The sequence below is a fragment of the Streptomyces sp. NPDC047042 genome, assembly GCF_040644035.1.
Classification (GTDB): domain Bacteria; phylum Actinomycetota; class Actinomycetes; order Streptomycetales; family Streptomycetaceae; genus Streptomyces.
In genome coordinates, this window is record NZ_JBEYVP010000009.1 from 173014 (window position 1) to 230684 (window position 57671).

The 57671-nt window shown below is 70.4% G+C and carries 47 protein-coding genes and 8 pseudogenes (2 of these 55 only partly in view); 34 read left to right on the top strand and 21 right to left on the bottom strand.

All coding sequences use genetic code 11. The annotated features are described in order from the left end of the window. Positions 1-85: the start of an LUD domain-containing protein gene (locus tag ABZ855_RS12630; RefSeq protein WP_360805281.1), read on the bottom strand. It extends 422 nt beyond the left edge of the window; the window shows 85 of its 507 coding nt (coding positions 1-85); the start codon lies at positions 83-85; its stop codon lies beyond the left edge, outside the window. A 181-nt stretch (positions 86-266) separates the two neighbouring features. Between ABZ855_RS12630 and ABZ855_RS12635 the strand changes: the two are divergent. Next, positions 267-398: pseudogene (locus ABZ855_RS12635) on the top strand (hypothetical protein); the annotation flags it as partial. Between the two features lie 296 nt (positions 399-694). Here the strand turns inward: ABZ855_RS12635 and ABZ855_RS12640 are convergent. After that, positions 695-1014 (bottom strand): annotated as a pseudogene (locus tag ABZ855_RS12640) (transposase); the annotation flags it as partial. Between ABZ855_RS12640 and ABZ855_RS12645 the strand changes: the two are divergent. The 9 genes and pseudogenes from ABZ855_RS12645 to ABZ855_RS12685 all read left to right on the top strand — a co-directional run. Next, positions 1015-1122: pseudogene (locus tag ABZ855_RS12645) on the top strand (lactate utilization protein C); the annotation flags it as partial. A 363-nt stretch (positions 1123-1485) separates the two neighbouring features. Next, the gene (locus tag ABZ855_RS12650; protein ID WP_360805284.1) at positions 1486-2199 is read left to right on the top strand and encodes a TetR/AcrR family transcriptional regulator C-terminal domain-containing protein; all 714 of its coding nucleotides are present in this window, start codon (positions 1486-1488) and stop codon (positions 2197-2199) included. A 207-nt stretch (positions 2200-2406) separates the two neighbouring features. Further along, positions 2407-3768, top strand: coding sequence for an aminotransferase class III-fold pyridoxal phosphate-dependent enzyme (locus ABZ855_RS12655; RefSeq protein WP_360805287.1), 1362 nt, complete (start codon positions 2407-2409; stop codon positions 3766-3768). Next, positions 3765-5072, top strand: a complete 1308-nt coding sequence (locus ABZ855_RS12660; RefSeq protein ID WP_360805289.1) for an aminotransferase class III-fold pyridoxal phosphate-dependent enzyme — start codon at positions 3765-3767, stop codon at positions 5070-5072. Before ABZ855_RS12655 ends, ABZ855_RS12660 begins: the two co-directional genes overlap by 4 nt. Positions 5073-5115: 43 nt before the next feature. After that, on the top strand, positions 5116-6567 hold the full coding sequence (locus tag ABZ855_RS12665) for an amino acid permease (protein WP_360805292.1): 1452 nt from the start codon (positions 5116-5118) through the stop codon (positions 6565-6567). 59 nt (positions 6568-6626) lie between these two features. Further along, positions 6627-8594 (top strand): acetoacetate--CoA ligase, encoded by a 1968-nt coding sequence (locus ABZ855_RS12670; protein WP_360805295.1) that lies wholly within the window; start codon positions 6627-6629, stop codon positions 8592-8594. A 40-nt stretch (positions 8595-8634) separates the two neighbouring features. Further along, a pseudogene (locus ABZ855_RS12675) lies at positions 8635-9561 on the top strand (amidohydrolase family protein). Positions 9562-9588: 27 nt separating this feature from the next. Then, a pseudogene (locus ABZ855_RS12680) lies at positions 9589-9858 on the top strand (DUF3500 domain-containing protein); the annotation flags it as partial. A gap of 26 nt (positions 9859-9884) precedes the next feature. Beyond that, positions 9885-10271: pseudogene (locus ABZ855_RS12685) on the top strand (DUF3500 domain-containing protein); the annotation flags it as partial. Positions 10272-10660: 389 nt separating this feature from the next. Here ABZ855_RS12685 and ABZ855_RS12690 read toward each other — a convergent pair. Further along, a pseudogene (locus ABZ855_RS12690) lies at positions 10661-11954 on the bottom strand (MFS transporter). Positions 11955-12243: 289 nt separating this feature from the next. Next, positions 12244-13185, bottom strand: coding sequence for a LysR family transcriptional regulator (locus tag ABZ855_RS12695; RefSeq protein ID WP_360805552.1), 942 nt, complete (start codon positions 13183-13185; stop codon positions 12244-12246). Between the two features lie 136 nt (positions 13186-13321). Between ABZ855_RS12695 and ABZ855_RS12700 the strand changes: the two genes are divergently transcribed. The 8 genes and pseudogenes from ABZ855_RS12700 to ABZ855_RS12735 form a co-directional block, all read left to right on the top strand. Further along, positions 13322-14320 (top strand): fumarylacetoacetate hydrolase family protein, encoded by a 999-nt coding sequence (locus ABZ855_RS12700; RefSeq protein WP_360805298.1) that lies wholly within the window; start codon positions 13322-13324, stop codon positions 14318-14320. Next, positions 14317-15288 carry a cyclase family protein gene (locus ABZ855_RS12705; RefSeq protein WP_360805301.1) on the top strand — a complete coding sequence of 324 codons (972 nt, stop codon included), beginning with the start codon at positions 14317-14319 and terminating at the stop codon, positions 15286-15288. Before ABZ855_RS12700 ends, ABZ855_RS12705 begins: the two co-directional genes overlap by 4 nt. Positions 15289-15311: 23 nt before the next feature. Continuing rightward, on the top strand, positions 15312-16433 hold the full coding sequence (locus ABZ855_RS12710; RefSeq protein ID WP_360805304.1) for an FAD-dependent oxidoreductase: 1122 nt from the start codon (positions 15312-15314) through the stop codon (positions 16431-16433). Then, entirely contained in the window at positions 16430-17506 is a 1077-nt protein-coding gene (locus tag ABZ855_RS12715; RefSeq protein ID WP_360805307.1) for an amidohydrolase family protein, read from the top strand. Before ABZ855_RS12710 ends, ABZ855_RS12715 begins: the two co-directional genes overlap by 4 nt. 4 nt (positions 17507-17510) lie before the next feature. Beyond that, the gene (locus tag ABZ855_RS12720) at positions 17511-18443 is read left to right on the top strand and encodes a VOC family protein (protein WP_360805310.1); all 933 of its coding nucleotides are present in this window, start codon (positions 17511-17513) and stop codon (positions 18441-18443) included. A gap of 104 nt (positions 18444-18547) precedes the next feature. Then, on the top strand, positions 18548-19519 hold the full coding sequence (locus ABZ855_RS12725; protein WP_360805313.1) for a fumarylacetoacetate hydrolase family protein: 972 nt from the start codon (positions 18548-18550) through the stop codon (positions 19517-19519). Further along, positions 19516-20283 (top strand): SDR family oxidoreductase, encoded by a 768-nt coding sequence (locus ABZ855_RS12730; protein WP_360805316.1) that lies wholly within the window; start codon positions 19516-19518, stop codon positions 20281-20283. The genes ABZ855_RS12725 and ABZ855_RS12730 overlap by 4 nt, the downstream gene beginning before the upstream one ends. 419 nt (positions 20284-20702) lie before the next feature. After that, positions 20703-21087: pseudogene (locus ABZ855_RS12735) on the top strand (CoA-transferase); the annotation flags it as partial. 111 nt (positions 21088-21198) lie between these two features. Here the strand turns inward: ABZ855_RS12735 and ABZ855_RS12740 are convergent. Then, positions 21199-22077: a helix-turn-helix transcriptional regulator gene (locus ABZ855_RS12740; protein ID WP_360805319.1), complete on the bottom strand. Its 879-nt coding sequence runs from the start codon at positions 22075-22077 to the stop codon at positions 21199-21201. A gap of 88 nt (positions 22078-22165) precedes the next feature. Here ABZ855_RS12740 and ABZ855_RS12745 point away from each other — a divergent pair, with 88 nt between their 5' ends. From ABZ855_RS12745 to ABZ855_RS12765, 5 genes are all read left to right on the top strand, one after another. Continuing rightward, entirely contained in the window at positions 22166-23617 is a 1452-nt protein-coding gene (locus ABZ855_RS12745; RefSeq protein ID WP_360805324.1) for an MFS transporter, read from the top strand. 229 nt (positions 23618-23846) lie between these two features. Continuing rightward, the gene (locus ABZ855_RS12750) at positions 23847-24302 is read left to right on the top strand and encodes a transposase (protein ID WP_360805555.1); all 456 of its coding nucleotides are present in this window, start codon (positions 23847-23849) and stop codon (positions 24300-24302) included. Continuing rightward, complete coding sequence (locus ABZ855_RS12755) at positions 24271-24693, top strand: transposase (protein WP_360805327.1); 423 nt, start codon at positions 24271-24273, stop codon at positions 24691-24693. Before ABZ855_RS12750 ends, ABZ855_RS12755 begins: the two co-directional genes overlap by 32 nt. Then, positions 24668-25024, top strand: coding sequence for an IS3 family transposase (locus ABZ855_RS12760; protein ID WP_360805330.1), 357 nt, complete (start codon positions 24668-24670; stop codon positions 25022-25024). The genes ABZ855_RS12755 and ABZ855_RS12760 overlap by 26 nt, the downstream gene beginning before the upstream one ends. Positions 25025-25420: 396 nt before the next feature. After that, entirely contained in the window at positions 25421-25570 is a 150-nt protein-coding gene (locus tag ABZ855_RS12765) for an integrase (protein ID WP_360805333.1), read from the top strand. A 163-nt stretch (positions 25571-25733) separates the two neighbouring features. Here ABZ855_RS12765 and ABZ855_RS12770 read toward each other — a convergent pair whose 3' ends face one another. From ABZ855_RS12770 to xylB, 5 genes are all read right to left on the bottom strand, one after another. Beyond that, positions 25734-27257, bottom strand: coding sequence for an aldehyde dehydrogenase family protein (locus ABZ855_RS12770; RefSeq protein ID WP_360805336.1), 1524 nt, complete (start codon positions 27255-27257; stop codon positions 25734-25736). A 387-nt stretch (positions 27258-27644) separates the two neighbouring features. After that, complete coding sequence (locus ABZ855_RS12775; protein WP_360805339.1) at positions 27645-28925, bottom strand: GAF domain-containing protein; 1281 nt, start codon at positions 28923-28925, stop codon at positions 27645-27647. A 105-nt stretch (positions 28926-29030) separates the two neighbouring features. After that, positions 29031-29645, bottom strand: coding sequence for an N-acetylmuramoyl-L-alanine amidase (locus ABZ855_RS12780; protein WP_360805342.1), 615 nt, complete (start codon positions 29643-29645; stop codon positions 29031-29033). Positions 29646-29862: 217 nt separating this feature from the next. Beyond that, positions 29863-31071 carry an ROK family transcriptional regulator gene (locus ABZ855_RS12785; RefSeq protein ID WP_360805345.1) on the bottom strand — a complete coding sequence of 403 codons (1209 nt, stop codon included), beginning with the start codon at positions 31069-31071 and terminating at the stop codon, positions 29863-29865. Between the two features lie 136 nt (positions 31072-31207). Next, the gene (gene xylB, locus ABZ855_RS12790; protein ID WP_360805348.1) at positions 31208-32653 is read right to left on the bottom strand and encodes a xylulokinase; all 1446 of its coding nucleotides are present in this window, start codon (positions 32651-32653) and stop codon (positions 31208-31210) included. 191 nt (positions 32654-32844) lie between these two features. Between xylB and xylA the strand changes: the two genes are divergently transcribed. After that, positions 32845-34011 (top strand): xylose isomerase, encoded by a 1167-nt coding sequence (xylA, locus tag ABZ855_RS12795; protein WP_360805351.1) that lies wholly within the window; start codon positions 32845-32847, stop codon positions 34009-34011. Positions 34012-34485: 474 nt separating this feature from the next. Continuing rightward, positions 34486-35088: a hypothetical protein gene (locus ABZ855_RS12800; RefSeq protein ID WP_360805354.1), complete on the top strand. Its 603-nt coding sequence runs from the start codon at positions 34486-34488 to the stop codon at positions 35086-35088. Positions 35089-35101: 13 nt separating this feature from the next. Here ABZ855_RS12800 and ABZ855_RS12805 read toward each other — a convergent pair whose 3' ends face one another. After that, the gene (locus ABZ855_RS12805; protein WP_360805357.1) at positions 35102-36487 is read right to left on the bottom strand and encodes an SWF or SNF family helicase; all 1386 of its coding nucleotides are present in this window, start codon (positions 36485-36487) and stop codon (positions 35102-35104) included. After that, entirely contained in the window at positions 36484-39360 is a 2877-nt protein-coding gene (locus ABZ855_RS12810; RefSeq protein ID WP_360805360.1) for a DEAD/DEAH box helicase, read from the bottom strand. The genes ABZ855_RS12805 and ABZ855_RS12810 overlap by 4 nt, the downstream gene beginning before the upstream one ends. A 234-nt stretch (positions 39361-39594) precedes the next feature. Between ABZ855_RS12810 and ABZ855_RS12815 the strand changes: the two genes are divergently transcribed. Continuing rightward, entirely contained in the window at positions 39595-39777 is a 183-nt protein-coding gene (locus ABZ855_RS12815) for a hypothetical protein (RefSeq protein WP_319203316.1), read from the top strand. Between the two features lie 125 nt (positions 39778-39902). On the opposite strand, the gene ABZ855_RS12820 is transcribed toward ABZ855_RS12815, so the two are convergent. From ABZ855_RS12820 to ABZ855_RS12830, 3 genes are all read right to left on the bottom strand, one after another. Then, the gene (locus ABZ855_RS12820; protein WP_360805363.1) at positions 39903-40850 is read right to left on the bottom strand and encodes a hypothetical protein; all 948 of its coding nucleotides are present in this window, start codon (positions 40848-40850) and stop codon (positions 39903-39905) included. 136 nt (positions 40851-40986) lie between these two features. Further along, positions 40987-41283, bottom strand: a complete 297-nt coding sequence (locus ABZ855_RS12825; RefSeq protein ID WP_360805366.1) for a hypothetical protein — start codon at positions 41281-41283, stop codon at positions 40987-40989. Positions 41284-41416: 133 nt separating this feature from the next. Continuing rightward, positions 41417-42028: a class I SAM-dependent methyltransferase gene (locus ABZ855_RS12830; RefSeq protein ID WP_360805369.1), complete on the bottom strand. Its 612-nt coding sequence runs from the start codon at positions 42026-42028 to the stop codon at positions 41417-41419. Positions 42029-42180: 152 nt separating this feature from the next. On the opposite strand from ABZ855_RS12830, the gene ABZ855_RS12835 reads away from it, so the two are divergent. The 7 genes from ABZ855_RS12835 (at position 42181) to ABZ855_RS12865 (ending at position 48865) form a co-directional block, all read left to right on the top strand. Beyond that, positions 42181-42987, top strand: coding sequence for an MHYT domain-containing protein (locus ABZ855_RS12835; protein ID WP_360805372.1), 807 nt, complete (start codon positions 42181-42183; stop codon positions 42985-42987). 32 nt (positions 42988-43019) lie between these two features. Then, positions 43020-45566, top strand: a complete 2547-nt coding sequence (locus ABZ855_RS12840; RefSeq protein ID WP_360805375.1) for a nitrate- and nitrite sensing domain-containing protein — start codon at positions 43020-43022, stop codon at positions 45564-45566. Beyond that, a complete protein-coding gene (locus ABZ855_RS12845) occupies positions 45563-46000 on the top strand; it encodes a roadblock/LC7 domain-containing protein (protein WP_319203304.1) in 438 nt (145 codons plus the stop codon). The genes ABZ855_RS12840 and ABZ855_RS12845 overlap by 4 nt, the downstream gene beginning before the upstream one ends. Positions 46001-46022: 22 nt before the next feature. Further along, positions 46023-46436, top strand: a complete 414-nt coding sequence (locus ABZ855_RS12850) for a DUF742 domain-containing protein (RefSeq protein WP_360805378.1) — start codon at positions 46023-46025, stop codon at positions 46434-46436. A gap of 62 nt (positions 46437-46498) precedes the next feature. Beyond that, positions 46499-47104 carry an ATP/GTP-binding protein gene (locus ABZ855_RS12855; RefSeq protein WP_360805381.1) on the top strand — a complete coding sequence of 202 codons (606 nt, stop codon included), beginning with the start codon at positions 46499-46501 and terminating at the stop codon, positions 47102-47104. Between the two features lie 139 nt (positions 47105-47243). After that, positions 47244-47657 (top strand): roadblock/LC7 domain-containing protein, encoded by a 414-nt coding sequence (locus ABZ855_RS12860; protein ID WP_319203298.1) that lies wholly within the window; start codon positions 47244-47246, stop codon positions 47655-47657. Between the two features lie 245 nt (positions 47658-47902). Next, the gene (locus ABZ855_RS12865; RefSeq protein ID WP_360805558.1) at positions 47903-48865 is read left to right on the top strand and encodes a DUF6397 family protein; all 963 of its coding nucleotides are present in this window, start codon (positions 47903-47905) and stop codon (positions 48863-48865) included. 13 nt (positions 48866-48878) lie between these two features. Here the strand turns inward: ABZ855_RS12865 and ABZ855_RS12870 are convergent, their stop codons facing one another. Continuing rightward, a complete protein-coding gene (locus tag ABZ855_RS12870) occupies positions 48879-49748 on the bottom strand; it encodes an acyl-CoA thioesterase II (RefSeq protein WP_360805385.1) in 870 nt (289 codons plus the stop codon). Positions 49749-49767: 19 nt separating this feature from the next. Then, the gene (locus tag ABZ855_RS12875) at positions 49768-52281 is read right to left on the bottom strand and encodes a DUF3516 domain-containing protein (RefSeq protein WP_360805388.1); all 2514 of its coding nucleotides are present in this window, start codon (positions 52279-52281) and stop codon (positions 49768-49770) included. 145 nt (positions 52282-52426) lie between these two features. Between ABZ855_RS12875 and ABZ855_RS12880 the strand changes: the two genes are divergently transcribed. After that, positions 52427-53221, top strand: a complete 795-nt coding sequence (locus tag ABZ855_RS12880) for a metal-dependent hydrolase (protein ID WP_319203292.1) — start codon at positions 52427-52429, stop codon at positions 53219-53221. A gap of 38 nt (positions 53222-53259) precedes the next feature. On the opposite strand, the gene ABZ855_RS12885 is transcribed toward ABZ855_RS12880, so the two are convergent. The 4 genes from ABZ855_RS12885 to ABZ855_RS12900 all read right to left on the bottom strand — a co-directional run. Beyond that, positions 53260-53517: a type B 50S ribosomal protein L31 gene (locus tag ABZ855_RS12885; protein ID WP_319203290.1), complete on the bottom strand. Its 258-nt coding sequence runs from the start codon at positions 53515-53517 to the stop codon at positions 53260-53262. A 57-nt stretch (positions 53518-53574) separates the two neighbouring features. Next, entirely contained in the window at positions 53575-54045 is a 471-nt protein-coding gene (locus ABZ855_RS12890) for a DUF5709 domain-containing protein (protein ID WP_360805393.1), read from the bottom strand. 141 nt (positions 54046-54186) lie between these two features. After that, positions 54187-55968, bottom strand: coding sequence for an ABC transporter ATP-binding protein (locus tag ABZ855_RS12895; protein WP_360805396.1), 1782 nt, complete (start codon positions 55966-55968; stop codon positions 54187-54189). Beyond that, positions 55965-57671, bottom strand: partial view of an ABC transporter ATP-binding protein gene (locus tag ABZ855_RS12900; RefSeq protein WP_360805561.1) — the 3' portion only. Its footprint extends 108 nt past the window's final position; 1707 of the gene's 1815 nt are visible here — the last part of the coding sequence; its start codon lies beyond the right edge, outside the window — the gene reads right to left on this strand; the stop codon is at positions 55965-55967. Before ABZ855_RS12900 ends, ABZ855_RS12895 begins: the two co-directional genes overlap by 4 nt.

The window sequence follows — 57671 nt, forward strand, 5'->3', positions numbered from 1 at the left end:
TGGCTATCGCCGACCGGGCCTTGTCGGGGAGCACCCGGGTGACCTCGGCGCGGTAGTCCGCCGCGCGTTCGGCGAAGAGCCCCACAGTGTCGGAGCCGGCGTGGCTGCGGCGATAGGCGCGCGGGACGGCCGGTGCATCCCCTTCACGGCGGCCACGGTGTCGGGCGACAGCCGCCGCTCGTGGACCTGGCCCTGGCGGGCGGCCCTCTTCGCCAGCCTCGGCGACGAACAGCGCGCCCACCGGGCTCCGTGCCCGCCGCGGTTACCGGGTCGACTGCGAGTGGCGGGACGGGAAGGTCACGACGTACAAGATCGTGGCCGACCGGGCACGCGGCACGGGGAGCGTCACCGTGCGGGCGAACGGCGCCGACTCGAAGATCGCGCCGGCCGTGCCCTGACGGCGACAACTGCTCACCGTCGCACCGTGTCAGGGCGGCGGGACCGCCCCCTGGCACGGTTCGCGGGTGCTTCGCGATGCCGGTGACGTTCTCGTTCAGGACCTGGTGGCCGGATACAGCAGCGGTAGCCGAAGTGGGCGACATCTCCCATGATCATGCCTGTGGCGACCTCGTGGCGCTCCCCGCGCAGCGCCTCCCTGAGGCCGCCGTAGAGCGGCGGACATGACCCGCACCGAGGCCGTCACCTCAAGCCTCAACGGCTCCATGCCGACAAGACACCCCATGCAGCTATCGGGTCAAGCAGCCGCGGCGAGTGGTGATGGTTTCGGCGGGGCGAATGCGATCGCTTCGTTGAACTTCTGTCGGGTGGTCAGGCAGTGGTGGAGCTGGCCGAGCATGCGGTTGAAGAGGTTTCGGAGAGCTGCGTTGTAGCGATCGCCGGTCGCTCTTCGATGGTTGTAGTGGGGCGCTTCCGGCGTAAGCCTTCAGATCGCCGGGCGGTGTCGAACCGTGTGCGGTCGTCGCCGATTTAGGCGAGTAGCCGGGCGCCGGTCAGCTCTGCGAGACCCGGGAAGCTCGTGATGATCTCCGCGTCGGGGTGCTGTAGGAAGAGCTCCTGACGCTGGTGTCCGGTCCATCGGCGACCAGTGACATCGAGCTCGACCGCGTCGAGGGTGTGCACGGCCTGCGGACGCTGGACATCATCGTCGTCACGGCCGGGTAGCGGGCCTCCTGATCGCCTGCCACGTCCTTCGTCCTGTGGCCGGTGGGGTGCTGCCGATGGTGCCGGTGCCATAGCCGACCTGGCACCAGCTCCGAGCTTCGCATGTGCCCGGCTGTCGCTGGGGCGGGCGCCGGGAGCCGCCCGTTCCCGTGGTCCCGGAACGGGCGGCTTAGGTGCAGCCGGCGGAGCGTCGACGTGTCATTTTGTGGTCCGGCGTCGAACGGGTATCGCTCGACCACCAGGTTCTCGGGATTTCGACGCCGGAGGCCTGGGCGACCTTGAACCGGCCGGGGATGCCGTTCCGCCGCCCTGGAGAAGGGTTAACGTTGCGGGTCCGACTGAGTATGTGGGGGAGGAACCCGGATGAGCGAGAGCAGTGGTCCGCGAAACCGTGCCCGGCAGGGATCGCGCGCACCCTTGTCGCGCGAGGAGGTGGTGGACGCTGCTGTGCGGTATGCGGACGAACATGGGCTGGAAGCGCTGACCATGCGGGCGCTGGCGAAGGAGATGGGGGTCTATCCGACGGCGCTGTACTGGCACATCGGCTCCAAGCCACAGTTGGTGGCGGCGGCGTCGGCGCGGGTCCTGGACGACATCGTTCTGCCGTCTATGCACGGGGTGAACTGGGATGTCTGGCTGGGGGAGGTGGCCCGACTGTGCCGGGCCGCCATGCATCGGCATCCGAATCTGGTTCCGATCATGGGGTCGCAGCTTGCGGTGTCGACGACGGCGGTCCCGTTCGTGGAGCGGATACTCGGTGTGCTGGAGGGAGCAGGATTCATCGGGAACGACCTGGTCGACGTCTACAACACGGTGATCGGGTTCGTGCTGGGCTGGGTGACTCTGGAACTGTCCGCGCCCCCCTCGGACGCCGAGGCCGGCTGGCAGAAGGGCTTCGCGGCAGAGCTGCGTGGGATCGATCCGAATACGTTCCCGGTGCTCACCCGAAACCTGCCGCTGCTGGAGAACAACGCGTTCCTTGCCAGGTGGGAGTCGGGACGGGACAGGCCCATGGACCGTAGCTTCGATGTGGCGCTGGATGTGCTGGTCAGAGGGCTGCACTCCAAGATCATCTGACGTCCTGAGGGGCGGTTGGCCGCCCCCGGGCCTTCGCCTGGGGAAACAGAAGGTTTACCCATACCCCTTGCTCTTGTCCCACGTACAAGACATCCTGGACGACGTACAAGCGATTCCGTCGCTTTGTCGGCCTTTCGGCCTGTACATACGCACCGCCGCTTGCGAGCCCGCCTGGCACGCTTGCGCGAACTCCAGGAGTCACCGGTCATGGACCATGCGCTGTCCGCATCTCGCGTCGCGATGCAGCCCGACGGCAGTCGGCTGATCAAGTTCTTCTTCGGCGAAGAGTTGCCGTTCGTCAGTCACGGGCGCGGGGTGTTCGTCTACGACGCGGACGGGCGCCGTTACCTTGACGGCTGCTCAGGAGCGGTGACGGCGAATCTCGGACACGCGGACCCGGAGATCCTGCAGGTCATGGCCGAGCAGGCTGAGCGGATCACCTTCGCGCACCGCGGAACGTTCCACAGCGAGCAGTCGGAGAAGCTTGCTGAGCGGCTGGGCACGATGACCGGCTACCCGTACGTCTTCTTGTGCAACAGCGGTTCCGAGGCGGTGGAAACGGCGCTGCGGCTGACCCTGCAGTACTGGCGGGAGCGGGGCGAGCCGGACCGGGCGCGGTTCCTCTCCCATGCGGTGAGCTACCACGGTGCCACGCTGGGCGGTCTGTCCCTGTCGGGGCATCCTCAGCGCCGCTGGGTCGCCGAGGCGCTGCTGCACGGGTTCAACGAGCTGATTCCCCCCTACGCCTACCGGTTCGCCGAAGGCCGAGACGATGCGGCGTTCACTGCCTTCCTCACCAAGAGGGCCGCCGAGGCGCTGGACTCTCACGGCTCGGGTGCGGCCGGCGTGGTGGTCGAGCCGGTCGGCGGCGCGGCGGGCGGCGCCATCACGCCGCCCCACGGCTACCTGCCTGCTCTTGCTGAGCTGTGCCGGGAGAGGGGCCTGCCGCTGATCGCAGACGAGGTCATGACGGGCCTGGGCCGCACCGGCACCATGCTGGCCTCGCAGCACTGGGACGTACGCCCGGACCTGGTGGTACTCGGCAAGGGGATGGGTGCCGGATACACGCCCGTGTCCGCCGTGTTGGTCAGTGAGCACGTCGTCGATGCCATCGCCGCCGGAACCGCGTCGGTCACCAATGGGCACACCTACGGCGGAAACCCGCTCGGCAGCGCCGTCGCCCTGGCCGTGCTGGAGGCCGTGGAGTCCCGGGATCTGGTGGCGAACGCTGAGGCGCGGGGCAAGCAGCTACGGGCGGGTCTGGAGGCGCTGGCCGCACGACATGAGGTCATCGGCGAGGTCCGCGGCCTTGGTCTGCTTCAGGGACTGGAACTCGTCAGCGACCCAGTGACCCGAAGCCCCGGCGTCCCCGTCGGCTCCCTCACCCGGTCAGCCGTCCTGGCCGCCCGCGAGAGGGGGCTGCTGGTCTACCCGGCAACCGGCGGCATCAACGACGCGATCCTCGTTGCTCCTCCGCTCACGGTCACCGCCGAGGAGACCGATCTCCTGCTCGAACTCCTCGACGACGCCCTGAGCGCGATGGGGCAGTACACAAGAGCCAGGGCATGAACGCGCTGCCCGCCAGCCGCCAGGACCAGGAGCGGAGCGCGGCCGTGCCGGAGACTCTGCTTCACGAGTACCGCGCCCGCACTCCGCGATCGGCAGCCGCCTTCCAGCGGGCTGCCGCGGTGCTGCCCGGTGGAGAGACCCGGCTCATCACGTACTACCCGCCCTACCCGGTCATTCTCGCCGAGGGCCACGGTTCGCGGCTGTACGACGTCGACGGCATCGAGTACCTGGACCTGGTCAACAACTACACCTCGCTCGTCCACGGCAACGCATACGAGCCCGCCATGCAGGCAGCCGCGGCAGTCCTGTCCTCGGGGCCGGTCTTTCCCAGCCCGCACGAACTGCAGTGGCACCTTGCCGAGTTGCTCGTCTCCCGCATCCCGTCCGTGCAGCGGGTGCGGTTCACGAATTCGGGGACCGAGGCGTCGGTGCTCGCCGCGCGCCTCGCCCGGCGAGCCACCCGCCGGGCGCGACTGCTGCTGTTCGACGGCGCCTACCACGGCAGCGCACCCCCGCTGCTGGCCGGTGATCCCGACGTGGTGACCGTCCCCTACAACGATCTCGACGCCACAGCAAAGGCGCTCACCGCCGACATCGCCGCGGTGTTCGCCGAGCCGTTCCTCGGTGCCGCGGGAGTGATCCCTGCGCAGCCGGGGTTCCTGTCAGCCGTGGCCGACCTGGCGCGCGAGCGCGGGGCGCTGTTCGTGCTGGACGAGGTGCAGTCGCTGCGCAACGCCGTGGGCGGCGAGCAGGGCCGGCTCGGTCTGCGCCCGGACCTGACCGTCATGGGCAAGGTCATCGGCGGCGGCATGCCGATCGGCGCGATCGGCGGCAGTGAGGAGCTGATGCGGCTGACCGCGGCGACCACCGAAGGGAACCTGGCGCACTCCGGCACCTTCAACGGTCACCTCACCGCCGCGGCCGCCGGTGCCGTCACCCTGCGCCACCTCGACGCCGGGGCGATCGACCGCCTTGACCGGGCCGCCTGCCGTCTCGCCGATGCCATCACCACGGCAGCGGCCGAAGCGGGAATCGCGGCCTCGGTGACGCGCGAGGGATCCATCCTCAACCTGCACCTGGCTGCTACCGCACCCCTCGACGCTGAACAGGCCCGAGCGGCGGCCACGCCTGCGCTCGCGGCGCTGCACGTGGCGCTACTCCTCGACGGGGTCTACACGACCCCTCGCGGAATGATCAACCTGTCGACCGCGCTGGACGCGGACGACCTCGAACGTGCCGCACAGGCGTATGCCCACGCCTTCCAGCGGCTCGCAGACGCGGACATTCCCACCCTGTCCCGGTGATCTCCGCGCCTTTCCCAATCCGGCGACCTCCTGGAGGCCCCAGATGATCAACAACTCTACACCCCCGTCCCCGCGGGCCCTCAAGCCCGTCCTGTCCACCCGGCAACTCAGCATGATCGCCATCGGCGGCGTCATCGGCGCCGGCCTGTTCGTCGGCAGCGGCACCGCGATCTCCGCGGCGGGCCCCGCCGTGCTGCTGGCGTACATCGGCGTTGGCGCCGTCGTCTTCCTGATCATGCGAATGCTCGCTGAACTGGCTGTGGCCTCGCCCGACTCGGGCTCCTTCGCCACCTACGCCACCCGCGCCTTCGGCCCCTGGGCGGGCGTCACCGTGAGTTCCCTGTACACCTATTCATGGGTGGTCGTGATCGGCTTCGAGGCCACGGCCGGCGCGGCCGTCGTGCACGGGTTCTTCCCCGCGGTGGCACCGTGGGCGGCGGCTTTGGTCTTCATGCTGGTGTTCACGCTGACCAACCTGGTCTCGGCTCGAGCCTTCGGCCAGTTCGAGTTCTGGTTCGCGCTGATCAAGGTCGTCGCGATCTGCGCGTTCCTGGTAATCGGCGCGCTGGCCATCACCGGTGCGCTGCCCGGCACCCATGCGCCGGGGCTGTCCAACCTCACTGGGCACGGCTTCGCCCCGCACGGCTGGCAGCCGGTCTGGCTCGCCTGTCTGGTGGTCTTCTTCTCCTTCTTCGGTGCCGAGAGCGTGACCATCGCCGCAGGCGAGGCCAAACAGCCCGCCGCCGCGGTCCGCCGTGCGATGCGCTCGGTCATCGTCCGGATCATGATCTTCTACGTCGGGTCGGTGGCTGTCGTCGTCACCCTCATTCCTTACGACGCCAAGGACATCGCGGCCGGCCCCTACGGTGCCGTACTCGCGCGGCTCGGTGTCCCGCACGCGACAGCGATCGTCGACGTCATCGTCCTGACAGCGGTGCTGTCGCTGCTCAACTCCGGTATGTACTCCTCCTCCCGCATGATGTTCGCTGCCGCTCAGCGTGCTGAACTGCCTGCCGCTCTGGGACGCGTGACCGCGCGCGGCGTTCCCGCCAACGCCGTCCTCGCAGCGAGCTCCGGCGGTTTCCTCACCGTGGTGGCCAACTACTTCTTCCCCACCGACTCCGTCTTCCTGTTCCTCCTGCAGTCCTCTGGGACCATCGGCGTCGCCGTCTACCTCTTCATCGCAGCCACCCAGATCCAGACCCGCCGCCGCATGGGCGCGGCCGAGGTCGAAAGACTCACCGTGCGCATGTGGGGCTTCCCCTACCTTCCCGCACTGGTGGTGCTGATCCTGGTCGGCATCGTGACCGGACTCGCCTTCGACTCAGGCAGCCAGAGATCACTACTGCTCAGCGGACTGGCCACTGCCGTGGCCCTGATCGCCGGAGTGATCAAGCAACTCCGATCCGCATCGGCGGCGGGGCAGCGTCCTGAGACGGGCACCCTGCCCACAGCGCCCGAGTCGCCGCATCCGCAGGCCCCTGCGGGTGCCTGATCTCGTGGTTGGTCAGGCCGTGAACGGCCTGACCAACCACATCCGCGAAGGAGCACCACATGAATGAGCCGGAGATGCTGCGCGCACCGGCCCCCGACGTTGGCCAAACCACCGTGATCGGCGACTACCTCGCCTGGCTGGAACAGCACCGCAACCTCGCCTGCACCGACTACCGCGCCCTGCACCGCTGGTCCGTCACCGACCTCGAAGGCTTCTGGTCGTCGATCTGGGAATACTTCGACGTCCGCGCGCACACCCCCTACCGTCGAGTGCTCGGCCGTAGGGACATGCCCGGCGCCGAATGGTTTGACGGCGCCACGCTCAACTACGCCGAGCACGCCCTGCGTCCAGGCGAACACATGCCCGGTGACCTGGCGGTGCTGGCCCGTTCCCAGACTCGCGGGCCGGTCCAACTGACCTGGGGGGAACTGGCCCGGCAGGTCGCACACGCCAGGGCCGGTCTGCGCCGGCTCGGTGTCCGTCGGGGCGACCGGGTCGTCGCCTACCTGCCGAACATCCCCGAGACCCTCGTGGCCTTCCTGGCCACCGCCAGCCTGGGAGCCATCTGGTCAAGCTGCGCGCCGGAGTTCGGCGCCCGGGGCGTCATCGACCGGTTCTCGCAGATCGATCCCACCGTTCTGCTCACCATCTCCGGATACCGCTACGGGGAGAAGGACATCGACCGGCGCGAGGAGGTCGCCGCCATCCGGGCCGCACTGCCCACCCTTCGCCACACCGTCCACGTCCCGTACGGGCCGGCGCATCTCCCGGACACGGTGTCCTGGGACGACCTGCTCGCTGGGGGCGCAGAGCCCGGCTTCGAAGCGGTCCCCTTCGCCCACCCGCTGTGGGTGCTGTTCTCTTCGGGCACCACGGGCCAACCCAAGCCGATCGTCCACGCCCACGGCGGCGTCCTGCTGGAGCATCTGAAAAACCACTCCCTGAGCTGGGACCTGCGCCCGGGCGACCGCATCCTGTGGTTCACCACCACGGCCTGGATGATGTGGAACTCCCTGGTCTCCGGGCTGCTTGTGGGCGCCTCGGTCGTGCTGATCGACGGCAACCCCCTCCATCCCGACCTGGACTGGCAGTGGCGCCTCGCCGAGAACACCGGCGCCACCCTCATGGGTGCCAGCCCGGGATTCCTGATGGCCTGCCGCAAACAGGGCCTGACCCCGGCAGCGGACCACGACCTGTCCCGGCTGCGCCAGATCGGCGCCGCCGGAAGCCCACTGCCACCCGAGGGCTACCACTGGGTGCACGAACAGTTCGGCCCCCGCGTGCTGCTCAACGTGGGCAGCGGCGGCACGGATGTGTGCTCGGGCATCCTGCAGGGCAGCCCCCTGCAGCCAGTGTGGGCCGGAGCCATCTCCGGCCCCTGCCTGGGAGTGGCCGCCTCCGCCTATGACGAACAGGGCAACGAGGCCATCGACGAACTCGGCGAACTGGTCATCACCCAGCCCATGCCTTCCATGCCGACCGGCTTCTGGGGCGACACCGACGGCTCCCGCTACCGGGACACCTACTTCCACGCCTACCCGGGCGTGTGGCGCCATGGCGACTGGGTGCGCTTCGCGGCAGCGACAGGGAGCTGCACGGTGGCAGGACGCTCGGACGCCACCCTCAACCGCGGCGGGGTTCGCCTTGGCACCGCGGAGTTCTACCGCGTCATGGAAGAACTCCCCGCAGTCGACGACAGCCTGGTCGTCCACCTCGAGGACACCGCAGGCGGCCCCGGGGAACTCCTCCTGTTCGTCGCACTGCGCGACGGCGCGGGACTCGACGACGCCCTGCGCAAGCTGATCACCACCAGGCTGCGCAACGCCCTCTCCCCACGCCATGTGCCCGACAGCATCCACGCCGTGCCCGTCATACCCCGCAACCGCACCGGCAAGAAACTCGAGGTACCGGTCAAGAAAATCCTTCTGGGGGCCGCTCCCTCCGAGGTAGCAGGCAGCGACTCCCTGGCCGCCCCAGCGTCGCTGGACACCTTCGCCGCACTGGCGGCGCAGCGCCTCGCGCACTGAACCCCCAGCCCTTCGACGAGCCCCGCAGAGGAGAGAACGTATGGAAGCCACCGCCCTGAACGCGATCGACATCCACGTCCACGTCGAGCAGGACACCCACGGCTGCTACTCACTCGACGACGAACTCATGGACGCCTCCGCGGCCTACTTCAAGTCCTCCGCACACCGCACGCCCACCCTCGCGCACATCGCCGACCACTACCGCGCCCGGCACATGGCGGCAGTCGTGTTCACCGTCGACGCCACCGCTGCGACCGGACACCCGGCCCTGTCCAGCGAGGAGATCGCCGACCAGGCCGCCGCACACCCCGACGTCCTCATCCCCTTCGGCTCCGTCGACCCGCACGCCGGACAGGCCGCAATCCGACGCGCCCGACGCCTGGTCACCGAACACGGCGTACGCGGCTTCAAGTTCCATCCCAGTCTTCAGGCCTTCCAGCCCAACGACATCCGCCACTACCCGCTGTACGAATCCCTCGCCGAACTCGGCGTTCCCGCCCTCTTCCACACCGGGCAGACCGGCATCGGAGCCGGCCTGTCCGGCGGACGCGGCATCAAACTGCGATACTCCGACCCCATGCTGCTCGACGACGTGGCCGCCGACTTCCCTGGCCTCACCATCATCATGGCGCACCCCTGAGTCCCCTGGCAGGACGCGGCAATCTCCATTGCCACCCACAAAGCCAACGTCTACATCGACCTGTCGGGCTGGTCACCGAAGTACTTCCCGCCCCAGCTCGTGCGAGCGGCTGACAGCTTCCTCAAACACAAGGTGCTCTTCGGCTCGGACTTCCCCGTCCTCACCCCCGACCGCTGGCTGGCCGACTTCGCCGAACTGCCGATCAAGGACGAGGTAAGGCCCCTGATCATCAAGCAGAACGCGGCCCGGATAATGCGGCTGGGAATGTCCAATGATGACGGATCAGTGACCACGGCGGCCGGCCAACGGTGCGAGGGGAATCGGTAGTTCAGGTCCGTGCTCAGCGACACGCCGATGTCGTCGGAGAGCTACAACATCGCTCTCCATGGCACTCCGGATTCCGAACAGCCGTGGGGATGGCAGCTGTACAGACCCCACGCGGCCGTGAACTGCCTGGTCGTCGACGGGAACGTGACGATCAGCCCGCTGTTCCTGGGCGCCGAGCCCGACCAGATCCACGAGGGCGAGTACGCGGGGTCCGGCCGTCCGTTCCAGCGACGCGCCGAACTTGCGCTGGAGCTCATGAACCTGGTGCCGGACGACCAGCGCGCCGCAGCGGTCCTCTTCCACCCGGCGACGAGCGACACCTCGCCGGCGCCTTCCAGGACAACCGGGTCATCCCCTTCGAAGGCACGCCCGTGGCGCACATGCCCGAGCGCGCCCAGGAACTGGTCTTCGAGGTCGTCGAGGAGTTCCTCTCCGTGCTCCCTGAGGGGCCGCGTGCCGCCAGGATGCGGCAGGTCCGGAACCATCTCCAGGACACGTGGTGGTGCTGGATAGGCGGCCTCCAGCCCGGCGACGTGTTCTCTTCCGCGTACAGCCACGGGTCATCATCGTCGAGTTCGACCACCACTGCTTCCTGGACTATGACACCCCACGCCCGTTTCCACATCCACACGGTGGTGCGCACACCGCACGGAAACGACCACGGACGAGCATGGGTCACCCAGTGGGCATCCGGGAACCGCGCGGAGTGACGCACAGAAGCGGTGCGCAGACGCCACCCGGGGCGGCGACGTCCGCGGTGTGATCATGCACACCGACAGCGGCAGCGAATACTGCTCCCGGAAGTTCAAGCGACCCTGCCGCAAGCTGGGCATCGTGCAGCCGATGGCGGAGTCGGATTGCCGGGCTCCCTGCGGGAGCGCCGCCCGGGCCACGGCCGCTGTCTGCAACGGGATCTCCGGCAGCTCCTTAGGCCGTACGACAGGACAACAGCCCGGTGCGTCATGCCGGATTGCGACGGTCGGCGGCGATCAGGGTCGGCAGCTTTCGTTTCTACGGTGCAACGGCGGAGCTCGGCATCGCGGGGATGACCGCGATGCCGATCTGGAGGGCGTCGGTGGTGGATCGGCGCCGCGTCAGGTCAGCCCGCCATGTGGCGGACCGGTTCCTGGGTGGCTCCCGTCCGGCGCCGGGCGGTGAGGCCGAGTGCGGCGGTGGCGACGGTCCCGGCGAGGGCGAGGACGCCCAGGGCGTTCGCCAGGGTGCCGACGGCGGAGGTGAGTGCGAGGACCACGAGCGGGCAGATGAACTGGCCGAGGAAAGAAGGAGCCTGTCCACAGGCCGGTGCCGCGGCCGCGGTCTGCGTAGCCGAGCTTGGACATGGCGAGGGTGAGCAGGCTCGGCAGCATGATGCCGCTGCCCAGGCAATTGATCACGGCACCGATGGCCAGGACGACCGGGTTGGGGGCGAGCCAGATCACCGCGAAGCCCAGGGCGCACAGGCCGAAGGCGGTAGGCAGCCAGACTTGCGGGCTGCGGCCGGCCTTGGCGAAGACGGCGGCGCCGACCACGACCGCGGCACTGGAGCTGGCTGTGGTCAGTCCGATCACGCCGGAGTTGCTCACGCCCATGTCGTCCAGGAGGAACGCCATCTCCACCTGGACGGTGTAGAAGAGGACGGCGCCGAAGAGGGTCAGCGCGCACGTGCCGGCCAGCGGACGCCAGGGGAAGGGCCGCTTGACCGCCTGCTCCGTCGGTTCCGAGGCGGTGGGGGAGGGCCCGTTCGCGCGGTCGGCCGGTCGGGGTTGGGGCAGAAAGGCGGCCATGGCGGGGGCGAGCAGCAGGCTCACGGCGTAGGCCCAGAACGGCATGCGCCAGCCGGCCGATCCGGCCGCCCCGCCCAGGACGAAGAAGGCCGTCGCGGAGATCGAGGCGCACATCGTCTGCATCGCGAGGTAGCGGTCGCGTTGCCGGCCGGAGTAGTAGTCGCCGATCAGCGTGGTGCTGCAGGTCATGATGGCGGCTTCGGCGACACCGACGAGGGCACGGCTGGCGACGATGGCGCCGAGGGAGTCCAGCCACAGGGGAGCGGTGCCGAGGATCGCGTACAGCACGGTCGAGACGACGAGCAGGCGTTTGCGTCCCAGCCGGTCGACGATGACGCCGGCGAAGGGGGCCAGCAGCGCCAGGGAGAGGGCGGGGATGGTCAGCGCCATGGGGACGAGAGCGTCGACGCCCGGCACGTCGGCGAAGTAGGCCTGCATCTGCGGCAGGACGGGGGCGATGAGAACGGCGCCCAGGATGGGCAGGCAACTGCCGGCCATCAGTAGCGTGAGGCGAAGCCGGTGGCCGGGGCCGGACACCGGCTGCTCGATCGGGGTGTCCTCGACGGCTGCGGGCGTCGGGGACGGGAGCGGAGGCACGGGTGCAGGCATGCGGGAACTCCACGTGGCGGGTCGGGAGGGGGACGAGGGTGCGGCCGTCGAGGTCGGGCCGCCCGGTACCGGTGGCAGGTTCGGAGCGAGGTGCCTATGACTGCCGGGCGTCGCGGCGGGCAGGCGCACCGGGCGCCTGCGCGGTCCCGGCCGGCGGGTGATGGTGCGGCTCCGGCGCCGGGTTGAGACGACTATGGGCCAAGGGGCAGGTCCTGCCTAGCCCTCATCCGATCGATATCGAAGATGTGGATCATCCGGGGTCTGGATGCCGGGCACCTGTAGGAGCCCGCTATCTCGGCGCGACCGCGCCGATACGACCGGGCTCGGAAGCGGCCAGCTCCGCTCCCACGCGGGCCGCGGTCTCGCGCAGCCAGATGTGGGCGGCGTCGTGGGTGTGCACCGGGTGCCACCACAGTGCCTCCTGGAGAGGGACCGCCCCGTAGGGCGGTTCCATGAGGCGCACGGCGGCCACGCCGCGCAGCAGCTCGGCCAGGCGCTGCTGTACCAGGGCGATCCGGCGGGTGCCGGCGACCAGGAAGGGCAGCGCCTGGAAGCTGTCGACGGAGATCTCCACGCGAGGATCGACGCCGAGCATGCTCAGCTGCCGGGCGGCCGGAGCGTCGTAGGCGCGCTGGTACACGACCCACGGCAGCCGTGCCAGGTCGTCCATGGTCAGCTGGTCGCCGACCTCGTCGTTCGTCTCGGCGACCAGGAAGGCCCAACGGTCGGTGAACAGGTCGACGGCGGGGACACCGCCGATGATGCCGCGCGGCATCAGCAGCCCGTCGGCCGTGCTGAGCAGCGGTGCCGTGTCCTCCGTGACGTCGATGGGCGTCCGCTGGAAGCGCAGCCGCACCCCCGGGGCCTCGGCGTGCACGGTACGGGCGAGTTCGGCGCCGAACACGGCGAGGGCGTAGTCGGAGGTGAGAAGGGTGAACTCGTGCTCCTCGCTGCCCGCGGCGAAGTCGGCCCTGCTGCTGAAGACCCGTTCCAGCATGTCGCAGGCGGTCGAGGTGCGGTCCAGCAGGGCGCGCCCGAGGGCGGTCAGTTCGTACTGTTTGCCGACGCGCGCGAGCAGGTCGTCGTCGAAGTGGCGGCGCAGGCGGGCCAGGGCCGCGCTCATCGCCGGCTGACTGAGCCCGACGCGCTGCCCGGCGCGGGTGACGTTGCGTTCCTCCAGCAGGGCCCGCAGGGACAGGACGAGATTGAGATCGAGGCCGGCGAGGGACACGGACACGACGCCTCCAGAGCGAGGCTGCTTGCGGCAGCACCATCTACACAACAGATGATCAACATCTAAAGAATCTATTTCCCAGATTACGCGGTGGGGGTCACATTGGTCTCACTGCAATCTGGAGGACATTCCCGTGAAACCCGCAGCCGCTTCCGCATCCTTCTCCGGACCCTTCGCCCTTGGCGTCTTCTCCGGCCCTGACCAGGCGTCGTTCCCCGGTCTCGTGATCCCTGGGGGGCACGTGCTGGATCTTCCCACGGCCCTCGGAGAGCCGGCCCTGACGACCCGGGGCATCCTTGAGCGCTGGGACGAGATACTCCCTCGCCTGCACGGGCTCGCGGCCGATGAGACGGCCGACTGGCGACCGTTGGAGCACTTGCGGGCCCACGCGCCGGTCGAACCCCGCCAGGTCTTCCAGTCCGGCGCCAACTACCGGCAGCACGTGATCGACCTGGAGGTCGCCCACCGTGCCCCCGACGACCCCCGCACCGTAGAGGAGGCGCGCGCTGAAATTGCCGTGATCATGGACCGTAGGGCGGCCGAGGACCTGCCGTACGTGTTCACCGGCCTGCCGAGCGCGATCACCGGCCCCTTCGACGACGTCGTACTTCCGGATTGGGCCGAACAGCCCGACTGGGAGCTGGAGTTGGCGGCCGTCATCGCAAGGCCCGCCTACCGGGTGACGGTCGAGGAGGCCCTGGAGTACGTCGCGGGCTACACGATCGCCAACGACCTCACCGACCGCGCCACCGTCTTCCGTCGGGACATGAAGGCCATCGGCACCGACTGGCTGCGCAGCAAGAACGCCCCCGGCTTCACCCCGCTCGGCCCGTGGATCGTGCCCGCCGAGTCGATCGCCGACCCTGGTGACCTGCGGGTCACGCTGAAGCTCAACGGCGAGACCATGCAGGACGAGTCCACCAAGGACATGCTCTTCGGCGTCGCGCGGCTGGTGTCGTACATCTCGCAGACCTCCCGGCTCCTGCCCGGCGACCTGGTGCTCACCGGCAGTCCGGCCGGCAACGGCATGCACTGGGGGCGGCTGCTGCGCGACGGCGACGTCATGGAGGGCTCCATCACGGGCCTGGGCACCCAGCGCACCCGCTGCGTCGCGGAGGGGACCGCGTCGTGACGGCCCCGCTCGATCCTGCGGACGCCGAGGGCGCGATCACCGAGGCCGCCAAGCGGGTTTCCAACTGGGGGCGTTGGGGCGAGGACGACGTGCTCGGCACCCTCAACTTCCTCGACGAGGCCAAGCGGCGCGAGGGCGCGGCCCTGGTCCGCCGGGGCGTGAGTTTCTCGCTGTCGCAACGGTTCGACATGAACGGCCCGCAGAAGGGCTGGCGCCGCCGCACCAACCCCGTCCACACCATGCTGGACACGGGCACCGACGCGGCCCTCGGCAACCAGGGCTTCCCGCACGGCATCGGCGGCGCCGACGACGTGATCGCGATGCCCCTGCAGTGCTCCACCCAGTGGGACGGGCTCGGGCACATCTTCGACCACGGCAAGGCGTGGAACGGACGCGACGCCGCGAAGACCGTCACCTCGGACGGTGATCTGGTCACCGGCATCGAGCACATGGCCCCGTACGTCGCCGGGCGCGGAGTCCTCCTCGACGTCGGCCGGGTGATCGGCGACGAACGCGGAGAACTGCCCGACGGTTTCGCGATCACCGAGGAACACCTGACCGCGACCGCCGAGGCGCACGGCGTGACCGTCGGCCGCGGGGACATCGTCATTGTCCGGACCGGGCGCCTGGCACGCGCCCGCCGCGAGGGCTGGGGCGACTACGCGGGCGGAGACTCGCCCGGTCTGTCCTTCACCACCGCCGGCTGGCTGCACGCGAGCGAGATCGCCGCCATCGCCACCGACACCTGGGGCTTCGAGGTACGGCCGAACGAGTTCGACGGCGCCTTCCAGCCGCTGCACCAGGTCGCCATCCCCAACATGGGCCTGCTGATCGGCGAGATGTGGGACCCCGACGCTCTCGCGGCCGACTGCGCCTTTGACGGCGTGTACGAGTTCTGGCTCACCGCCGCGCCCCTGCCCATCACCGGAGCCGTCGGCTCCCCCGTCAATCCGGTCGCCGTCAAGTGACCTGCCCAACAAAGGAGTTGGCCATGGAAGGAAAGAGAGTCCTGGTCATCGGAGGGGGCACCTCCGGCAACGTCATGACCGTGCTGCTGCGGCGGGCCGGCATCGACGTCGACCTGGTCGAGGTCAGACCGGACTGGAACGTACGCGGTTCCGGCATCACCCTTCAGGGCAACGCCCTGCGCGTGCTGCGCGAGATCGGCGTCTGGGACGAGGTCCGCGAGCACGGCTTCGGCTTCGACGCCCTGGGGCTGACGACGCCCGACGGCACCGTGCTGCACGTCGGCGACGTCCTGCGCACGGGCGGAGACGACCTCCCCGCCACCCTGGGCATGCAGCGCCCGGTACTCCAGCGCATCCTCGCCGACGCCGTCCGGGCATCCGGCGCGAACGTCCGGCTCGGCACCACCGCCGAGATCCTCACCCAGGACGACACGTCAGTGACCGTCCGGTTCAGTGACGGCACCGAGGGCCGCTACGACCTCGTCGTGGCCGCAGACGGCCTCAACTCCGCGACCCGCGCCGCCATCGGCATCGACGTCAAACCCGAGCCGACGGGCATGGCGATCTGGCGTGTCCCGGCGCCCCGCCCGGCCGGAGTGGAGCGCAGCGACCTCTCCCACGGCGGCCCCTGCTACATCGCCGGCTACACGCCCACCAGCAAGGACACGATCTACGCCTATCTGGTGGAGGCCGGCCGCGACCGCGCCACGATCCCGCCCGAGTCCTACGCGCAGGAGATGCGCCGCCTCGCCGAGGGCTACGGCGGTGCCTGGGACGAGATCCGCGACTCGATCAACGATTCGGCGCAGGTGAACTACACCTGGTTCGACCGGATGCTGGTCGAGGGTTCCTGGCACCGGGGCCGGGTCGTCCTCGTCGGCGACACCGCGCACTGCTGCCCGCCGACCATGGCCCAGGGCGCGGCGATGGCCATGGAGGACGCCTGGGTGCTGTCCGAGCTGCTGACCAGCGGATCCGCGTGGGACGAGGAACTGTTCACGCGCTACTACGAGCGGCGGATCGACCGGGTCCGGATGGTCGTCGAAGCGTCCGTGCAGATCGGGCAGTGGCAGCTCGACGGCGTGCCCGGTGACGTGCCCGGGCTGCTGGACGCCACCCTGCCGGTGCTCAGGCAGCTGCCGTGACGGCCCAGCCTCCCCGGGCCACCGCCGGCAGCCGTCCCCAGCCCGATACCCGCCCCTCGTCGAGCGCCGACGCGCGCACTTCCCCGACCGTCGACGTACACGCGCACGTCCTGATCCCGGAGGTCGAGGCCCTGGTGGCCGACCTGCCGGGCCTGGCGGAGGCCAGGGCCCTCGACGCCCGCCGCAACGGGCCCGCGGCCCGGGCCGTCAGCGGCCCCATGGTCCGCGAACGCGTCCCGAGGCTGACCGACGTGCGCCTACGTCTGGCCGCGATGGACGGGCAGGGCGTGGACGTCCAGCTGGTCAGCCCGTCCCCCTCGCACTACCACTACTGGGCGGACGAGGCGACGGCCGAGAAGCTCCACCGGCTCGCGGGCGAGGCGACGGCCGCGCACTGCGCACAGGCGCCCGACCGGCTGCGGGGGCTCGGCCTCGCCCCCCTCCAGCATCCGGAGCAGGCCGTGCGGGCCCTCGAACACGCCCTGGACCAAGGTCTTTTGGGTGTCGAGATCTCCAGTCACGCGCCGGGCCGGGAGCTGTCCGACCTTGCGTACGAACCCTTCTGGGAGCGAGCCGAGGAGACGGGCGCGGTCCTCTTCCTGCACCCCTTCGGCTGCACGCTCGACGAGCGCCTGGACCAGTGGTACCTGTCCAACACCGTCGGACAGCCCACCGAGAACGCCGTCGCCCTCTCGCACCTGATCTTCTCCGGGGTGCTGGACCGGCACCCGGAGCTTAAGCTGATCGCCGCGCACGGGGGCGGCTACCTGCCCACCCACATCGGTCGCTCCGACCACGCCTGGTCGGCCCGCTCCGACGCGGGCGCGGGCTGCGCCCATCTGCCCAGCAGCTACCTCAAGCGCTTGTACTTCGACTCCCTGGTCCACGACCCGCAGGTACTGCGGGCGCTGATCGGCGCGGTCGGAGCGGACCGGGTGCTGCTCGGCTCCGACTTCCCCTTCGACATGGGCACCGAAGACCCCGTGGGCGCGCTGCGCGCGGCGGGGCTGTCCGACCCGGACTTCCATGCCGTACGAGGCGGCAATGCCGCCGCCCTCCTTCGGAAGGACTGACATCATGCGTCTGTTCACCCATCTGAGGCATGTCGACCTTGCCGTGCCCGACTACGACAAGCAGCTCGACTTCTACTCCGGCGTGTGGGGCCTGACCAAGGTCGCCGAGGACTCCGGGATCTCGTTCCTGGCCGCCGAGGGCTCCCCGGAGCAGTACGTCGTGCGGCTGCGCAAGGCCGACGAGAAGCGGCTCGACCTCGTTTCGTACGGTGCGGCCTCAGTACCGGACGTGGACATCCTCGCCGATCGACTTCTCGCTGGTGGCGTGCAGTTGATCTCGCAGCCGGGCAAGGTCGACACCCCCGGCGGTGGCTACGGCTTCCGCTTCTTCGACGTCGACGGACGCACCATCGAGGTCTCGGCGGACGTCGAGGTCAGGCAGCACCGCAAGATCGAGGAGAAGGAGTCGATCCCGGTCAAGCTGTCGCACGTCGTCCTCAACTCCCCGGACCTGAACCGCACTCGGGAGTGGTACGAGCGTCACCTCGGGTTCCGGCTCTCCGACACGCTGATGCATCCCAAGATGGGCGAAGCGATGCACTTCATGCGTATCAGCAACCAGCACCACTCCATGGCCATAGCCCAGGGGCCGCACACGGCCCTGCACCACATCTCCTTCGAGATGCGCGGCATCGACGAGTACATGCGGGGCTCCGGACGGGTGCTCCGGGCCGGCTTCCGCAAGATCTGGGGCCCCGGTCGGCACCTGGCGGGCGACAACACCTTCACGTACTTCCTGGACCCGCAGGGCAACACGGTCGAGTACACCACCGAGCTTGAGCTGTTGGACGAGGACACCTGGCACCCGCACGTCTACGACTTCTCCCAGCCCGAGGTCACCGACCAGTGGGGAACGGCGAACCCGATGAACGAGCTGGTCGCCAAGGAGTCGTTCAACGACGTCGACCGCGGCGTGTTCGTCGCCCCGCCGGTCTGATCCCTCAGGTTCCGGTGGCGCGGTGGCCCTGTCCTCTGCCCTGACTCCCCGCCCCGCCTCACCGGTCCCCTTCTGCCGACACCCGTCGGAACCTGGAGCCACACATGCGATTCGCCGCCTACGAACACGAGCAACAACACCGCGTCGCCGTCGTCGAGGAGGACGGCACGCTGTACCCGATCCCCGGGGCGCGCTCGCTCACCGAGCTGATCCGCTCCGGCGGCGGACTCGACGCGCTCCTGCACGCCGGCGCCGCCACGCTCGACGTCCCGCCGGGCCCCCACGTGTCCGAGGTGCGACTGCTGCCGCCGCTTCAGCCGCCCACCGTGCGGGACTTCGTCACCTTCGAGGAGCACGTCGAAGGGGTACGGCGGTCCGTGGACGGCGTCGGCGGGGTGCCCGAAGCCTGGTACGACGCCCCGACGTTCTACTTCACCAACCCGTACGCCGTCATCGGCGCCCACGACGACGTCCCGGTGCCGCCGGGCAGCGAAGTCCTCGACTTCGAGCTGGAGGTCGCCGCCGTCATCGGGCAGGAGGGGCGGGACCTGACGCCAGAGCAGGCACGGGACCACATCATCGGCTACACGGTCTTCAACGACTGGTCGGCCCGCGACCTGCAGTCCCGCGAGATGCAGGTCCGCCTCGGCCCGTGCAAGGGCAAGGACACCGCCGCCACCCTCGGCCCGTACCTGGTCACCGCCGACGAACTGGAGCCGTACCGCGACACCGACGGCTTTCTGCGCCTGGCGCTGACCGCCTCGGTGAACGGCGAGGTCGTCGGCAAGGACCTGCTGTCCAACATGAGCTGGACCTTCGAGGAGATGGTCGCCTACGCCTCGCGCGGCACCGTCGTTCGCCCCGGCGACGTGCTCGGCTCCGGCACCTGCGGCAACGGAGGCTGCCTCGCCGAGCTGTGGGGCGTCCGGGGTGAGCAGTCCCCGCCCCCGCTGAAGCCGGGCGACACCGTCGTCCTCACCGTGGAGGGCATCGGCACCGTCTCCAACACCGTGGTGGCGGGCAGGGATCCGCAGCCGCTGCCGAACGCCCGCCGCCGTACCAGGGAGCGGCCGTGAACGACCTGCACCCCAAGCGGCTCCTCGGCAAGGTCGTCGTCGTCACCGGTGCCGCGCGCGGCCAGGGCGCCGCCGAGGCCGAGGCCCTGACCCGCGAGGGCGCCCGCGTCATCGCCACCGACGTGTTGGATACCCCCGGCTGCCGCCGCCTCGACGTCACCGACGAGGAGCACTGGGCACAGTTGGCCGCCGAGTTGCGGGAGTCGTACGGCCAGGTGCACGGCCTGGTCAACAACGCGGGCATCACCTGGCGTGCTCGCCTCGGCGATGTGACCCCCGACGACTTCGCCCGCGTCCACGCCGTCAACGTCACGGGCCCGCTCCTTGCCATCCAGAACCTCACGCCCCTCATGCCGCCCGGCTCGTCCATCGTCAACGTCGGCTCCACCGCCGCGCTCAGCGGCCATTACCCGGTCGCCTACACAACGAGCAAATGGGCACTGCGCGGCCTGTCGAAGACCGCCGCCATGGAGCTGGGCCCGCGCGGCATCCGCGTCAACACGATCCACCCCGGCTTCATCGAGACCGAGATGACCGCCTCCGCCGCGCCCGCCTTCCGTGAGGCGAACATCCGCGAGACACCCCTCGGCCGCACCGGCACGGTGGACGAGGTCGCCCCGCTCGTGGTCTTCCTCCTGTCCGACGAGTCGTCCTTCATCACCGGCGCCGAGATCCCGGTCGACGGTGGACTCACCGCGCACGGCGGCGTCAAGTCCATCTCGGACGCTCTGGGTTCGGCTGCTTCGAGTTCGGAGGGGAATTGAAACGCTGGAAGGGAAGGTGGCCCTGATGTCGGGCACGGCCCGCGGTCGGGGACGCGCGGCGGCGCTGCGGTTCGCGGCCGAGGGCGCGATCGTTGTCGGCTGCGACCTGCGGCACGAGTCTGCGCCCGTGACCCAGCGTCTCGTCGCGCAGGCGGGCACGGCCGTCGCCTCCGGCCTGCTGGCCGCGGACGCCTTCGGGGGATCGACATTCCTACGAGGACTTCGGCTTCACGATGCGCGCCGAGCCGGACTCGGTGTGGCCGGCCGCACACATCGGTGGCCAGTTCGCCGCCGAAGGAGCCCCGTACGGCATCCGCGCGACCTGCGTCAGCCCTGGGGTGATCGACACCGAGGCACGGCGCCAACCTCGTCGACGGCGGCTGGTTGTCCGTACTCCCCGGCTGAAAGAGAGCACTTTAGTGAACAAGGTGAGCGCGAAGGCCGGCGAGGCGGTCGCCGACATTCCCGACGGCGCGTCACTGGCCGTCGGCGGCTTCGGCCTCAGCGGCATTCCCGAAGTGGTGATCCGGGCGCGGGCTGGGCGTGCTGCTCGCCGCCGGCCGGATCGCCCGCGTGACGGGCAGTGACGTCGGCGAGAACAAGGAGTTCGCCCGCCAGTACCTGTCGGGCGAGCTGGAGGTGGAGCTGGTGCCGTAGGGGACACCGGCCGAGCGGCTGCGCGCCGGCGGCGCGGGCATCCCCGCGTTCTACACCCCGGCCGGTGTGGGCACCCAGGTCGCGAAGGGCGGTCTGCCGTGGAGGTATGCGGCGGACGGTTCGGTCGCCGTGGCCTCCCCGCCCGAGTCCATGAATCGTCCTCTCCGGCTCAGGTCCGTCATCGGCCGGAGCCGCGGCCGTCGACACCCCACCCTGGCGCGGCGGCCATCCACCGAACCGAAAACCTCAGCAGCGCGGCTATCCCGCCACGGGGTACATCGCCCCGCGCCGCCCCTCCGGCGACGCCAGCCACTCCAGCTTGCCCGCGGTGTCCGCCTCCTGAAGCGGCGTGTGCAGCACGATCGACAGATCCGGCCGCGCCGGCAGCCTCATTACGCTGGACTCGAAGCACAGCAGCCCGAGCACCGGGTGGATCATCTCCTTGCGGATCTGCCCGGCCTCCTCGATGTCCCGCCGCTCCCACAACTCGGCGAACTCCGGGCTCGCCGCCTTCAGTTCGGACGCCACTGCCTGGAATCCCTCGTCGTCCGGGCTGGCCAGGCTGGCCGCCCGGAACTGCGCGACGACCGTGCGCGCGTTCTGCTCCCAACTCCGTGAACGGGCGCGATACATCGGGTCGGTGAAGAAGTCGACGAGGCAGTTCTGCGTGATGCCGGGCTTCATCCCGAGGACCGTCGCGGCCGCGTCGTTGAACAGCACGGTGTTGTAGTACAGGTCCATGATGTGGGCCGGATACGGCATCCACGCGTCGATCATCCGCTGCAGCCCCGCGGGGGTGTCCCCCTGCCTGTCCGGCTCGGCCTCGGGTACGGGCGGGTGCAACTCGGCGAGGACGTAGAGATGGCGGCGCTCGGTATTGGTCAGCCGCAGGACACGGGCGACGGAGTCGAGGACCTGGGGGGAGACCGAGATGTTCCGGCCCTGTTCCAGCCACTGGTACCAGGAGACGCCGACACCCGCGAGCACCGCGACCTCCTCACGTCGCAGACCCGGGGTACGCCGAAAGGCACCACCGTCCGGAAGCCCGGCGTCCGCCGGGGTGACCCGAGCCCTCCGGCTCATCAGGAACTCGCGCAGCTCACTGCGCCGCCGGGCCTTGGACGTGTCCCCGGGCATGTGCCGGTCCTCCTCGTGTCTGGTGGTGCTGCCACCAGGACAACCTGACACTCCCCACTGCTATTCCGCTGGTCGCAGGCTCTCACCCATGGCCATCGACACCACCCCCAACCCCTCACCGCTCGCCGCACCACGCTTGTCCACGCGTGACAAACTCGTCCTGTTCGTCCTGTGCGCCGCCCAGTTCATGGTGGCCCTCGACTTCTCCGTGCTGAACGTGGCGCTGCCCGCCCTCGGCGCCGACCTCGGCATGAGCCGGTGGGCGTTGCAGTGGGCCGTCACCGCGTTCGCCCTGCCGTCCGGCGGCTTCCTGCTCCTGTTCGGCCGCATCGGCGACCTGTACGGCCGCCGGCGGCTGTTCCTGTCCGGCCTCGCCCTGTTCGGGGCGGCCTCACTGCTGGCGGCCTTCGCCTGGGACCCGGCGTCGTTCCTGGCGGGGCGGGCGTTGCAGGGGATCGGCGCGGCGGCCATCGTGCCGACCGGGATGTCCCTGCTCACCACGACGTTCCCGGAGGGACCGGCCCGCGACCGCGCTCTCGGTATCTCGGGCACGCTGCTCTCGCTCGGCTTCACCGTGGGCATGGTGGCCGGCGGTGTCATGACCGATGTACTGGGCTGGCGCTCCACCATGGGCGTACTCGCTCTCTTCGCCCTGATCGTCCTGCCCCTGGCCCCCGGTCTGCTCCCGGAGTCCCGCACCCCTGAGCGCCCGCGCCTGGACGTGCCCGGCGCGGTCACCGTCACCGGCGGTCTGCTGTCGGTGATCTACGCCCTGTCGACGGCCGCCGACCGCGGATTCGGCCACCTCGACGTCATCGCCACCCTCGGGGCGGGCCTGGCGCTGCTTTCCTTGTTCGTGCTCGTGGAATCCCGCACCGAGGCGCCGCTGGTCTCCCTGCCGATGCTGCGCCGCCGCACCGTGGCATGGGGCAACCTGGCCGGTCTGGTCACCTTCTCGATGATGTCGACGCTGGTGTTCGTGCTGACCCTGTACTTCGAGGAGACCCTGGATCTATCCGCCTTCCGAACCGGGCTGATCTTCGGCGTGGCGGGTGTGCTGTCGGCCGTCGCCGGGGCCTACGCCTCCAAGGTCATCGGCCGCTTCGGCGCCCGTCGCACGCTCGTCGGCTCGCTCGTCGGGCAGGGTGTGCTGACCGGGGTGCTGCTGGGCGTGAACGCCGACGTCTGGTCGGTGTGGCTCGCCACGGTTGCTGTCTCCCTGGCGTGCGTGTGCCACCTCGGTGTGATCGTCTCCTACGGTCTGACGGTCACGTCCGGTGTGCCGAACGAGGAGCAGGGCCTGGCGACCGGCCTGGTCACCTCCACCCAGCAGGTCGGCATCACCGTCGGCATCCCGCTGCTGGGCGTCCTCGCCACCACCTCCTCGGACCTGCTGACGGGCCTTCACACGGTGCTTGTCGTGGAAACGACGATCGTGCTTGCGGCCGCCGTTCTCGTCGCCCTCGGCCTCCGGAGCCGTAGGACGAACGCGAAGGCGGTCCCAGAAGCGGCCGAAGTTGAGGCACTCGACGCGCGGTAGGCCGGGCAAGACCAGGTCGTCCGAGTCCTCGATCACCTCAAGCTGTGGCGGCTCGACCGCGGTCGAAGCAGTGCCCCGTCACAGTGGCCCACTCTTGATCCACACTGGCCAACGGGGGGCCTGTCGATCGTTGTGGCGTCCTCACGATTCTGACCGCCCGACGCGGCCCGGTACCGGCAACGCGACATGTCATAAGACCGGGAAGGGATCGGGTATGGCGAATTCGACCATGTCCAGTACGTCGCCTGCTCCGAAGTCCCGCCGTCGCCGCCCTCCAGGGGAGGTGGTGTTGGGAGTGGATACACATCGTGATGCCCATGCGGCTTCGGTGCTCTCCTTGACGGCGGCGGTGCTGGCCACCGACGAGTTTCCTGCAACCGCTGCGGGCTACCGCGATCTGCTGAAGTGGGCCAGGATGTCTGGAGCCGTGAGGCGGGCCGGGGTGGATGGGACCGGCTCCTACGGCGCATCCCTCTCCCGCTATCTGCTGGCCCAGGGGGTGGACGTGTTTGACGTGAATCGGATGGACCGGGCGGATCGCCGGCGGCGTAGCACATCGGATCCGCTCGATGCCCAGAACGCGGCGCGAGCCGTGTTGAGCGGGCGGGCCTGTGCTCGGGCCAAATCAGGCGACGGGCGGGGCCTCCCCCTGAGTGGTGGACACGCTGATACTGGATCTGCTTGATCCGGAGGAAGCGAGAAGACCGCCGACGGCGATGGAGGACTACTCAGACGAGTTCAAGGCCGATGCCGTGGCCCTGTACGAGTCCACACCCGGGGCGATCTACAAGAGCATCGCCGCTGACCTGGGCATCAACCGGGCCACCCTCCGCGAGTGGGTACTGCGGGACCGCGAACGCCGTGGCATCACCGCTGCGGCCGCGAAGCCGGCCGCGCAATCCCGGCAGACGGTGCCGTCCGCTGATCCGGACGAGCGGGTGCGGCAGTTGGAGGCGAGGGTGGCGGAACTCGAGGCGAGTGAGCGCAAGCTCGCCACCGAGCGGGACATCTCCGCAAGGCGGCCAAGTATTTCGCCGGAGAGACGAACTGGTGATCAGCCGCTTCCAGTTCGTTGACGACCATCGCAACACCTACGAGGTGAAGCGGCTCTGCCAGGTCCTGCACGTGAACCGGTCCAGCTACTACAAGTGGCTCGCCGGCGCCGAGGCGAGGGCCATCTGGCAGCGCAAGGACCGGATCCTGGCCGAGGAGATCCGCGAGGTCCACGGCGAGTCCGGCGGCGCCTACGGCTCCCCGCGCATAACGGCCGAGCTTCGCGAGAAAGTACAGCGGGTCAACGAAAAGCGGGTCGCCCGCATCATGCGGACATTCTCCATCAAACGCTCCAGGGCGCCCACGGCTACGGTGACGCCGGCACCTGCCGCAGGACGGTATTCGCCTGGCTGACCCGCTACAACACTCGCCGCCGGCACTCCGCCAACGGCCACCTCAGCCCCAACGAATACGAACGCTGGCAAGGACTGGACCGACGACGGTGAGGTGCACGAAGTGCACCCGCTCAAGCGTCGCGCGGCAAACGCGACACGGCCTGTTCCCGTCCCACCGCAACTCGTACGAACTGCGTGCCCATGTGAAGCAGTTCGACGTGGCGCCTGACGGCAGACTCTTTCGGAACCAGGCCGGCAACTACGTGGATGCTTCCGCATATGGCATCACGTGGGCGCGGGCCCGGGAGTACGCCCTGACTGGTGCTGCGCGCACTTCACAGCTGGCCAAGCGACCTTACGGCCTCCGGCATGCCGGGATCTCGTTCTGGCTCTACTCCGGAGTGGACCCGGCCGAATGCGCCGCAGCGCCGGCCAAAGCATCGAGGTTCTCTTCCGTCACTACGCCAAGTTCCTCGACGGTCTTCGCGAGCAGGCGAACCAGCTCATCGAGCAGTCCATGAACGAGTGGCAGCGTGTAAGCCAAGGTGACGCACCCGAGGGCTGAGCCGGGGGTTTGGTCCGTGACTGGTCCGGAAGGACTGGTCAGGAGGGGTGCAGTAGTGGGAGGAATTGGGAGTAATCACGCGAGCCGGGCTCGCTCGAGCGTAGGTTGAGTGAGAGGGCGCCTGACTGGTGAAAGTCCAGGTCAGGCGCCTTTTTTCGTGCCTCTAGAAGAACCCCAGCTTCTTCGGCGAGTACGACACCAGGAGATTCTTCGTCTGCTGATAGTGCTCCAGCATCATCTTGTGCGTCTCACGCCCGATCCCGGACTGCTTGTAGCCGCCGAACGCCGCATGCGCCGGATACGCGTGGTAGCAGTTCGTCCACACCCGGCCCGCCTGGATCGCCCGGCCCGCGCGGTAGGCGGTGTTCATGTCCCGGGTCCACACACCCGCCCCGAGGCCGTACAGCGTGTCGTTGGCGGTCTTGATCGCGTCGTCGAAGTCGCCGAACGACGTCACGGACACCACCGGTCCGAAGATCTCCTCCTGGAAGATCCGCATCCGGTTGTCGCCCTCGAAGATGGTCGGCTGGACGTAGTAACCGCCCTTCAACTCGCCGTCGTACTCGATGCGTTCGCCCCCCGTGAGGATCCTCGCCCCCTCCTGCCGGCCGATGTCCAGATACGAGAGGATCTTCTCCAGCTGGTCGTTGGAGGCCTGGGCGCCGATCATCGTGTCCGTGTCGAGCGGGTGACCCGGCTTGATGAGCTCGGTGCGGGCGACCCCGGCCTGGAGGAAGTCGGCGTAGTTGCCTCGTTGCACCAGCGCCCGGGAGGGACAAGTGCACACCTCGCCCTGGTTGAGGGCGAACATGGTGAAGCCTTCGAGTGCCTTGTCGCGGAAGTCGTCGTCCGCGGCCCACACGTCGTCGAAGAAGATGTTCGGCGACTTGCCACCCAGCTCCAGGGTGACCGGCTTGATGTTCTCCGAGGCGTACTGCATGATCAGCCGCCCCGTCGTGGTCTCACCCGTGAACGCCACTTTCGCGACCCGCGCACTGGACGCGAGCGGCTTTCCGGCCTCCACCCCGAAGCCGTTCACGATGTTCACGACACCGGCCGGCACCAGGTCCGAGATCAGGCTCATCCAGTAGTGGATGGACGCCGGTGTCTGCTCGGCGGGCTTGATCACCACCGCGTTGCCCGCCGCGAGAGCGGGCGCCAGTTTCCAGACCGCCATCAGGATGGGGAAGTTCCACGGGATGATCTGGGCCACCACACCGAGCGGCTCATGGAAGTGGTACGCCACTGTGTCGTCGTCGAGTTCGCCGAGCGACCCCTCCTGCGCCCGGATCGCCCCCGCGAAGTAGCGGAAGTGGTCGATGGCGAGCGGGATGTCGGCGGCGAGCGTCTCGCGTACCGGCTTGCCGTTCTCCCAGCTCTCGGCTACCGCCAGTGCTTCGAGGTTCGCCTCCATCCGGTCGGCGATCTTCAGCAGGATGTCGGACCGCTGGGTCACCGACGTGCGGCCCCACGCCGGAGCCGCCGCGTGCGCCGCGTCGAGCGCGCGCTCCACATCCTCGGCGGTGCCCCGCGCGATCTCCGTGAACGGCTGCCCGTTCACCGGACTCGGGTTCTCGAAGTACTGGCCCCGGGCCGGCGGCACGTACTCGCCGCCGATGAAGTGGTCGTAGCGCGCCTGGTAGGAGACGATCGCGCCGTCGGTACCGGGCGCCGCGTAACGGGTCATGCTGGCCTGCCTCCTTCAGCAGAGCCGCCCGCCGTTGGGCCGCTCTCGCCGCGAGGCTAGAAGCGGCGAGGTTGCAGGCAGGTTGCGTGGAGATTCCCGGGGGCGAGTAAGCGGGGGCGAGGGGCAGGGGCCGGGTAGGGGTCAGGGTCAGGGTTGGAGCACGGGCGCGTGACGGTATGTGGAGCGCCGCGACGTGGGCTGTGGCGTGCCGACGGTGCGCGTCAGCCTCGGGGCGCGCTGAGGCCTGGGCGCCTACGCCTCCGGGGCGTCGGCCTCCCTGCGCGGGAGGTCGGACACGGGCTGTCGGGTACCGGGAGCCCAGGCGAGCGCGGGACCCGTGGGCACCCGGGACCTGCGCCCCCAAGCCCTCGCCCCGCCCGCTCTCCGTCAGCGCCGGACAGTCACATGCGGCCAACCCCGGGGCGCCGCCTGTTCCGACTCCAGCTCGTTCAGGCGGGCCCGTACCGCCGCCGTGGGTCGGACGGCCGCGAGCGCACGCCATACGTCGAGGTCGTCCTCGCCCCACGGCGCATGAGCCCAGTCGGCCAGCAGGTCCGGGTCCCGGCGGGCGATGAGCGCGCTGCGCAGACCGTCGGCGAGTCTCCGCCGCAGTCGGGCCACGGCCGGAGCCCGCGAACCGGGCAGCAGCGGACCCGTATACGCCCGCACCGCCGTCGTGACGGCGCCCGCCTCGATCGAACGCTCCACCACGGCGATGTCCGACTCGACCGGCACCGTCAGTCGGTACGGGCGGGACGCCAGCAACCCGGGAGCCAGGACGCGGCGCAGCCGGGCCAGTTCGGCGCGCAGGGTCACCGGCGTCACCGACTCGTCCTCGTACAGCGCGCACAGCAGCTCGTCCCCGGTCAGCCCTTCCGGGTGGCGGGCGAGCAGCACGAGGAGTTCGCTGTGCCGACGGCTGAGCCGCAACGCCCGCCCGGCGGACAGTAGATGAGCCTCGTCTCGGCCCAGCGCGGCCAGTTCGAGGGCGTCCGGCGCGGGGCCGACAGGGGCGAGCAGAGCCAGCTGCGACTCGGCGGCCCGGGCCACCGCCTGTACGAACCCGAGGCTGTGCGGATGCGCGAGCTTGTTGCGGCCGGTGATGTCCACGGCACCGAGCACCCGCCCCGTGCGCGGATCGTGCACCGGGGCTGCCGCGCACGTCCACGGCTGCACCCGCCGGATGAAGTGCTCGGCTGCGAACACCTGCACGGGCCGGTCCACGGCAACCGCCGTACCCGGCGCGTTCGTTCCCACTGCGGACTCCGCCCAGCGGGCTCCCGGTACGAAGTTGATCCGCTCCGCCTGCCGCACGGCCGAAGGATGCCCCTCGACCCACAGCAGTCTGCCCTGCGCGTCGCACACCGCGAGAACCTGCTCGTCGTCCGCGGCGAACGTGCCCATGAGCTCACGGAACAACGGCATCACCCGGGCCAGCGGATGCTCGGCACGGTAGACACCCAGGTCACCGTCCACCAGCTCCACGCTCGCCGTGCCGTCCGGCCCCACCCCCGCGCGGGCGGAGCGTATCCAGGAGTCCGCCACCACGGTACGCACTGGCCGTGTCACCGTCCCCGCCGCGGTGAACGTCTCGTGCGCGTGACGCAGCACCCGATCCCGCTCGACGGGATCGGCCCCCGGTTCCAGGGCCACCCATGGGTCGGTCAACTGGGCCTCCCGGAAGGCGATGCGGCTGGTGACATCGTCACTCGGGGGAGCGGGACGGACAACCGTTTCGACACGGTCGACCGAACGACGGCACCACCGGTCGGTTCAGGCGGCGTTGACGAGACGTATGTAGCGCGTCCAGTCCCAGTTCGGACCCGGATCGGTGTGGTCTGTGCCGGGCACCTCGTAGTGGCCGATGATGTGCCCGCGGTCCCTCGGTATGCCGTAGCGCGCGCAGATCGTCGCGGTCAACTGTGCGGACCCTTTGTACAGGGCGTCCGTGAAATAGCCGGGTCGGTCCACCCACCCTTCGTGTTCGATGCCGATGCCGCGCAGATTGTGGTTCCAGTCGCCCGCGTGCCAGGCGACGTCGTGCTCCCGGACGCACTGCGCCACATGCCCGTCGCCGGACCGTACGACGTAGTGCGCGGACACCTTCTTCTGCGGGTGCTGGAAGACGGCCAGGGTGTTGGCGTAGGACGCCTGAGTCACATGGATGACCACGAGGTCGGGGACCCGGATCTGCGGAGGGCCGGACGCCGTGTAGTTGGCGGTTGTCGCGGGCTCCCAGGTGGCGAGCGGGTAGTCGAGGGAGCGGGGCTGGGCGCCGACCCGCGGAGCGGGGAGCAGGGCGTAGGGGCCGGCGGCGAGCGCGGCGCTCCTCAACAGCCGCCGTCTGGTGGGAAGGAGTCTGGTCCGTTCTGTCTGTGAGTCGCTCATCGCTGCCAACTCCGTTCCGTGGAAGGTGAATGGGTGAGGTTCGCACCGGTCGTGGCCACGACGGCCGGGCGTCACGTGGATCACGCTACGGGGCTGGGCGGCCGGGCAGGGAGGGCCCATGAATTTCGGTGGATGACCGAGCGATTGTGGATAACTCGGTCACCCCCAGGGGTGAAGTTGCTCGCGGTGCGGCGGAGCGGAGCCGGTCGGGGCCCGTTCAGCCCCGTCCCGCCACCGCGCCCGGATCGTCCAGAACGGCCCGCACCACCGAGTGTGCGGCGCCCAGCAGCGGGCCCTCCGGGCCCAGCCGGGACACCGACACCGCGCAGGCGGGGCCGGCCGTCCGCCGGTCCAGTTCCGCCTCCAGCGACGGCAGCAGCCACGGCGCGAGCCCGGACAGCGCACCGCCCAGGACGACCGTCTCCGGGTCCAGCAGATTGACCGCCCCGGTCAACGCGATGCCGAGCGCCGTGCCGGCCCCGTCCAGGGCCCGCCGTACGTCCGTGTCGCCCTGGGCGGCGCGTTCCGCGAGCAGCCCGACACGGTCCTCGCCGGGCTCGACGCCCGCCGCCCGCAGCACGGCCTCCTCACCCGCGTACTGCTCCAGGCACCCGCGCCCGCCGCACGCGCACTCCGGACCCTCCGGACGGACCGGCACATGCCCCAGCTCGCCCGCGAATCCCCGGGTTCCGCGCAGCAGCCGGCCGTCCACGACCACCGCCGCGCCGATGCCGATCTCGGCGGACACATGCAGGAAGTCGGACGGGGTCCCGTCCCCGAGCCAGAGTTCCGCCAGCGCGCCGAGGTTGGCCTCGTTGTCCACGGTCAGCGGGAACTCGACCGGCAGCAGCGCGCCGAGATCCGCGTCGTGCCAGTCGAGGTTGGGGGCGCGGACGACGGTGCGTCCGTCGCGGGCCACGAGACCGGGCACGGCGACCGCGAGGCCGGCCGGCCAGAGGCCTTCACGTTCTGTCTCCGTGACCACCTGTCGTACCAGCCCGATCAGGTCCTCGATCACCGGTTCGGGGGAGCGCCCTCGGTTGGCGCCGTGGCGCACCGCGCGGGCCCGCACCTCACCCCGTAGATCGACCGCGCAGACCGCGAGATGGTCGACACCGACCTCCGCGCCGATGCCCGCCGGACCGCGCCCGCTCACCGCGAGCGCCGAACCGGGACGCCCCACCCGGCCGGGTCGCTCGGGGCCCAGTTCCTCGATCAGCCCTGAGCGGATCAGCTCGTCCACGAGCGTCGACACCGCTGCCCGGGTCAGTCCGATGCGCGAGGCGACCCCGGCACGGGACAGCGGCCCCTCGGCGCTGACGGTGTGCATCACCCGCGCCAGGTTGCGGCGGCGCATGCCCTGCTGGGTGTCGGGCAGCCGTGCGCCGGCGCCGGGCGGACGGGCCTCGTGCAGGGGTGGGGTCATGCCTCCGTCAGTCCTCCGTGGGTGTCCTCGAGCCGACATCCGTGGACGGCCGTACGTACCTCCGTCCACGGATGCCGGGCGAACGTTCGATGGATGTCCGCTCGACTCCGTCGGATCCTGCCCGTCGCCGGGGTCGTCAGCCGACGTCCGTCCCCCGCTCCAGCAGCGGCGATGCGTCGGAGAGTACCCCGGAGATCCGGTCCAGTGTCGCCTGGTCCCGCTCCACCGCGTCCAGGACAGGCCCCCGTGCCGTGTTCCAGCGGCGGGCGACCGCGGCCGGGTCCTCGCCGGTCAGCAGCCCAGCCGCCTGCGCCGCGGCGCCGAGCGCGACCAGTTCCTTGGCCTCGGGCACCTGGACCGGCCGCCCGGAAAGGCGGCGTACGGTCTCCTGCCAGGCCTTGCCGCGTGCGCCGCCGCCGATCAGCAGCAGGGGCGCCGAGCGGTCCGCGTCCGCGTCGAGCACCAGATCGAGGGCGCCGAGCAGCGAGTGCACCGCCCCGTCGTACGCGGCCTGGAGCAGCTGGCCCCCGGTCGTGTCGTGGCGCAGCCCGTGCAGCAGGCCCGAGGCGCCGGGCAGATTCGGGGTGCGCTCCCCGTCCAGGTAGGGCAGGAGGGTGACGCCCGTACCGGGTTCGACGGCCTCGCGGTCCAGACCGAGCAGCGCTGCGACGCGGTCGACAGCGAGGGTGCAGTTGAGGGTGCAGGCCAGCGGCAGCCAGTCGCCGCGCGCGTCCGCGAAGCCCGCGACCGTGCCGGTCGGGTCGGCCGGCCGGTGTGTCGAGACCGCGTACACCGTGCCGGACGTGCCGAGGCTCAGTACCGGCGTGCCGGGGAGGAGCCCGAGCCCCAGCGCGGCGGCGGCGTTGTCCCCGGTGCCCGCGGCGACCAGGGTGCCCTTGGAGAAGGGCAGGTCGTGGCTGTCGCGGACGGTCCCGGCCACCTCGCCCGGCCGGACCACCCCGGGCAGCAGCGCCGGGTCGAGCCCCACGTGCGCGAGCACCTCCGTGTCGTACGCCTCCGTCCCGGAGGCCCACCAGCCGGTGCCGGAGGCGTCGCCGCGGTCGGTGGTCCCCTGGCCCGTGAGGCGCTCGGTGAGGTAGTCGTGGGGGAGCCGTACGGCCTTGACGGCGCGGACCGCCTCCGGCTCGTGCTCGGCCAGCCAGGCCCACTTCGTGACCGTGAAGGAGGCGCCGGGCACGCTTCCGGTGCGTTCGGCCCAGGCCTTCGCGCCGCCCAGTTCCTCGACCAGTCGGCGGGCCTGCGGCGCCGAGCGCACATCGTTCCAGAGCAGCGCCGGACGGACCGGCTCACCGTGGGCGTCCAGGGTGACGAGTCCATGCTGCTGGCCGCCGATCGACACGGCGGCGGCTTCGCGTGCCGCGTCACCGCATTGGCTCAGTGCCTCGCCCAGGGCGTTCCACCACTGCCGCGGGTCGCTCTCGCGGCCCGCCCCGGTGGTGACGGTGTGCGACGCCTGGCCGCTCGCCACGACCTGGCCGGTGGCCGCGTCGACGACCAGCACCTTGGTGGACTGGGTCGACGTGTCCACGCCGACAACGAGCGGACCCTCGGCTGCTGACATCGAGCTCTCCCTCTTCCGCGGCTCCGCGGGATCTGGCCTGGCGTTTTCCGGTGTCTGTCCGGGTCGCGGGGACCCGTTCCCACCCTCAGTCTCTGCTCAGGGACAGGTTGTCTCTTCCCAGAGATGCTTCCGCATACTAATTTGTAAACCGCCATGACGAAATAGTCGGAGCAAACGCAAGGAGCCGCGGCATGAACTACCAGCCCACCCCCGAGGACAGGTTCACCTTCGGCCTGTGGACCGTCGGCTGGCAGGGACGGGACCCGTTCGGTGACGCCACCCGCCGGGCCCTCGACCCGGTCGAGACGGTGCAGCGCCTGTCCGAGCTCGGTGCCCACGGAGTGACCTTCCACGACGACGACCTGATCCCCTTCGGGTCCTCGGACACCGAGCGCGAGTCGCACATCAAGCGCTTCCGCCAGGCCCTCGACGCGACCGGTATGCGCGTCCCGATGGCCACCACCAACCTCTTCACGCACCCCGTCTTCAAGGACGGCGCGTTCACCGCCAACGACCGTGACGTGCGCCGCTACGCGCTGCGCAAGACGATCCGCAACATCGACCTCGCGGTCGAACTCGGCGCGGAGACCTATGTCGCCTGGGGCGGCCGGGAAGGCGCCGAGTCCGGCGCCGCCAAGGACGTACGCGTCGCCCTGGACCGGATGAAGGAGGCCTTCGACCTCCTCGGCGAGTACGTGGTGTCGCAGGGCTACGACCTGAAGTTCGCGATCGAGCCCAAGCCGAACGAGCCGCGCGGCGACATCCTGCTGCCGACGGTCGGTCACGCCCTTGCCTTCATCGAGCGCCTGGAGCGCCCGGAGCTGTACGGCGTCAACCCCGAGGTCGGGCACGAGCAGATGGCCGGGCTGAACTTCCCGCACGGCATCGCCCAGGCCCTGTGGGCGGGCAAGCTCTTCCACATCGACCTCAACGGCCAGTCCGGCATCAAGTACGACCAGGACCTGCGCTTCGGCGCCGGCGACCTGCGGTCCGCCTTCTGGCTGGTCGACCTCCTGGAGAGCGCCGGTTACGCGGGCCCGAAGCACTTCGACTTCAAGCCGCCGCGGACCGAGGACCTCGACGGTGTGTGGGCCTCGGCGGCCGGCTGCATGCGCAACTACCTCATCCTGAAGGAGCGTTCGGCCGCCTTCCGTGCCGACCCCGAGGTCCAGGCGGCCCTGCGTGCCTCCCGTCTGGACGAGCTGGCCCAGCAGACGGCGGCGGACGGCCTCCAGGCCCTCCTCGCGGACCGCTCGGCCTTCGAGGAGTTCGACGTGGACGGGGCGGCCGCGCGCGGGATGGCCTTCGAGCAGCTCGACCAGCTCGCCATGGACCACCTGCTGGGTGCGCGCGGCTGAGTCGCGTGCCCGGGGACGCCCGTCTCCGACGGGTGTCCCCGATCAACTGCTGTATACAACTGTGCTCCGGTTGATTCCCTGTGGCAGGCCTTCAGGCGGATTGCTCCGGAATCATGCGGTCCAGGGCATGAGTCCGTATCAACTTCCGCGTGGGGGTCGCGTGTCGACCGGTTCGCGGCGACTCTTGACGGTATGGCCATGCCGCCCGTACCGCCCCCACCGCCCGGGCCGCCGGGGAACAATCCGCCTCCGGGCGGTGGCTTCGGGCCACATCCCGGAGGCTTCGGCCCGCCCGCGGGGGGAGGCTACGGAAGCGGGGGCTACGGCCCTCCGCCGGGAGGCAACTGGCCGCCCACGCAAGGTGGTGGCGGCTGGACGCCGCCGGAGCCGCCCGAACCGTCGGACGGCCCCGGCGGACACCGGGGACCCGGCAGGCGTCCGAACCCTCTGTTCATCCTGATCACCGCGGTCGTCGTGGTCGGAGCCGTCGTCGCCGTGGTGCTCATGGTGTCCGGCGGCAACGACACGCCGGACAAGAACCCGCCAGGGAGCAGCCCCGGTTCGAGCCGTACCCCCGATCCGTCGTTCAGCATCCCGACCGCACTGCCCACCAAACTTCCCACGTTGCCGTCCCGGCTCCCCACCAAACTCCCGTCCGGGTTCCCCACGGAGCTGCCGAGCGAGTTCCCGAGCGACCTCGAATCGCTCATCCCGCTGGCGGGCGACGCGGTGCCGTACTACATGCTGCGAACGGGCGACTGCTTCAACACCGATGCCACCCACCCCGGCCAGGCCGCCAAACGCGCGTGCGACGCTCCACACGACGCGGAAGTGGTGAAAGTGGCCGAACTCGAGGGCGGTTACGCGACGGACGCCGCTCTGAAGGACGCCGCCACCGCCCTGTGCCGCCCTGCTCTGGAACGTCAGGCGGCCGGACAGCCCGCCGACACCGTGACGGGCAGCCTGGTGCAGTATCCGGACACCGCGGGCTACCGGGTGGGCATCGACAAGGTCGCGTGCAGCCTGGCCGCCGACCTTGGCTCCGGCGCTCGCAAACTCACCGCGCCGTTGACCTGAGACTCCGGTGACCTCAAGCAGGATGCTCCATGATCGTGTGCTCCATCGACGCCAGCGCGGTCGCCGGGTCATGGGCCGCCTCTCCAGCAGGTATCCAACGGCCGCTCTGCTTCCGGTACGGCCACCATCGGCCGTCCTGCGCCAGGCGCAACTGGCGGTCCGCGCCGACCACCGTCCACCGGTTGCCCATTGCCCGCAGCGCAGGCCGCTCCTCGTCGTCCCAGGCGGAGTCGAGCGCGGCACGCGCGCGTGCGAGCCGTTCGCCCTCGACCGTCCACGCCTCCTCGAGGACCGACAACGCGGCCGCACCACCGAGCCGCCAGGCACGGACGGCCGCCGCCAACTGCTCCCGGCTGCGCCCCGATCCCTCGGCGAGCCGGTCGGAGACGGTCTGCGAACAGCCGTTCGCCGCCAGCCGGACCGCGTCCTGGCCCACTGTCAGCTCGGCCTCGAGCGCGCGCTGTTCATGGCCGGGTTCGAGCGCCTCGGCGAGCAGCCGATGCGCCTCTACGGCTGTGCGCGTGACCAGGAACTGCAGGGCGTCCGGATCGACCCCGGGCGCGGGCGGGACCTCGGTGTCCAGAGCCGGTGGTGTCCCGGGTGCGTCGGGCAGCCGGGTCAGGGCGGGCGGTGAAGGCAGGAGGGCTTCGTACGCGAAGGCCTCGGCCGCGTCCACGCCCTCCGGCTCAGTGGACCCGACCGGGGGAGCGGTGCCACGGCTCTGTATGTCGTCCAACAGGGCACGCTCGCCGCGTCCGCGCATCAGCAGCAGAACGAAGGGGTCCTGGTCCAGCAGCCGCGCGACCTGGTAGCAGAGTGCCGCCGTATGGCCGCAGTGGTCCCAGGCACCGCAGTCGCACTCCGGCTCCAGATCACCCATGCCGGGCAGGAGGTCGACTCCGGCGGCCGCGGAGTCCTCCACCAGGTATGGGGGCATGTCCCGGTCCAGCAGAGCCGCGATGTGGCCGGCCCGCTCGACGGCCATGTCCACGAAACGGTCCCACTGTTCGTCGGACAGCTCCTGCAGCAGGACGTCGGAACGATGCGCGGTGCGATCCCTGTCCTGGACGACGGCGGTGATGCGTCCCGGCCGCACGGACACGGCGCCCACGGCTCCCGCACGTGCGAGCCGCCGGCCCGCCCGCACCTGTTCGGAGTCCAGCGCGGCGTCCTCCAGCGACTTCAGCCAGGCACGCCCCCACCACGTCTCCGCGAAACCGCGCCCCCGTGACGGAGGCAGCGCGGCGAAGGTGCGCTCCGTATCGGCGCCGGACGTGCCCAGTTCGTGTACGTCTACGTCTACGTCTACGTCTCCGTCTCCGTCGTGGCCGTGACCGCCACCGGCGTCACCGCTGTGCTGCCGGCCTCGTTCGTAGTGGTCCCGGTCTTTGCGGTTCATCGCGCTTCCCCTCGCAGTCGCACCAGGTCGGCCAGTTCGGTGTCCGTCAGTTCCGTCAGCGCCGCATCCCCGGAGCCGAGGACCGCGTCCGCCAGTGCCCGCTTACGTGTCAGCATCTCGGCGATGCGGTCCTCGATCGTGCCCTCGGCGATCAGCCGGTGCACCTGCACGGACCGGTTCTGGCCGATGCGGTACGCGCGGTCCGTGGCCTGGGCCTCGACGGCGGGATTCCACCAGCGGTCGTAGTGCACGACGTGTTCGGCCCTTGTCAGGTTCAGGCCGGTGCCCGCGGCTTTCAACGAGAGCAGGAAGACGGGTACTTCGCCCTCCTGGAAACGCTCCACCATGGCCTCGCGTTCCGCGACGGGCGTCCCGCCGTGCAGAAACTGGGTGGGTACCCCGCGGGACGCCAGATGCTGTTCCAGGAGCCGAGCCATCCGCACGTACTGGGTGAAGACCAGAACGCTCGCCCCCTCGGAGAGGATGGTGTCGAGCAGTTCGTCCAGCAGTTCCAGTTTTCCGGAGCGTCCCGCGATCTTCGGCTGGTCCTCCTTGAGGAACTGCGCCGGATGATTGCAGATCTGCTTCAGACCGGTCAGCAGCTTCACGATCAGTCCACGCCGGGCCATGCTGTCGGCGCCCGAGATCTCCGCCAGCGTCTCCCGCACCACGGCCTCGTACAGCCCCGTCTGCTCCTTGGTGAGCGACACGGCGCGGTCGGTCTCCGTCTTCGGCGGCAGCTCGGGGGCGATACCGGGGTCCGATTTGTGCCGACGCAACAGGAAGGGGCGGACGAGCCGGGCCAGACGCTCCGCGGCGGCCGGGTCCTGGCCGCCCTCGACGGACTGCGCGTAGCGCGAGCGGAAGGTGCCGAGCCGACCCAGCAGCCCCGGCGTCGTCCAGTCGAGAATCGCCCACAGCTCTGACAGGTTGTTCTCCACCGGGGTGCCGGTGAGCGCCACGCGCGCGCGTGCGCCGATGGAACGCAGCTCCCGGGCCGTCTCGGAGTACGGGTTCTTGACGTGCTGTGCCTCGTCCGCCACCACCATGCCCCACGAGGTCGCGGCCAGCTGTCGCGCGTCCAGCCGCATCGTGCCGTACGTGGTGAGCACGAACTCTCCGTCGGCCAGGGCCTCCAGACTCCGCCGCGCCCCATGGAAGCGGCGCACGGGTGTACCGGGCGCGAACCGCTCGATCTCGCGCTGCCAGTTGCCCATCAGGGAGGTCGGGCAGACCACGAGGGTGGGCCCCGCTGCCGACTCCTCGGTCTGCCGGTGCAGATGCAGCGCGATCAGTGTGATCGTCTTGCCGAGGCCCATGTCGTCGGCCAGACAGCAGCCGAGACCGAGTGACGTCATCCGGGCGAGCCAGTTCAGGCCCCGCAGCTGGTAGTCGCGCAGCGTGGCGGCGAGGGCCGCCGGCTGGCCGACCGGGTCCTGCGCCTCCGGGTCCGAAATACGGTCCCGCAGGCTCGCCAGCCACCCGGTGGGCCGTACCTGAATCCGGTGGCCGTCGACCTCCGTGGAGCCCGTCAGGGCGGCGCTGAGAGCGTCGACCGGTGTGAGCTTGCGGTCCTGCTGGGCATGGGCGCGGCGGACTTCCCGGGGGTCGACGAGGACCCACTGGTCGCGCAGCCGCACCACAGGGCGGTTCGCCTCGGCGAGTCGGTCCAGCTCCTCGCGCGTGAGCTGCTGGTCGCCCAGTGCGAACGACCAGTTGAAGGTGAGCAGTGCGTCGGCGGACAGGAACGACGGCGTGTCCGAAGAAGTTCTCCCGGTGCCGGCACCGGTGTCGTCATCGGGTGGGCCGACGACCGCGCGGGCCGTCAGTTTGCGGGCCAGTTCCTTGGGCCAGTGCACCTCGACCCCGGCGGCGAAGAGGGCGCGGGCGCCTTCCCCGAGCAGTTCGGTGACCTCTTCGGCGGCCAGTTCGACCGCGTCCGGCACGGTCGCCGACAGCAGGGGGCTGAGCGGCGGCCAGGCGCGAGCAGCGCGACGCAGCGCGAGCAGGGCGTCCATACGCGCGCGCGTGCCGAAGGAGCCGCCGGGAGCGCCGGTCCCGGCCCAGACGTCGACCGCGTCCGCGACAAGCCCGGGCTCACTCACACTGTGCACCTGAAGCACGGCCCTGAACCTCGGGGCATTCTCCTCCGGCCCGTACGCATCCAGCCCCGGCACCTCGACGCGCAGCGAGATCCGTACGCCCGCGTCGTGCCCGGCGGCGACCTCCGCGGCCCACGCGCGCTGCTCGGGCATGTGCTGGGGTTCCCGCGCCGCGTAGGCGGCTCCGCCCGCGGCGAGTGACGCGGCGGGGGAGCGGGGCAGTGCGTCGGCCACCGCGTCCAGGAAGGCGCGCAGCAGCCGCTCCGGGTCGGGCAGCATCGGTGGCTCCGTCCCCTCCGGACCCCCCAACGGCACGGCATGTGCGTCCGGGGGCATCGCGGCGGCGAGTTCACGGACGCGCTCCACGTCCGGCGCCGTCAGCGGACCGGCCCGCCAGGCGTCGTGGTTCCCCGCGGAGAGGCCGGGCAACAGCAGCCCTCGCGCGACCAGTTGCAGGGCCAGCACGGCAGCCGAACCCCAGAACGCCGTCGCCCGATGGGCCTGCGCGGCGGCACGCGCCCGCGTGAGGACCGGCAATGCCGCGCGCACCGGAAGCAGCACAGCGGGCACCCGGGTCCGCTCGACGCCGTATTCGGTCGCCGCCACCACGGTCAGGTCGTCGACGGTTCCGGCGGCCACTGCGGGCGGGGTCTCGCCGGGCCGCCAGAACGCCACCCGACCGGCGCGGGCCGGATCACCGGGCAGGAACACGGCACGGCAGCCGGCCAGTTCGGAGATCTCGGACGTTGTTGCCGCAGGAATCCTCTGCACAGCGATGGCATTCCTCAAATTTGACTACTGGGTTCGAGTCGCCGAGGGTACAGCATGGTGGCCGCCTTCCTGGCGAGCCGAGCGGCATTCCAGGTCACGCTGGTGGGAGAGCCCTCAGGGGCGAGTAGGGGTCGCTTCTCAGGGACGTCTCAGGGTCGCGATCCGGAACCGTGAAAGGCGCGGGCCCGTTTTTCACAGCAGAGAGCGGCACTGGCCGCGAAGGAGGCGACACTCATGTCGAGGAACGCGAAGATCGCCGCAGGGGGCGTGGCAGCCGGGCTCATCCTGTTGATCTGGCTGCCCTGGTGGGCAGCGCTGCTGATAGTGCTGGGAGTTCCGGCCGCCGCCTATTTCACGCTTGACCCCGCTCAGCGGCGCAGGCTGCGTCGCGTCACCCGTAAGGAGATAGGCCGCTGAGGCGCCGCCGTCCGGCGTCGAGAGCATCCCCCTCGGCCTGACGACCCGCTCGGCTCGCAAGGGCCATCAGCGTCGTGCCTTTCGCCAGCCGGAAGCACGATCCGGGCGGCGTCCGTCGGCGGGGCTCAGTTCGGACGTACCGCCATTTTGTCGAGTGCCTCGAGAAGTCCGGGCAGCTCCGGGCCCCGGCCCACCGGCAGCACCTCTCCGGGCTCCTCGTCGAGCAGCACGAAGGCGATGTCGTCGGTCCTGGCAACCATCGACCAGCCGGGACCGTCGGCGCGCAGTGTCCGCGCGTCGCCCGGAGCGAAGGAGGAACGGACCCGGCCGAGGGGCGGAGGGGTCTCCACGTACGCGCGTGCCTCCGCGAGAACACGCCGGATGCCGGCCCGGGGCCGGTTCACCTTGGCATCGGTCTGACTTGGGGCGTCCGCTGTCTGGGCCACGCGGTCCTCGGACAGGGGCGCGCCGTCCTCGGCGGTGGTTGCGGTGCCCCGGGCGTGATCGGTGTCGTCGCCGACCGGGACCGGCTCGCTCGCGGGCGTCGGCGGCCTGCCGCCCGGAGGGCTGAAGTCCTCGTCGCTGAGCTGCTCACGCCAGATCGCCCACTGGAGTGCGATCTCGTCCGCGCCCAGACGCCGCTGCGCCGGGCCCCACGCCGTGGTGTCCGGGGGAGCGAGCGGCGGCAGGTCGGTGAGTTCGGGGCCCGGGTCGTGCGGAGCGGGCACATCGGGAGCCGCGACGGCGACGGCCAGCGGCCAGCCGGGCAGGGCCGCGACAACCGTGTGTTCCTCCGGCGACAGCTCGTACTCCATGCCGCAGTCCCACGACGCGATCGCGACCGCGACCAGGGAGACGTCGTCGATGACCACCGTCCACCGCGCGCCGTCGCCGTCCTGGCCGAGGACGAGCCCGTAACCGTCGACGAAAGGCGCGAGGCCGAGCGCCGCACATGCCTCCGGATAGTCGTCGCCCAGCACGCTCGGGAACTGCGCGGGCGTCAGCAGCACCGCCGTGAGCACATACAGCGCGTCGTCCGCGGTGGCGACGGCCCCCTCGTCCGTCTCTGCCATCCCAGCCTCCCCTTCGGATCGTCCGTCGGCGCGCACCCTATTCCGAGCGGAAGGCCGTTGTCACGAGTCCCACCCCACCCGGAGCTGCTGCTTTCTGCCGGACAGGGAGGGAATCGACCGGATGTACCCGCTTCGCTCAGGCCGCGGGCAGACCGAGGAGTTCCCGGGCCACCGTCCGCGGCGACTCGTCGCGCTCCCTGGCCCACGCGATGACAGCACGGCACGCCAGTTCGTTCACCCCGAACGACAGCGCCTCCGGAGACACCCAGGCCACGGCCTCGTCCATCCGATCCTGGTCGTCCTCCGCGCACGCCGACACATACACCGCGGCGGCCTCGAAAAGGTTGTGGTGACGCTTCTCCCGCCCCGTGCCCTCTTCCGAGCGCCAGAAATGGAGAAATCTGGTGAACGATTTATGGATACCGCCGAACATGCCGACCGCCCTTCCCCCTGTGTGGATGCCACGGTTGATCGTTCATCTGCTGCTTTCCAACGTAGAGTCGGAGCTCCGGCGGCAGAAGAGGGCCCATGCGGTACGGCGTTCCGCACGCCCATGACCGCGCCGGTCACGGCAGTCGTACGGCCAGTGCCTGAAACCGTCGGTCCTCGTCCACGTACGACGTCATGTGCCATCCGGCACCGGCCAGCAGCGGACCGAGAACAGCCTCCGCGCGCAGGTCGTCCGGGGTGATCCGGCGGCCCTGACGGGCAGCCAGCGCGGCCCTGCCGATCGGGTGGAACAGCGCCAGGGTGCCGCCGGGGCGTACCACGCGCGCGAGTTCACGAAGATTCGCGGCCGGATGCGGCAGGTGCGCGATCAGCCCCGCCGCGAACACCGCGTCGAGGCACTCCGACCGCAGAGGCAGGGCGGCCGCGTCGGCCAGCAACAGGTGGCCGTCGACGCCCCGTCCGGCGCGTACCGCGGCCTCCAGCATGGCCGGGGTCAGATCCGCGCCCAGGACCACTCCGGAGGGCCCCACGGCGGCCCGCAGCGGCGTCAGGGCCCGCCCGGTGCCGCAGCCCGCGTCCAGCACCCGGGCCCCCTCGCGCAGGCCCAGTTCGGCAACCGTGGCGGCGTAGGCGGGCCCGTCGTCGGGGAACCGGCGGTCCCAGTCGGCGGCGCGGGCGGAGAAGAAGTCCTGCACCTGTGTGTGGTCGGCTGTGCGGTCGTCGCTCATGATCCGCATGATCCCGCACAGACGAGAAGGACCCCACTGCGCACACGTTCGAGCTGGACGCGATCGTTCAGGCGCAGTTCCCTGCCATATTTCACTACCTTTCGAAATGCGCCCCCTTCGTGCGACCGTGCCCCCACTAGCGTCCCGTGGTCATGGGACACCTGGACCACGCCGCCTTCGGCTGGCTGACCCCCGTACTGTCATATGTGATGGCCTGCATAGGCGCCGCCCTCGGGCTGCGCTGCACGGTCCGTGCGCTCGGCGCGGCCGGGCGCTCGCGCCGCAACTGGCTCCTCACCGCGGCCTCCGCGCTCGGCACCGGCATCTGGACCATGCACTTCGTGGCCATGCTCGGCTTCAGTGTCGGCGGCACCGACATCCGCTACGACGTGCCGCTGACCATTCTCAGCCTCCTCGTCGCCGTGGCCGTCGTCTCCGCCGGAGTGTTCGCCGTCGGCTACGGGCGCGACCGCGCCCGCGCCCTGTTCGTCGGAGGGCTCACCACCGGGCTGGGCGTGGCGAGCATGCACTACCTCGGCATGGCCGCGGTACGGCTGCACGGCGAGGTGACCTACGACCCGGTGCGCGTCGCACTCTCCGTGGTGATCGCCGTCGTCGCAGCCACCGCTGCCCTGTGGGCGGCGCTGAACATCAAGTCGCCCATCGCGGTGACGGTCGCCTCACTCGTGATGGGGGCGGCCGTCAGCAGCATGCACTACACCGCGATGTTCGCCGTAAATGTGGACGTCGCGCCCTCCGGTGAGGTGCTGCCCGGGGCCACGGCGATGCAGTTCATCTTCCCCCTCGCCGTCGGCCTCGGGTCCTACCTCTTCCTGACCTCCGCGTTCGTCGCGCTGTCGCCGACGGCCGGCGAACGCGAGGCGTCCGCGTCCGCCCAGCGACCCGTTGAGAGCGTCACCGCCCACCAGAGCACGCACGGCCCTGCGCGGCCCGCGTGACCCGCCCCGAACCCACCATGAGCGAGGAGGCCATGCGTACACCCCGTAGGACAACCCCAGCCGCCCCCGGGACGGCGCCTTCGCCCCCGGTGCGCGGACGCCGCGCGCACGCCGGCCCGCCTGCCGACGAGGGCTCCGAAGAGTTCCCCGGAGCCCTGTCGGACGAGATACCCACGCGCGCGGGACGCTGGCGCCTACGACCGGGAACCGTCCGCGCCAAGATCGTCTGCCTGCTGATGGTGCCGGTCGTCTCGCTGCTCGCCCTGTGGGCGTACGCCACCGTCACCACGGCCCAGGACGTCGCCCGGCTGCGGCAGTTGCAGCGCGTCGACTCGCAGGTGCGTGCCCCGGTCGCCGCCGCCGTCGCCGCGCTCCAGGCCGAACGCGTGGCCGCCGTACGCCGGGCGACCAGTCCGAACGCGGTCCCGGCGGAAGACCTCAAGGCTCTCGGTGAGCGCACCGACCGGACCGTCGCGAAGCTGCGCCTCGGCGACCGCAACACCGTGGCCGACGGCGAGGAGCTGCCCGCAGGAGTGGCCGACCGCCTGGAAACCTTCGTCGTCGGTGTCGAAGAACTGAGCACTCTGCGTGCCTCGGTCCTCGAACGCCGTACGGGGTGGTCCGAGACGTACGCGCGGTACACCAGCGCCATCTCGGCGGCCTTCGCCGTGCGCGGCGCGCTCACCGGCATCCAGGACGCCGAAGTGGGCTCCGACGCGCGCGTGCTGCTCGAATTCTCCCGTGCGGGAGAGGCATTGGCCCAGGAGGACGCGGTACTCGCCGGGGCGCGGCTCGCGGGGCGCCTCGACGGACAGCGGCTGAGGCTGTTCACCGGGGCCGTCGACACCCGCCGAACCCTCCTCGAAGCCACCGCCTCGGACCTGCGCGGCCCGGAACGAGTGACCTGGCGAAACCTCGCGGCGGACAGCGGGTACGCCACTCTGGCCGCCGTTGAGGACAGGGTTCTCGCCACGCGCCCGGGCGTCAGGGCGATCACCGCAGCGCCAGAATCCACCTGGGCCAAGGCGCACACCCGCGTGCAGGGCGGCATGCGGGCCATCGAGGCGGACGCGGGCCACGACGTCGCGGACCGGGCCGACCCCTTCACCCGAGGCCTGCTCACCCCGGCCGGCGCGGCCGTGCTGTTCGGCCTCGCCGCCGTCGCCGCGTCCCTGGTGATCTCCGTACGCATTGGACGCGGCCTCGTCGTCGAGCTGGTGAGCCTACGCAACAGCGCTCTGGAGATCGCCCGCCACAAGCTTCCGCAGGCCATGCTGAAGCTGCGGGCGGGAGAGGAGATCGACATCCGGGCCGAGGCACCTCCCGGACCGCCCGCCGAGGACGAGACCGAACAGGTCGCGGAGGCACTGGGCACGGTGCACCGCGCCGCCCTGCGCGCCGCCGTGGAACGCGCGGAACTGGCCAGCGGCATCTCCGGTGTCTTCGTCAACCTCGCGCGCCGCAGCCAGGTCCTCGTACACCGCCAACTGAGCCTCCTCGACAGCATGGAGCGCAGGTCCGACGACCCGAACGAACTCTCCGACCTGTTCAGGCTCGACCACCTCACCACCCGCATGCGGCGGCACGCGGAGAGCCTGATCATCCTTTCCGGAGCGGCACCCGGCCGCGCCTGGCGCATGCCGGTCTCCCTGACGAACGTGGTCCGGGCCGCCGTCTCCGAAGTCGAGGACTACGCGCGCGTGGAGGTACGTCAGTTCCCCGAGGCATCGGTCGAGGGCACCGCGGTCGCCGACCTCACACACCTCCTGGCGGAGATCGTCGAGAACGCGGCCCAGTTCTCACCCCCGCACACCAGGGTGCGCATCACCGGTGAGCCGGTCGGCAACGGCTACGCCGTGGAGGTCGAGGACCGGGGACTCGGGATGGGCAAGGAGACCCTGGCCGAAGCCAACCGCCGCATCGAACAGTCCGAGGCCCTCGACCTGTTCGACAGCGACCGGCTCGGCCTCTTCGTGGTCAGCAGGCTCGCCGCCCGCCACGACATCAAGGTGCACCTGCGGACTTCGCCCTACGGCGGCACCACCGCGGTCGTGCTGTTGCCCAAGGCACTGCTGCACAGCGGCGCGGCGGACCGTTCGCCCCGCGCCGCTGTGGACCGGGAGCGAGCCGTCGAACGCGAATACGCGCGCGTGCCCGCTGCCGCCGCCCCGCCCCAGGAACCGGTCCAAGCACCGGTCCAGGCACCGGCGGACCGCCCCGCGCTGGTCGCCCCCGCGCAGGCATCGGCGGAGACCGCCTACGAAAACCCGCCGCCGGGAGTGACCTCCCTGCGGCTGCACCGTCCGCCCGACGACGCCGGCGACGACGGGGAGTCCGACGACCTCCCGCGACGCGTCAGGCAGGCGCACCTCGCCCCCCAACTGCGCGAACAGCGCCCCGAGGAGCCGACCCGCCCGCCGGGCTCCCGCAGCGAGGACAAGCGCACCCCCGAGGCCGTACGGGACCGCATGGCGGCCTACCACGACGGCTGGGTGCGCGGCGGCGGCAGGTCACCCGGCCGCGGAGCCGGACCGGGCGCCAAGACCGGCAGAGACAGCAGCGAAGGAGACCGCTCATGATCAAGGACCCGAGCACGAGGGCCGAGCGGCGGTCCGGCGAACTCGACTGGCTGCTGGACGACCTGGTCCTGCGCGTCAGCGAGGTGCGACACGCCGTGGTGCTGTCCAACGACGGACTCGCGGTGGGGGCCTCCACCGATCTCCAGCGTGAGGACGCGGAGCACCTCGCCGCCGTCGCCTCCGGCTTCCACAGCCTGGCCAAGGGCGCCGGCCGGCACTTCGGCGCCGGTGGCGTGCGCCAGACCATGGTGGAGATGGACGACGGCTTCCTGTTCGTCGCCGCCGCAGGCGACGGCTCCTGCCTCGCCCTGCTCACCGCCGTGACCGCCGACATAGGTCTCGTGGCTTACGAGATGGCACGGCTGGTGAAGCGAGTGGGCGAGCATCTCCGCACGGCGCCGCGAGCAGCGGCGCGCCCGCCCGCCGCCGGATGAGGCGAGAGGGCGGTCCGCGCAGATGACCGAGGACATGACAGGTACCCCGCAGGAGCCGGGCAGCCAGTGGTACGACAACGAGGCCGGGCCCCTCGTCCGCCCGTACGCCATGACGGGCGGACGCACCAGACCCGGCCCCACAGGGGTGCGCTTCGACCTGATCGCGCTCGTCACGCTGGACACGGGCGCGCCCGCCATGGACGACGACACCGCGCTCGGACCCGAGCACCGGGCCCTGATCGACCTCTGCCGCACGGAGACGCAGTCCGTCGCCGAACTCTCGGCGGGCGCGGACCTTCCCGTAGGGGTCGTGCGGGTGTTGCTCGGTGACCTTCTGGAGCTGGGATGCGTCACCGTCAGCCGGCCGGTACCGCCAGCGCAGCTGCCCGACGAACGCATTCTGCGAGAGGTGATCGAAGGGCTGAGGGCGCTGTGACGAGAGACGCACAACCACCCGGACCACGCCGAGTTGTCCGGCACCCTAGAGAGAAGTGATCGATGGTCTCCGAGCACTCCGACGACACGGACGACGAAATGTCGGCTCTGGCGTTGAAGATTCTGGTCGCCGGCGGATTCGGCGTGGGCAAGACCACCCTGGTGGGCGCGGTCAGTGAGATCAGGCCGCTGCGCACCGAGGAACTGCTGAGCGAGGCAGGGCAGTTGGTGGACGACACCGACGGTGTGGACCAGAAGGTCACGACGACGGTCGCCATGGACTTCGGCCGTATCACCATCCGCTCGGGTCTCTCCCTGTACCTGTTCGGGACGCCGGGCCAGGACCGTTTCTGGTTCCTGTGGGACGAGCTGTCCCAGGGTGCCCTCGGCGCCGTCGTCCTCGCGGACACGCGGCGGCTGGAGGACTGCTTCCCCGCGGTGGACTACTTCGAGCACCGGCACATCCCGTTCGTAGTGGCCGTCAACTGCTTCGCCGGCGCCCGTTCCTACGGAGCCCCGGACGTGTCACGGGCCCTCGATCTCGACCCGGGCACGCCGGTGGTGCTCTGCGATGCCCGCGACCGGGACTCGGGCAAGGAGGTGCTGATCCGGCTGGTCGAGTACGCCGGGCGGATGCACACCGCCCGACTGCTCGACTCGGTGAGCTGATGCGCGACGTACCCGGCTGAGCGACAAGACGTCTTCCGCGCCATGAACCTGTCCTCCTTGCTCCGCGGGCGGCCGTGGGGAAGGCTGACTGACCGGATCCTTCGGCTTGGAGGACCTGCCGCACGGGGAGATCACAAACATGGCTCAGAACCAAGGACTTGGCTGGCTGCTGGACGATCTGACCGAGCGTGTCGAACACATACGACACGCCCTGGTCCTGTCGAACGACGGACTGGTGACAGGCGCCAGCACAGGACTCCGACGTGAGGATGCCGAGCATCTCGCCGCCGTGTCCTCGGGCCTGCACAGCCTGGCGAAAGGCTCGGGACGCCACTTCGGCGCGGGCAGGGTACGCCAGACGATGATCGAGTTCGACGACGCGGTGCTGTTCGTCACGGCGGCCGGCACCGGCAGCTGTCTGTGCGTGCTCGGGGCCGCGGAGGCCGATATCGGCCAGATCGCCTACGAGATGACACTGCTCGTCAACCGGGTCGGCGAACACCTCGACGTGGATGCCAGGCAGCCCGAGCACATTCCTACCTCGGACTCCTGACCTGCGGAAATGGTGCCCCGGCGGAAGTTATCCACAGGCCTGAACCGCCGGGCGCCGAACCGGCTACGGTTTTTCCCGAGGCCGGCGCACACGGCGCGGGCCCATCCACTCCACGGGGGAGACCGACCATGTCCGCCACCGGCATCACCCAACCCACCCGGACCGCCGTCGTCGCACCGGCCACCAGCACGCTGCCCAACCCCAGGTCTCCCGGGACACCGGGCACTCCCAATCCGCCTCTCGCGATGAGCCGTGCCGCACGCGAACTGGGTCTGAAACGCCGCGAGTTCGAACTGGCAGTACATCTCGGGTGTGTCCGGACCGTTCCGGACGAAGGAGGCGGCGGCCGACGCGTCGGCCGCGACGAGATCGACCGGCTGCGCCACGACCGACGATTCCCCGAAACCCTGCGCGAACGCGTCCGAGCGGTAGGCACGGCGGAGGGCGCGAAGCTCATGGATGTGGCTCCCACCCGGTTCACGCGCCTCGCGCGGCTGGGACTCGTGACGCCGGTGAACTTCTATCTCAACCGCTACCGGGCGGTGGTCTGGCTGTATCTCGCCGACGAACTACGGCAGTTCGCGGCAGCCAAGGAGACCGTTCCTCTGTTGACCGGCCGTACGCCTCCGAGGTTGCGGGACCAACTCGAGGCAGGACTTGACCTCAGGCCCCGCAACTGGCGAGGACGACAACTGGGATTTCTGCTCCGGCCGACCGACGATCCATGGGCGCGAGCAGCGGTCGTGGCATCCTTCCTCGAACCCTCCCAGGTCGCGGACATCGTCAAAGACCCTTACGAACGTGCCCACTTGAACCGCTTTTGGCCGCAGCGGCCGGCCCACGGCGTCCCGGGCTCGCCTGCCGCACGACTGGCCGAACGGATCATGACGGCGGACGACCCGGACGAGATCGGCTGGCTCCGGGCGGACCTGACCAAAACCCTCGCCGAGGCCCGCGACCACCAGGCCGCTCCGCGCCCCAGGTCGGAACAGGCCCCGCCCTGCTACCAAGGCCTCGAACCGGAGAACGCCGTAGCCGCGCCCCCGCAGCAGGAGAGCCGCCTCAAGACATCCGCGCAACCCGAAGGCGAGCAACCCGGGACACGCGAGCGACATGAGGCACCCGAGCGAACCCGCGGCCTGCTGAGCCGACTGCGTGCCAGAAAGACACGACCCGCGCGGGACCGCAGGCGCGCCGCGCGAGTCTGAACCGCAGGACTTTTCAGGGCAGCTTCCGGAACAGCCCCTCCTGGACGACGGAGACGAGCAGCCTGCCCTCGACGTCGTAGATCCGGCCGCGGGCCAGACCGCGCCCGCCCGTGGCGATGGGCGACTCCTGGTCGTACAGGAACCACTCGTCGGCGCGGAACGGACGGTGAAACCACATGGCGTGGTCCAACGAGGCCATGTCGAAGGTCCGCGGGCCGAACAGGGGCTCCACGGGGAGCCGGACGGCGTCAAGCAGCGTCATGTCGCTGGCGTACGTCAGCGCACAGGTGTGGACGAGCGGGTCGTCCCCCAGCGGGCCGACCGTGCGCATCCACACCGCGCTGCGCGGCTCCAACTGCTGGACCTCCTCGGTGGTCCAGAGCAATCGGTCCACATAGCGGATGTCGAAGGGCTGACGGCGCGCCATACGCTCGAAGTGCTCGGGCAGCGTGCCGAGATGCTCCTTGATCTCCTGGGTGACGTTCGGGAGGGACTCCGGATCGGGGACCTTCCGGGCCGGCGGCAGCTGATGTTCGAAGCTGCCTTCCTCTGGCTTGTGAAAGGAGGCGGTGAGATTGAAGATCGTGCGGCCCTGCTGCACGGCCGTGACCCGCCGGGTCGTGAACGACCGGCCGTCCCGGACCCGTTCGACCTGGTACACGATCGGCACGCCCGGGCGGCCCGGGCGCAGGAAGTACGCGTGCAGCGAGTGCACCGGACGCTCGCCGTCCGTGGTGCGACCGGCGGCGACCAGCGCCTGGCCGGCGACCTGCCCGCCGAAGACCCGCTGGAGGGATTCCTCGGGGCTTCGGCCCCGGAAGATGTTGACCTCGATCTGCTCCAGGTCCAGCAGGTCGACGAGTCTCTCGGCTGCGTTCGTCATGGGTGTGATTCTCCTGTGCTCACAGCTGCCCGACGTCGGTGACCTTGACCACTGCACGGCCCTCCGCGTCGGAGGCCACGAGGTCGACCTCCGCGCTGATGCCCCAGTCGTGGTCCCCGTTCGGGTCGGCGAAGATCTGCCGGACGCGCCACAGCCTGTTCTGTGGCTCCTCCTCGATGATCAGCAGCCGGGGGCCGCGGGCGTCGGGGCCGGTGCCGAGGTCCTCGTACTCGTCCCAGTACTTGTCCATTGCCTCGCCCCACGCGTCCGCGTCCCAGCCGGCCTCCGCGTCCAGCTCACCCAGCTCGTTCACCTGGTCGAGCGCGGCCAGCTCGACGCGGCGGAACATGGCGTTGCGGACGAGGACCCGGAAGGCACGCGCGTTGGCCGTGACCGGCTTGACCTGGTCGGCCTTCTCCTGGGCCTCCTCGGCGGTCACCACCTCCGGATTGGCGAGCTGCTCCCACTCGTCGAGGAGGCTGGAGTCGACCTGGCGCACCATCTCGCCCAGCCAGGCGATCAGATCCTCCAGGTCCTCGGACTTGAGGTCGTCGGGGACGGTGTGGTCGAGGGCCTTGAAGGCGCCGGCGAGATACCGCAGCACGATGCCCTCGGTGCGGGCCAGCTCGTAGTGGGACACCAACTCGGTGAAGGACATGGCGCGTTCGTACATGTCACGGATGACGGACTTGGGGGACAGAGGATGATCGCCGACCCACGGGTGGCTCTTGCGGTACGTGTTGTAGGCGTGGGAAAGCAGTTCCTCCAACGGCTTCGGGTACGACACGTCCTGGAGGCGCTCCATGCGCTCCTCGTACTCGACGCCGTCCGCCTTCATCAACGCGACGGCCTCCCCGCGCGCCTTGTTCTGCTGGGCCGCGAGAATCTGGCGCGGGTCGTCCAGCGTGGACTCGACCACCGACACCATGTCCAGCGCGTACGACGGGGACTCCGGGTCCAGGAGCTCGAACGCGGCCAGCGCGAAGGTGGACAGGGGCTGGTTCAGGGCGAAGTCCTGCTGCAGGTCCACGGTCAGACGCACGATGCGTCCGGTCGCGTCCGGCTCGTCCAGCTTCTCGACGACACCGCCGTCAAGGAGCGAGCGGTAGATGGCGATCGCGCGCCGGATGTGCCGCAACTGCTGCTTGCGCGGCTCGTGGTTGTCCTCCAGCAGGTGCCGCATGGCGTCGAAGGCGTTGCCGGGGCGCGCGATCACCGACAGCAGCATCGTGTGGGTCACCCGGAAGCGGGAGGTCAGCGGCTCCGGATCGGAGGCGATGAGCTTCTCGAAGGTGGTGTCCGACCAGCCGACAAAACCCTCGGGTGCCTTCTTTCGAACCACCTTGCGGCGCTTCTTCGGGTCGTCGCCCGCCTTGGCGAGCGACTTCTCGTTCTCGATGACGTGCTCGGGCGCCTGCGCGACGACGAAGCCCGCCGTGTCGAAGCCCGCGCGGCCCGCCCGGCCGGCGATCTGGTGGAACTCCCGCGCGCGCAGGGTCCGTACGCGATTGCCGTCGTACTTCGTCAGGGCCGTGAACAGGACCGTGCGGATGGGCACGTTGACGCCGACGCCGAGGGTGTCCGTGCCGCAGATGACCTTCAACAGGCCCGCCTGGGCCAGCTTCTCGACCAGCCGCCGGTACTTGGGAAGCATGCCGGCATGGTGCACGCCGATGCCGTGCCGGACGTAACGGGACAGGTTCTGGCCGAACTTGGTGGTGAAGCGGAAGTTGCCGATCAGATCGGCGATCTTGTCCTTCTCCTCGCGCGTGCACATGTTGATGCTCATCAGCGCCTGCGCCCGCTCCACCGCCTGTGCCTGGGTGAAGTGCACGATGTAGACGGGCGCCTGCCTGGTCTCCAGCAGCTCCGTCAGCGTCTCGGTCATGGGCGTGAGCTTGTACTCGTACGACAGGGGGACCGGGCGGGTCGCCGAGCGGACCACCGAGGTGGGGCGGCCGGTGCGGCGGGTGAGGTCCTTCTCGAACATCGAGACGTCGCCCAGCGTCGCCGACATCAGGATGAACTGCGCCTGCGGCAGCTCCAGGATGGGGATCTGCCAGGCCCAGCCGCGGTCGGCCTCGGCGTAGAAGTGGAACTCGTCCATCACCACCTGGCCGACATCCGCCTGCTTGCCGTCGCGCAGCGCGATGGACGCCAGCACCTCGGCCGTGCAGCAGATGACGGGGGCATCGGAGTTGACGGACGCGTCGCCGGTCAGCATGCCGACGTTCTCCGTGCCGAAGATCTTGCACAGCTCGAAGAACTTCTCGGAGACCAGCGCCTTGATCGGCGCCGTGTAGAAGGTGACCTCGTCACGGGCCAGCGCGGCGAAGTGCGCACCCGCCGCGATCATGCTCTTGCCGGAGCCGGTGGGCGTGGACACGATCACGTTCGCGCCGGAGACGGCCTCGATCAGCGCCTCCTCCTGGTGCGGGTAGAGCGTGAGACCGCGCTCCTGGGCCCACGACTCGAAGGCTTCGTAGAGGGCGTCGGGGTCTGCGGTCTGCGGCAGCTGATCGATGAGGGTCACGCCCCCATCTTGCCTGCGATCCCAGGTGAAGGGGGAATCGGATGCCCGTCCGAAGATCACGGCCGCTACGCTGTGTCGCCGACGGAGCGTCAGCGCACCCGGTCAACTGGACAGCGGCGTACGAGGAATAGGGCGGGAAACGGCCATGATGGGACCAGCACACTCACTCTCGGGGGCCGCTGCCTGGCTCGGGGTCGGAGCCGCCGCGGCCGCGGCGGGCAAGCCGATGCCCTGGCCGGTCGTCCTGGTCGGTGCCCTGATCTGCGCCGGTGCCGCACTCGCTCCGGACCTCGACCACAAGGCGGCGACGATCTCGCGTGCCTTCGGACCGATCTCTCGCGGACTGTGCGAGATCGTCGACAAGCTGTCCTACGCCGTCTACAAGGCGACGAAGAAGCAGGGCGACCCGCGCCGGTCGGGCGGGCACCGGACACTGACCCACACCTGGCTGTGGGCGGTCCTGATCGGTGCGGGCGCCTCCGCCCTCGCGATCACCGGCGGCCGCTGGGCCGTCCTGGCACTCCTTTTCGTGCACATCGTGCTCGCCATCGAAGGCCTGCTGTGGCGGGCGACCCGCGGCTCCAGCGCCGACATCCTGGTCTGGCTGCTCGCCGCGACCAGTGCCTGGATCCTGGCGGGTGTGCTGGACAAGCCGGGCAACGGCTCGGACTGGCTGTTCACCGACCCGGGGCAGCAGTATCTGTGGCTCGGGCTGCCGATCGTGCTGGGCGCGCTGGTACACGACATCGGGGACGCGTTGACGGTGTCCGGCTGCCCGGTGCTGTGGCCCATCCCGATCGGCCGCAAGCGCTGGTACCCGGTCGGTCCGCCGAAGGCCCTGCGATTCCGGGCCGGCAGCTGGGTCGAGCTGAAGGTGCTCATGCCGGCGTTCATGCTGCTCGGGGGAGTGGGCTGCGCGGCGGCGCTCAACTTCATCTGACGCCGACTGCCGGGACGGCCGTCTCGGCTGCGGCCGGCTCAGCCCTGGACGTCCCCACCGCCGTAGCGCCGTTCGAAGGCGGCGACGCGGCCCTCGGTGTCCACCGTCCGGGCCTTGCCGGTGTAGAACGGGTGGCTCTCCGAGGAGATCTCCACATCCACGACCGGGTAGGTCTCGCCGTCGTCCCACTCGATGGTCTGCTCGCTCGTCGCGGTGGACCGGGTCAGGAAGGCGTATCCGGCGGCCCGGTCCCGAAAGACGACCGGTTGGTAGGCCGGCTGCTTGTCCTGCTGCATGCGCGTACTCCTTGGTCGAACCGTCGGCCCCGAGAGGCCTTTGCTTCAGGCGGACGGTCAGCCGGACAGGGCGTCCTCGTCGACGATGTGCATCGCGGCCTCCTCCGCGGAGGCCGCGGCGCCGTCGATGCCCACGTCGGTGGCGATCAGCCCGCTCTCCTCGTCCTCGTGCGCGCCCTCGTTGGGAGCTACCAGTCGGCCGGAGCGGGCGGCGCCCACCTCGTTGTCCAGCGGCTCGCCGTCCGTGCCCGCGCAGTCGCCGATGCCGTCGCCGTCCGATGCCGAGATGTCCGGCAGCTCCTCGGCGAGGCGTTGGTCCAGGGTCTCGCCCTGTCTGCGCTCCGCCGCCGTCACACCGGTGCGTTCGACTGCCCAGGGCCGGTCCGGAGGGGACCAGCCACGGTCGAGAGGGTCGTCGACCCCGTCGGTGACCAGGGTGTCCTCGGCGTCCAGGAGGCCCGCGTCGTCCTGGACCTCGGATCCGTCGGGCTGGTAGACGTCGTCTCCCCATCCCTCGTCACTGTCCACGGGTACCTCCAGGTGGGTGCGGACCGACCCCGGCGCCGCCCACAGGAGCGGGCAGCCGCCTCCAGCGTTCCACCCGCCGACGGGACCGCGCAACGGGACGAGGCCGACCAGGCCCCGCCCCGCTGTCCGATCACCGCTGTGTCACCCGTGCCACGACCGCCACAGCGCCGCGTACGCCCCGTCCGCCGCGACCAGCTCGCCATGGCTGCCGAGCTCACTGATCCGGCCGTTCTCCACGACGGCGATGACGTCCGCGTCATGCGCCGTGTGCAACCGGTGGGCGATGGCGACGACCGTACGGCCGTCCAGGACCCGGGCGAGGGACCGTTCCAGGTGGCGGGCCGCCCGGGGATCGAGGAGCGACGTCGCCTCGTCCAGGACCAGCGTGTGCGGGTCCGCCAGGACCAGCCGGGCCAGGGCGATCTGCTGGGCCTGTGCCGGGGTGAGCGCGAACCCGCCCGAGCCGACCTCGGTGTCCAGCCCCTCGTCCAGCGCGCGGGCCCAGCCATCCGCGTCGACCGCGCCCAGCGCCGCCCACAGTTCGGCGTCCCCGGCGTCCGTACGGGCCAGCAGCAGGTTGTCGCGCAGGGAGCCGACGAAGACGTGGTGTTCCTGGTTGACCAGCGCCACGTGCGAGCGAACCTCCTCGGCCGGCATCTGCGACAGCTCGGCGCCGCCCAGGGTGATGTGGCCGGTGCGGGGCGCGTAGATCCCGGCGAGCAGCCTGCCCAGGGTGGACTTGCCCGCGCCCGAGGGGCCCACCAGGGCCAGCCGGGTGCCCGGTGCGACCTCCAGGGACACCTTGCGCAGCACGTCCACGCCCTCCCGGTAGCCGAAGTGCACCCGGTCCGCGTGCACGTCCCGCCCGTCCGGGACCAGCGAGGGGTCACCCGCCGCCGGCTCGATGTCCCGGACCCCGACGAGCCGGGCCAGCGACACCTGGGCGACCTGGAGCTCGTCGTACCAGCGCAGGATGATCCCCACCGGGTCGACGAGCATCTGGGCCAGCAGCGCGCTCGTGGTCAGCTGGCCCACGTCGATCCAGTCCTGGAGCACGAAGACCCCGCCGACCATCAGCACCGAACAGAGCACCGTGACATGGGTGGCGTTGATGACCGGGAAGAGCACGCACCGCAGCCACAGCGTGTAGCGCTCCCAGGCCGTCCACTCCCTGACCCGCCGGTCCGACAGTTCGATCCGGCGGTCGCCCAGACGGTGGGCCTCGATGGTCCGCCCGGCGTCCACGGTCTCCGCGAGCACGGCGGCGACGGCCGCGTACCCGGCGGCCTCCGAGCGGTAGGCGGAGGGAGCGCGCCGGAAGTACCAGCGGCAGCCGACCACCAGCAGCGGCACCGCGAGGAGCACGGCCGGCGCGAGCGGCGGTGCCGTGACGACGAGCCCGCCGAGCAGCAGCGCGGCCCACACCACGCCGATGGCGAGCTGCGGAACCGCCTCACGCATCGCGTTGGCGAGCCGGTCGATGTCGGTCGTGATGCGGGAGAGCAGATCACCTGTGCCGGCCCGCTCCAGGACACCCGGCGGCAGCCCGACCGCCCGGACGAGGAAGTCCTCGCGCAGGTCGGCCAGCATCCGCTCGCCGAGCATCGCACCGCGCAGCCGCACCTGCCGTACGAAGACGGCCTGTACGACCAGCGCGGCGGCGAACAGGCCGACGGTGAGCTCCAGATGGAGTTCGCGGGCGTCGTCCGAGACCCGCTCGACGAGGTCGCCCAACAGGTACGGGCCGACCATCGAGGCCACCACGGCGACCGTGTTGACGGTGACCAGGAGCAGGAAGGCACGCCGGTGCCTGCGGAACAGTTCGGCCACGTAGGCGCGAACGGTCGAGGAGGCGCCGACCGGCAAGGTGCTCGCCGTGGTCGGGGCCGCCGGATCGTACGCCGGTGGCGCCACGCCGATCATGCCGTCTCTCCGATTTCCTTGAGTTCTGCGAGTTCTTCCATGTCACCGAGGTCGTCGAGATCGGGGTCGAGGGCCGTCTCGTCCTCGGTCTCGCGGGTCACCACGGCCCGGTACCGCGGGTCCTTGTGCACCAGTTCGCGGTGCACACCGACCGCGGCGACCTCGCCCTCGTGGACCAGTACCACCCGGTCCGCGTGGTCCAGGAGCAGCGGTGAGGAGGTGAACACGACCGTCGTGCGGCCGGCGCGCAACTCACTCACCCCGTCCGCGATCCGGGCCTCGGTGTGCGAGTCGACGGCCGACGTCGGTTCGTCGAGCACCAGCACCTCGGGGTCCGTGATCAGCGACCGTGCCAGCGCCAGTCGCTGGCGCTGCCCGCCCGACAGGGACCGTCCGCGCTCGGTGATCCGCGCGTCCAGCGGGTCCTCGGCGTCGAGCGACCCCTGCACGAGCGCCTCCAGCACATCCCCGCACTGCGCGGCGGCCAGCGCCGCGGCGGCGCTCACCGCACCCGAGGCGGGCACGTCGAGGAGCTCGCGCAGCGAACCGGAGAGCAGCACCGGGTCCTTGTCCTGCACGAGGACGGCCGTGCGGGTACTGGCGAGCGGCAGTTCGTCGAGCGGCACGCCGCCGAGGAGGGCCGAGGTGCCCTTCTCGGAGGGGTGGCCGCCCAGTCGCTCCGCCAGCAGACCCGCCGCGTCGGGATCGCCGCACACCACGGCGGTCAGGCGCCCGGCGGGTGCCAGCAACCCGGTCGAGGGGTCGTACAGATCACCGGTCGGCACCACGGCCTCGCGTGAACCCGCCGTGTCCGTGGCGCGCTCCAAGGACAGCACCCGCGCGGCCCGTTTCGCGGAGGGCCGGGAGAAGGAGTACGCCATGGCGATCTCCTCGAAGTGCCGCAGCGGATACGTCAGCAGCATGACCGCGCTGTACACCGTGACCAGTTCGCCGACGGTGATCCGGCCCTGCCTGGCCAGGTGCACACCGTGCCAGACGACCGCGATCATCAGCAGACCCGGCAGCAGCACCTGCACCGCCGAGATCAGTGCCCACATACGGGCGCTGCGCACGGCCGCGTGGCGCACCTCCTGCGAGGCCCGGCGGTAGCGGTCGAGGAAGAGTTCCTCGCCGCCGATGCCGCGCAGTACCCGCAGCCCCGCGACGGTGTCCGAGGCCAGTTCGGTCGCACGGCCCGCCTTCTCGCGCTGGAAGTCGGCGCGTCGGGTGGCCCGGGGCAGCAGCGGCAGCACGGCGAGCGCCAGGACCGGGACACCCACGGCGACGACGATGCCCAGGGCGGGCTGGTAGACGTACAGGCCGACGCAGACCAGGACGACGGTCATGGCGGCGGCGGTGAACCGGGAGAGGGCCTCGACGAACCAGCCGATCTTCTCCACGTCCCCGGTGGAGACGGCGACGATCTCACCGGCCGCGACCCGTCGGGTGAGGGCCGAGCCCAGCTGGGCGGTCCTGCGGGCGAGGAGCTGCTGGACGCGGGCGGCGGCCGTGATCCAGTTGGTGACCGCGGCCCGGTGCAGCATGCTGTCGCCGAGTGCGATGGCCCCACCGCACAGCACCATCAGCCCGCCCGCGAGGGCGAGCCGGCCGCCCGAGCGGTCGACGACGGCCTGGACGGCGAACCCGACGCCGAACGGCAGTCCGGACACGGCCACGAAGTGCAGCAGTCCCCAGGCGAGAGA

Excerpts from the sequence above, each read along its gene's own strand:
- ABZ855_RS12650 (WP_360805284.1), top strand. The coding sequence starts at position 1,486 with ATGAGCGAGAGCAGTGGTCCGCGAAACCGTGCCCGGCAGGGATCGCGC.
- ABZ855_RS12655 (WP_360805287.1), top strand. The coding sequence starts at position 2,407 with ATGGACCATGCGCTGTCCGCATCTCGCGTCGCGATGCAGCCCGACGGC.
- ABZ855_RS12660 (WP_360805289.1), top strand. The coding sequence starts at position 3,765 with ATGAACGCGCTGCCCGCCAGCCGCCAGGACCAGGAGCGGAGCGCGGCC.
- ABZ855_RS12665 (WP_360805292.1), top strand. The coding sequence starts at position 5,116 with ATGATCAACAACTCTACACCCCCGTCCCCGCGGGCCCTCAAGCCCGTC.
- ABZ855_RS12670 (WP_360805295.1), top strand. The coding sequence starts at position 6,627 with ATGAATGAGCCGGAGATGCTGCGCGCACCGGCCCCCGACGTTGGCCAA.
- ABZ855_RS12710 (WP_360805304.1), top strand. The coding sequence starts at position 15,312 with ATGGAAGGAAAGAGAGTCCTGGTCATCGGAGGGGGCACCTCCGGCAAC.
- ABZ855_RS12720 (WP_360805310.1), top strand. The coding sequence starts at position 17,511 with ATGCGTCTGTTCACCCATCTGAGGCATGTCGACCTTGCCGTGCCCGAC.
- ABZ855_RS12725 (WP_360805313.1), top strand. The coding sequence starts at position 18,548 with ATGCGATTCGCCGCCTACGAACACGAGCAACAACACCGCGTCGCCGTC.
- ABZ855_RS12740 (WP_360805319.1), bottom strand. The coding sequence starts at position 22,077 with ATGCCCGGGGACACGTCCAAGGCCCGGCGGCGCAGTGAGCTGCGCGAG.
- ABZ855_RS12745 (WP_360805324.1), top strand. The coding sequence starts at position 22,166 with ATGGCCATCGACACCACCCCCAACCCCTCACCGCTCGCCGCACCACGC.
- ABZ855_RS12750 (WP_360805555.1), top strand. The coding sequence starts at position 23,847 with ATGTCCAGTACGTCGCCTGCTCCGAAGTCCCGCCGTCGCCGCCCTCCA.
- ABZ855_RS12765 (WP_360805333.1), top strand. The coding sequence starts at position 25,421 with ATGCGCCGCAGCGCCGGCCAAAGCATCGAGGTTCTCTTCCGTCACTAC.
- ABZ855_RS12770 (WP_360805336.1), bottom strand. The coding sequence starts at position 27,257 with ATGACCCGTTACGCGGCGCCCGGTACCGACGGCGCGATCGTCTCCTAC.
- ABZ855_RS12780 (WP_360805342.1), bottom strand. The coding sequence starts at position 29,645 with ATGAGCGACTCACAGACAGAACGGACCAGACTCCTTCCCACCAGACGG.
- ABZ855_RS12785 (WP_360805345.1), bottom strand. The coding sequence starts at position 31,071 with ATGACCCCACCCCTGCACGAGGCCCGTCCGCCCGGCGCCGGCGCACGG.
- xylB (WP_360805348.1), bottom strand. The coding sequence starts at position 32,653 with ATGTCAGCAGCCGAGGGTCCGCTCGTTGTCGGCGTGGACACGTCGACC.
- xylA (WP_360805351.1), top strand. The coding sequence starts at position 32,845 with ATGAACTACCAGCCCACCCCCGAGGACAGGTTCACCTTCGGCCTGTGG.
- ABZ855_RS12805 (WP_360805357.1), bottom strand. The coding sequence starts at position 36,487 with ATGAACCGCAAAGACCGGGACCACTACGAACGAGGCCGGCAGCACAGC.
- ABZ855_RS12815 (WP_319203316.1), top strand. The coding sequence starts at position 39,595 with ATGTCGAGGAACGCGAAGATCGCCGCAGGGGGCGTGGCAGCCGGGCTC.
- ABZ855_RS12820 (WP_360805363.1), bottom strand. The coding sequence starts at position 40,850 with ATGGCAGAGACGGACGAGGGGGCCGTCGCCACCGCGGACGACGCGCTG.
- ABZ855_RS12825 (WP_360805366.1), bottom strand. The coding sequence starts at position 41,283 with ATGTTCGGCGGTATCCATAAATCGTTCACCAGATTTCTCCATTTCTGG.
- ABZ855_RS12830 (WP_360805369.1), bottom strand. The coding sequence starts at position 42,028 with ATGAGCGACGACCGCACAGCCGACCACACACAGGTGCAGGACTTCTTC.
- ABZ855_RS12835 (WP_360805372.1), top strand. The coding sequence starts at position 42,181 with ATGGGACACCTGGACCACGCCGCCTTCGGCTGGCTGACCCCCGTACTG.
- ABZ855_RS12840 (WP_360805375.1), top strand. The coding sequence starts at position 43,020 with ATGCGTACACCCCGTAGGACAACCCCAGCCGCCCCCGGGACGGCGCCT.
- ABZ855_RS12845 (WP_319203304.1), top strand. The coding sequence starts at position 45,563 with ATGATCAAGGACCCGAGCACGAGGGCCGAGCGGCGGTCCGGCGAACTC.
- ABZ855_RS12850 (WP_360805378.1), top strand. The coding sequence starts at position 46,023 with ATGACCGAGGACATGACAGGTACCCCGCAGGAGCCGGGCAGCCAGTGG.
- ABZ855_RS12855 (WP_360805381.1), top strand. The coding sequence starts at position 46,499 with ATGGTCTCCGAGCACTCCGACGACACGGACGACGAAATGTCGGCTCTG.
- ABZ855_RS12860 (WP_319203298.1), top strand. The coding sequence starts at position 47,244 with ATGGCTCAGAACCAAGGACTTGGCTGGCTGCTGGACGATCTGACCGAG.
- ABZ855_RS12865 (WP_360805558.1), top strand. The coding sequence starts at position 47,903 with ATGAGCCGTGCCGCACGCGAACTGGGTCTGAAACGCCGCGAGTTCGAA.
- ABZ855_RS12870 (WP_360805385.1), bottom strand. The coding sequence starts at position 49,748 with ATGACGAACGCAGCCGAGAGACTCGTCGACCTGCTGGACCTGGAGCAG.
- ABZ855_RS12880 (WP_319203292.1), top strand. The coding sequence starts at position 52,427 with ATGATGGGACCAGCACACTCACTCTCGGGGGCCGCTGCCTGGCTCGGG.
- ABZ855_RS12885 (WP_319203290.1), bottom strand. The coding sequence starts at position 53,517 with ATGCAGCAGGACAAGCAGCCGGCCTACCAACCGGTCGTCTTTCGGGAC.
- ABZ855_RS12895 (WP_360805396.1), bottom strand. The coding sequence starts at position 55,968 with ATGATCGGCGTGGCGCCACCGGCGTACGATCCGGCGGCCCCGACCACG.